Annotated in this window: 47 protein-coding genes (2 of these 47 cut by a window edge); 25 read left to right on the forward strand and 22 right to left on the reverse strand. The window is 51.3% G+C overall.

Annotated features, from left to right (window positions below):
* The 4 genes from ACO0LH_RS15705 to nirB form a co-directional block, all read right to left on the reverse strand.
* Nucleotides 1–45: the 5' end (the start) of a GNAT family N-acetyltransferase gene (locus ACO0LH_RS15705; RefSeq protein ID WP_422942055.1), read on the reverse strand. Its footprint begins 417 nt before the window's first position; only the first 45 of its 462 coding nucleotides appear in the window; it begins with the start codon at nucleotides 43–45; its stop codon lies beyond the left edge, outside the window.
* Complete coding sequence (locus ACO0LH_RS15710) at nucleotides 42–2825, reverse strand: molybdopterin-dependent oxidoreductase (RefSeq protein WP_422942056.1); 2784 nt, start codon at nucleotides 2823–2825, stop codon at nucleotides 42–44. Before ACO0LH_RS15710 ends, ACO0LH_RS15705 begins: the two co-directional genes overlap by 4 nt.
* Before the next feature lie 61 nt (nucleotides 2826–2886).
* On the reverse strand, nucleotides 2887–3231 hold the full coding sequence (gene nirD, locus ACO0LH_RS15715) for a nitrite reductase small subunit NirD (protein WP_422942057.1): 345 nt from the start codon (nucleotides 3229–3231) through the stop codon (nucleotides 2887–2889).
* Between the two features lie 15 nt (nucleotides 3232–3246).
* Nucleotides 3247–5676, reverse strand: a complete 2430-nt coding sequence (gene nirB / locus ACO0LH_RS15720; protein WP_422942058.1) for a nitrite reductase large subunit NirB — start codon at nucleotides 5674–5676, stop codon at nucleotides 3247–3249.
* A 522-nt stretch (nucleotides 5677–6198) separates the two neighbouring features.
* Here nirB and ACO0LH_RS15725 point away from each other — a divergent pair.
* From ACO0LH_RS15725 to ACO0LH_RS15750, 6 genes are all read left to right on the forward strand, one after another.
* Nucleotides 6199–8307 carry an EAL domain-containing protein gene (locus ACO0LH_RS15725; RefSeq protein ID WP_422942059.1) on the forward strand — a complete coding sequence of 703 codons (2109 nt, stop codon included), beginning with the start codon at nucleotides 6199–6201 and terminating at the stop codon, nucleotides 8305–8307.
* Between the two features lie 6 nt (nucleotides 8308–8313).
* A complete protein-coding gene (locus tag ACO0LH_RS15730; RefSeq protein ID WP_422942060.1) occupies nucleotides 8314–11703 on the forward strand; it encodes a PAS domain S-box protein in 3390 nt (1129 codons plus the stop codon).
* Between the two features lie 172 nt (nucleotides 11704–11875).
* Nucleotides 11876–14797: an HD domain-containing phosphohydrolase gene (locus ACO0LH_RS15735; RefSeq protein WP_422942061.1), complete on the forward strand. Its 2922-nt coding sequence runs from the start codon at nucleotides 11876–11878 to the stop codon at nucleotides 14795–14797.
* A 165-nt stretch (nucleotides 14798–14962) separates the two neighbouring features.
* Entirely contained in the window at nucleotides 14963–17179 is a 2217-nt protein-coding gene (locus tag ACO0LH_RS15740) for a CHAT domain-containing protein (protein WP_422942062.1), read from the forward strand.
* 16 nt (nucleotides 17180–17195) lie between these two features.
* Nucleotides 17196–17513, forward strand: coding sequence for a hypothetical protein (locus ACO0LH_RS15745; protein ID WP_422942063.1), 318 nt, complete (start codon nucleotides 17196–17198; stop codon nucleotides 17511–17513).
* Complete coding sequence (locus ACO0LH_RS15750; RefSeq protein ID WP_422942064.1) at nucleotides 17514–18140, forward strand: class I SAM-dependent methyltransferase; 627 nt, start codon at nucleotides 17514–17516, stop codon at nucleotides 18138–18140.
* An 80-nt stretch (nucleotides 18141–18220) separates the two neighbouring features.
* Here ACO0LH_RS15750 and ACO0LH_RS15755 read toward each other — a convergent pair whose 3' ends face one another.
* The 7 genes from ACO0LH_RS15755 to ACO0LH_RS15785 all read right to left on the reverse strand — a co-directional run bounded on the left by ACO0LH_RS15755 (nucleotide 18221) and on the right by ACO0LH_RS15785 (nucleotide 28378).
* Complete coding sequence (locus ACO0LH_RS15755; protein ID WP_422942065.1) at nucleotides 18221–19465, reverse strand: Zn-dependent hydrolase; 1245 nt, start codon at nucleotides 19463–19465, stop codon at nucleotides 18221–18223.
* Nucleotides 19466–19480: 15 nt separating this feature from the next.
* Complete coding sequence (gene hydA / locus ACO0LH_RS15760; RefSeq protein WP_422942066.1) at nucleotides 19481–20893, reverse strand: dihydropyrimidinase; 1413 nt, start codon at nucleotides 20891–20893, stop codon at nucleotides 19481–19483.
* Nucleotides 20894–21085: 192 nt separating this feature from the next.
* On the reverse strand, nucleotides 21086–22534 hold the full coding sequence (locus ACO0LH_RS15765) for an NCS1 family nucleobase:cation symporter-1 (RefSeq protein WP_422942067.1): 1449 nt from the start codon (nucleotides 22532–22534) through the stop codon (nucleotides 21086–21088).
* Between the two features lie 324 nt (nucleotides 22535–22858).
* The gene (preA, locus tag ACO0LH_RS15770; protein WP_110255749.1) at nucleotides 22859–24133 is read right to left on the reverse strand and encodes an NAD-dependent dihydropyrimidine dehydrogenase subunit PreA; all 1275 of its coding nucleotides are present in this window, start codon (nucleotides 24131–24133) and stop codon (nucleotides 22859–22861) included.
* A 1-nt stretch (nucleotide 24134) separates the two neighbouring features.
* Nucleotides 24135–25493, reverse strand: a complete 1359-nt coding sequence (locus ACO0LH_RS15775) for an NAD(P)-dependent oxidoreductase (RefSeq protein WP_422942068.1) — start codon at nucleotides 25491–25493, stop codon at nucleotides 24135–24137.
* A 61-nt stretch (nucleotides 25494–25554) separates the two neighbouring features.
* Complete coding sequence (locus ACO0LH_RS15780) at nucleotides 25555–27054, reverse strand: CoA-acylating methylmalonate-semialdehyde dehydrogenase (RefSeq protein WP_422942069.1); 1500 nt, start codon at nucleotides 27052–27054, stop codon at nucleotides 25555–25557.
* Between the two features lie 13 nt (nucleotides 27055–27067).
* On the reverse strand, nucleotides 27068–28378 hold the full coding sequence (locus ACO0LH_RS15785; protein WP_422942070.1) for an aspartate aminotransferase family protein: 1311 nt from the start codon (nucleotides 28376–28378) through the stop codon (nucleotides 27068–27070).
* A 176-nt stretch (nucleotides 28379–28554) separates the two neighbouring features.
* Between ACO0LH_RS15785 and ACO0LH_RS15790 the strand changes: the two genes are divergently transcribed.
* From ACO0LH_RS15790 to ACO0LH_RS15800, 3 genes are all read left to right on the forward strand, one after another.
* Nucleotides 28555–29997 (forward strand): PLP-dependent aminotransferase family protein, encoded by a 1443-nt coding sequence (locus ACO0LH_RS15790; protein ID WP_422942071.1) that lies wholly within the window; start codon nucleotides 28555–28557, stop codon nucleotides 29995–29997.
* Entirely contained in the window at nucleotides 29990–30613 is a 624-nt protein-coding gene (locus ACO0LH_RS15795; protein WP_422942072.1) for a TetR family transcriptional regulator C-terminal domain-containing protein, read from the forward strand. The genes ACO0LH_RS15790 and ACO0LH_RS15795 overlap by 8 nt, the downstream gene beginning before the upstream one ends.
* 214 nt (nucleotides 30614–30827) lie before the next feature.
* Nucleotides 30828–32438, forward strand: a complete 1611-nt coding sequence (locus ACO0LH_RS15800; protein WP_422942073.1) for a DUF3369 domain-containing protein — start codon at nucleotides 30828–30830, stop codon at nucleotides 32436–32438.
* Between the two features lie 24 nt (nucleotides 32439–32462).
* Here the strand turns inward: ACO0LH_RS15800 and ACO0LH_RS15805 are convergent, their stop codons facing one another.
* Nucleotides 32463–32870 carry a MerR family transcriptional regulator gene (locus ACO0LH_RS15805; RefSeq protein WP_422942074.1) on the reverse strand — a complete coding sequence of 136 codons (408 nt, stop codon included), beginning with the start codon at nucleotides 32868–32870 and terminating at the stop codon, nucleotides 32463–32465.
* Nucleotides 32871–32962: 92 nt separating this feature from the next.
* Here ACO0LH_RS15805 and ACO0LH_RS15810 point away from each other — a divergent pair, with 92 nt between their 5' ends.
* A complete protein-coding gene (locus ACO0LH_RS15810) occupies nucleotides 32963–35578 on the forward strand; it encodes a heavy metal translocating P-type ATPase (RefSeq protein ID WP_422942075.1) in 2616 nt (871 codons plus the stop codon).
* A 176-nt stretch (nucleotides 35579–35754) separates the two neighbouring features.
* Entirely contained in the window at nucleotides 35755–36690 is a 936-nt protein-coding gene (locus ACO0LH_RS15815; protein WP_422942076.1) for a metallophosphoesterase family protein, read from the forward strand.
* Nucleotides 36691–36722: 32 nt separating this feature from the next.
* Here the strand turns inward: ACO0LH_RS15815 and ACO0LH_RS15820 are convergent, their stop codons facing one another.
* On the reverse strand, nucleotides 36723–37184 hold the full coding sequence (locus ACO0LH_RS15820; protein ID WP_422942077.1) for a MarR family winged helix-turn-helix transcriptional regulator: 462 nt from the start codon (nucleotides 37182–37184) through the stop codon (nucleotides 36723–36725).
* A 58-nt stretch (nucleotides 37185–37242) separates the two neighbouring features.
* On the opposite strand from ACO0LH_RS15820, the gene ACO0LH_RS15825 reads away from it, so the two are divergent.
* Together ACO0LH_RS15825 and ACO0LH_RS15830 are read left to right on the forward strand one after the other, a co-directional pair.
* Nucleotides 37243–37617, forward strand: coding sequence for a cupin domain-containing protein (locus ACO0LH_RS15825; RefSeq protein WP_422942078.1), 375 nt, complete (start codon nucleotides 37243–37245; stop codon nucleotides 37615–37617).
* A gap of 234 nt (nucleotides 37618–37851) precedes the next feature.
* A complete protein-coding gene (locus tag ACO0LH_RS15830) occupies nucleotides 37852–38892 on the forward strand; it encodes a GMP reductase (protein ID WP_422942079.1) in 1041 nt (346 codons plus the stop codon).
* Between the two features lie 146 nt (nucleotides 38893–39038).
* Here ACO0LH_RS15830 and ACO0LH_RS15835 read toward each other — a convergent pair whose 3' ends face one another.
* Entirely contained in the window at nucleotides 39039–39242 is a 204-nt protein-coding gene (locus tag ACO0LH_RS15835) for a hypothetical protein (protein ID WP_422942080.1), read from the reverse strand.
* Nucleotides 39243–39286: 44 nt separating this feature from the next.
* Between ACO0LH_RS15835 and ACO0LH_RS15840 the strand changes: the two genes are divergently transcribed.
* On the forward strand, nucleotides 39287–40039 hold the full coding sequence (locus ACO0LH_RS15840) for an energy transducer TonB (protein ID WP_422942081.1): 753 nt from the start codon (nucleotides 39287–39289) through the stop codon (nucleotides 40037–40039).
* A 108-nt stretch (nucleotides 40040–40147) separates the two neighbouring features.
* On the opposite strand, the gene ACO0LH_RS15845 is transcribed toward ACO0LH_RS15840, so the two are convergent.
* From ACO0LH_RS15845 to ACO0LH_RS15855, 3 genes are all read right to left on the reverse strand, one after another.
* Nucleotides 40148–41788 (reverse strand): methyl-accepting chemotaxis protein, encoded by a 1641-nt coding sequence (locus tag ACO0LH_RS15845; protein ID WP_422942082.1) that lies wholly within the window; start codon nucleotides 41786–41788, stop codon nucleotides 40148–40150.
* A 403-nt stretch (nucleotides 41789–42191) separates the two neighbouring features.
* A complete protein-coding gene (locus ACO0LH_RS15850) occupies nucleotides 42192–43007 on the reverse strand; it encodes a tRNA threonylcarbamoyladenosine dehydratase (RefSeq protein ID WP_422942083.1) in 816 nt (271 codons plus the stop codon).
* 77 nt (nucleotides 43008–43084) lie between these two features.
* Complete coding sequence (locus ACO0LH_RS15855) at nucleotides 43085–43828, reverse strand: helix-turn-helix domain-containing protein (RefSeq protein WP_422942084.1); 744 nt, start codon at nucleotides 43826–43828, stop codon at nucleotides 43085–43087.
* A 126-nt stretch (nucleotides 43829–43954) separates the two neighbouring features.
* Between ACO0LH_RS15855 and ACO0LH_RS15860 the strand changes: the two genes are divergently transcribed.
* The 8 genes from ACO0LH_RS15860 to ACO0LH_RS15895 all read left to right on the forward strand — a co-directional run bounded on the left by ACO0LH_RS15860 (nucleotide 43955) and on the right by ACO0LH_RS15895 (nucleotide 50472).
* A complete protein-coding gene (locus tag ACO0LH_RS15860) occupies nucleotides 43955–45379 on the forward strand; it encodes an FAD-binding oxidoreductase (protein ID WP_422942085.1) in 1425 nt (474 codons plus the stop codon).
* Nucleotides 45376–46305, forward strand: coding sequence for a class I SAM-dependent methyltransferase (locus ACO0LH_RS15865; RefSeq protein WP_422942086.1), 930 nt, complete (start codon nucleotides 45376–45378; stop codon nucleotides 46303–46305). The genes ACO0LH_RS15860 and ACO0LH_RS15865 overlap by 4 nt, the downstream gene beginning before the upstream one ends.
* Nucleotides 46306–46381: 76 nt before the next feature.
* Nucleotides 46382–46927, forward strand: a complete 546-nt coding sequence (locus tag ACO0LH_RS15870) for a hemerythrin domain-containing protein (RefSeq protein ID WP_422942087.1) — start codon at nucleotides 46382–46384, stop codon at nucleotides 46925–46927.
* Between the two features lie 15 nt (nucleotides 46928–46942).
* Nucleotides 46943–47578, forward strand: a complete 636-nt coding sequence (gene pdxH / locus ACO0LH_RS15875) for a pyridoxamine 5'-phosphate oxidase (protein ID WP_422942088.1) — start codon at nucleotides 46943–46945, stop codon at nucleotides 47576–47578.
* A 57-nt stretch (nucleotides 47579–47635) separates the two neighbouring features.
* Nucleotides 47636–48772: an MGDG synthase family glycosyltransferase gene (locus tag ACO0LH_RS15880; RefSeq protein ID WP_422942089.1), complete on the forward strand. Its 1137-nt coding sequence runs from the start codon at nucleotides 47636–47638 to the stop codon at nucleotides 48770–48772.
* A 14-nt stretch (nucleotides 48773–48786) separates the two neighbouring features.
* Nucleotides 48787–49272 (forward strand): hypothetical protein, encoded by a 486-nt coding sequence (locus ACO0LH_RS15885; RefSeq protein WP_422942090.1) that lies wholly within the window; start codon nucleotides 48787–48789, stop codon nucleotides 49270–49272.
* Nucleotides 49265–49858, forward strand: coding sequence for a dual specificity protein phosphatase family protein (locus ACO0LH_RS15890; protein WP_422942091.1), 594 nt, complete (start codon nucleotides 49265–49267; stop codon nucleotides 49856–49858). The genes ACO0LH_RS15885 and ACO0LH_RS15890 overlap by 8 nt, the downstream gene beginning before the upstream one ends.
* Nucleotides 49855–50472 carry an SRPBCC family protein gene (locus tag ACO0LH_RS15895; protein ID WP_422942092.1) on the forward strand — a complete coding sequence of 206 codons (618 nt, stop codon included), beginning with the start codon at nucleotides 49855–49857 and terminating at the stop codon, nucleotides 50470–50472. The genes ACO0LH_RS15890 and ACO0LH_RS15895 overlap by 4 nt, the downstream gene beginning before the upstream one ends.
* A 111-nt stretch (nucleotides 50473–50583) precedes the next feature.
* On the opposite strand, the gene ACO0LH_RS15900 is transcribed toward ACO0LH_RS15895, so the two are convergent.
* The 5 genes from ACO0LH_RS15900 to ACO0LH_RS15920 all read right to left on the reverse strand — a co-directional run bounded on the left by ACO0LH_RS15900 (nucleotide 50584) and on the right by ACO0LH_RS15920 (nucleotide 54695).
* On the reverse strand, nucleotides 50584–51660 hold the full coding sequence (locus tag ACO0LH_RS15900) for a hypothetical protein (RefSeq protein ID WP_422942093.1): 1077 nt from the start codon (nucleotides 51658–51660) through the stop codon (nucleotides 50584–50586).
* An 11-nt stretch (nucleotides 51661–51671) separates the two neighbouring features.
* Entirely contained in the window at nucleotides 51672–52190 is a 519-nt protein-coding gene (locus tag ACO0LH_RS15905) for a lysozyme (RefSeq protein WP_422942094.1), read from the reverse strand.
* 157 nt (nucleotides 52191–52347) lie between these two features.
* A complete protein-coding gene (gene msrA, locus ACO0LH_RS15910; RefSeq protein ID WP_422942095.1) occupies nucleotides 52348–52887 on the reverse strand; it encodes a peptide-methionine (S)-S-oxide reductase MsrA in 540 nt (179 codons plus the stop codon).
* Between the two features lie 251 nt (nucleotides 52888–53138).
* Nucleotides 53139–54017, reverse strand: coding sequence for an MBL fold metallo-hydrolase (locus ACO0LH_RS15915; protein ID WP_422942096.1), 879 nt, complete (start codon nucleotides 54015–54017; stop codon nucleotides 53139–53141).
* 36 nt (nucleotides 54018–54053) lie between these two features.
* Nucleotides 54054–54695, reverse strand: a complete 642-nt coding sequence (locus tag ACO0LH_RS15920) for a DsbA family protein (RefSeq protein ID WP_422942097.1) — start codon at nucleotides 54693–54695, stop codon at nucleotides 54054–54056.
* Between the two features lie 132 nt (nucleotides 54696–54827).
* Between ACO0LH_RS15920 and ACO0LH_RS15925 the strand changes: the two genes are divergently transcribed.
* The 3 genes from ACO0LH_RS15925 to ACO0LH_RS15935 form a co-directional block, all read left to right on the forward strand.
* Nucleotides 54828–55745 carry a LysR substrate-binding domain-containing protein gene (locus ACO0LH_RS15925; protein WP_422942098.1) on the forward strand — a complete coding sequence of 306 codons (918 nt, stop codon included), beginning with the start codon at nucleotides 54828–54830 and terminating at the stop codon, nucleotides 55743–55745.
* Nucleotides 55746–55960: 215 nt separating this feature from the next.
* Nucleotides 55961–56293, forward strand: a complete 333-nt coding sequence (locus ACO0LH_RS15930) for a hypothetical protein (RefSeq protein ID WP_422942099.1) — start codon at nucleotides 55961–55963, stop codon at nucleotides 56291–56293.
* Between the two features lie 77 nt (nucleotides 56294–56370).
* Nucleotides 56371–57671, forward strand: the 5' portion of a protein-coding gene (locus tag ACO0LH_RS15935; protein WP_422942100.1) for a hypothetical protein. 76 nt of this gene lie beyond the right edge of the window; 1301 of the gene's 1377 nt are visible here — the first part of the coding sequence; the start codon lies at nucleotides 56371–56373; its stop codon lies off the right edge, out of view.

Here is a 57671-nt window from a genome sequence, read left to right on the forward strand (position 1 = left end):
TTCTACGGCTGCCGCAGATGAGGGATCAAGTATTTCTATTTTCATGCCGGGTGCTGCGTCTTTAGTCTCATATCAAGGCTAATCATCTTCTTCAGTTCAGGCACACAAGAACCGCAATTGGTGCCGCATTTCAAGCGCGTCTGCAAGGCAGCCAGCACCCCTGTTGGTGAACCATCGAGTTGTTCCAGCGTCGCATTGATTTCGGTATCAGCCACGTTCAGGCAACTGCATATGACCTTGCCACGCAAAGTAAATCCTTGTGGTGCAGTTGTGCTTGGCATCAGCAGCAAGCGGCCCAATTTGGCCACCGGCTCTTGCGCCTGCAAATAGGCGTTTAACCAGCCTTCTGCACTGACGTCACCAGCCAATGCAACGGCGGCCAGGCCACCGTCCCTGACCAGAATGTGGCGGGAATTGCCACGTCGCCTGTCGTCATAGCGCAAAATCTCCGCGCCTTCGATGGCGAACAATTTTTCTATTTTCTCCAGCAACTCTGTCGCGACCGCATCTTCATTGGCCGCACGAAATACCATGCCCACTTTGTCCCGCCCGAAAGGTGTGCATGATGCATAGGCAAATTCGCGCATGAAAGGGCGCAGTGCTGCCTGCACTGCAAACGCCTGGTCTGCATCCAGCCAGGCGAACACGACGAAGCGCCATGGCAGGTCTGCTTTCAGAATTTTAACGGCAGCGGCCTTCAGTTCTGGCTGTTTGGAGCTGGGGTCTATTGCCGGTGACGTCAGTGCGTTCACGCCATAGCTGGCGTGCCCTTCATGTCTGGACTGGCCGCGGCCAGATACATATTCTTCACCCCAGTGCATGGCGATAAAAACCTGACCGGGACGTTGCTCATCACTTTCAACGACGGGCAAAATCACCGTTCCACGTCGGCTGCTGACATGCACCAGATCACCAGCCTTTAAAAAACGTCTTTGCATGTCTGTCGCTTCCATGCAGATGCCTGGCTCGGCAACATGGGCAAACAATTGCGCTACCGTGCCGCTACGGCTCATGCCATGCCATTGGTCGCGCAGGCGGCCGGTATTCAGGGCAAACGGATAACGCGCATCAACAGCGTCTTTGACTGGCAGATATTGCGTATTCAAAAACCGCGCACGGCCATTCGTTGTCGGGAAAATACCATCTTCATACAGGCGCTGCTTACCCGTTATGGCACCTGCCGGGAAAGGCCATTGCTGCGGCCCCTGATTCTCCAGCAAGGCATACGACAAGCCACCGATATCAAGGTCACGGCCACGTGTCGTGTCGCGGTGCTCATTCCACACCTGCTCTGGTGTATCGTAAGTGAATGGCTGCGCAGATTTATCCAGCAAGGGAGCCAGCGCCTGGGCAAACTGGCTGGCGATTTGCCAGTCATGCCTGGCTTCGCCCGGTGCAGGGATGACTGCGCGCACACGTGAAATGCGCCGCTCGGAATTGGTGACCGTACCGGATTTTTCAGCCCAGGTACTGGCGGGCAGTAGTATATCGGCATAGGGCACAGTGGCGGTGCTGGCATACGCCTCCTGCACAATCACCAGCTCGGCTTTGTGCAATGCGTCGCGTATCAGATTTTGTTCAGGCATTGATTGCGCAGGATTGGTACAGACTATCCAGATGATCTTGATATCACCCTGCCGGACTGCTTCAAACATCTCTACCGCAGTTTTTCCGGGTGTTGCGGCAACGGCGTCGACACCCCAGAAGGCAGCGATTTCTGCACGGTCGGCAGCATTGTTCAAATCGCGATGACCCGACATCAGGTTTGCCATACCGCCGACTTCGCGGCCGCCCATGGCATTCGGTTGCCCTGTCAGTGAAAATGGCCCGGCACCAGGCTTGCCTAACTGATGGGTTGCCAGATGCAGGTTGATCAATGCGGCATTTTTTGCCGTGCCGGCAGATGACTGATTCAGCCCCTGGCAGTATAAGGACAGACTGGCTTTTGATTGTCCAAACCAGCGTGCCGCCTGGATCAGGTCAGCTTCCTTGATGCCACAAATTTTTGCCACATAAGCTGGGGTGTAATCCCGCACAGTTTGTTTAAGCTCGGCAAAACCTTCGGTATGCGCCTGGATGTAGTCGAGGTCGACGAGATCTTCCCACAGACACAAATGCAGCATGCCATTGAACAGCGCGACATCCGTACCCGGCAGTATCGGTAAAAATAAATCCGCCTCGCGCGCGGTGTCGGTGCGACGCGGATCAGCGACGATCACCTTCATGGCCGGATTGCGTTCGCGTGCCTGTTCTATGCGCCGGTACAAGACAGGATGAGCATACGCCGTATTGGAACCGATAATAAAAATCACCTCAGCAATATCAATATCTTCATAACAGGCGGGCGGCGCATCTGCGCCCAGCGTCTGCTTGTAACCCGCTACCGCGCTGGACATGCACAGGCGCGAATTGCTGTCGATATTATTCGTGCCTATCAAGCCTTTGGCGATTTTATTGAAGACATAATAGTCTTCTGTGAGTAACTGGCCAGAAATATAAAATGCCACACTGTTCGGGCCATATGTCTTGATCGTATTGGCAAATTTGCTGGCCATGACATTGATGACACTATCCCAGTCACTACGCACACGTGATGACTGATTGCCCCTGTCTGGCATGCGCATTTCAGGGTACAGCGCCCTGACCTGTTGCTGTAGCGAAGTTTGCGCAGACAAATGCAAGGTACTGCCTTTGCTGCATAGACGACCAAAATTGGCGGGATGATCTGGGTCACCCCGTACACCCTGCACCTGCTTTCCATCGCTTTCAATCAATACGCCGCAACCAACGCCGCAATAGCAACAGGTAGATCTGGTTTCAGTCATACTTGCCTTTAAGTGCACGCTGCGTCATATGCCAGGGTCTTATGTGACACGGCGCATTGTTTTATACCTCTACTGCCAGGGTGTGCAATTCATGTGCATCAAGATAGACCTGCTCATCTTCCACCTTCAAACTGAATTTCTGGGTACAGCCTTCATCTGGTGAAATGGCACAGCCTGAAGGCAATTCAATATTCCAGTTATGCAGAGGGCATGCCACCTTCTCCCCAAAGACGATGCCTTGCGATAAAGGCCCACCTTTGTGCGGGCATTTATCGAGCAGGGCAAACAGCTTGTTTTCACCATTCCTGAAAATTGCCACATCTGGCTTGGCAGCACGGGCAACCACCCTTGCGCCAAGCACGGGTATATCATCAATACGGCAAATTACCTGCCATTGCTGAGTCATGCTTTTTCCTTTCGTTTATGCTGGCAAGCGTTCAAACTGGCGTGTATCGACCTGCGCTTTTTCTGGTTCATGCCAAGGATCAGACTCACCTTCCAATGCAAACAGCAGACGCTGATACAGGTCTTTGCGACGCTCGTGATCTTCCAGGATAATTTTCTTCGCATGGTCAAGACCAACACGGGCGAGGTAATGCACGGTGCGTTCCAGGTACCAGCCTTCTTCGCGGTATAGCTGCAGGAAAGCGCCTGCATGTTCCATCACTTCTTCATGCGTCTTCAGTTTGACAAAGAACTGTGCCACTTCGGTTTTGATACCACCATTACCACCGACATAAATTTCCCAGCCTGAATCAACACCGATGACGCCGACATCCTTGATACCTGCTTCGGCACAATTACGCGGGCACCCAGATACCGCCAGCTTGACTTTATGCGGCGCATACATGCGTGCCAGCTCACGTTCCAGTTGCTGGCCCATGAGAGTGGAATTTTGCGTTCCGAAACGACACCATTCACTGCCCACACAGGTTTTTACGGTACGCAAACCTTTGGCATATGCCAGGCCAGAAGGCATACCCAGGTCTTGCCATACGGCGCGCAAATCTTCTTTTTTCACACCCAGCAAATCGATGCGCTGACCACCGGTTACTTTGACGGTCGGTATCTTGAATTTATCAACCACATCAGCAATCCGCCGCAATTCGGAAGAATTTGTCTCACCACCCCACATGCGCGGGATGACAGAATAAGTACCGTCTTTCTGGATGTTCGCATGTGAGCGTTCATTGATATAACGCGATTGCGGATCATCCTTCGCTTCACGCGGCCAGGTCGAGATCAGGTAATAATTAAGTGCCGGACGACAGCTCGAACAACCGTTCGGGGTGCGCCACTCCATGAATTCCTGCACGCCTGCCACAGTCAGTAATTTATTAAGCTTGATCGCCTCACGCACCTGCTGATGGCTATGATCAGTACAAGCACACATGGGCTTGACCTTGGATGCGGTGGAATAATCACCGCCGGCAGTAAACATGATGATCTGTTCCACCAGGCCAGTACAGGAACCGCAGGACGCTGATGCCTTGGTATGCTTGCGCACATCGTCCAGCGTGAACAGACCTTTTTCCTTGATGGCCTTGACGATGGTACCTTTACAGACGCCATTACAGCCGCAGACTTCGGCTTCATCCGGCATGGCGGCAGCTTTGGTATGCCCCTCATGACCGACATCACCGGTATTCGATTCACCAAACATCAAAGAGTCGCGGATTTCAGAAATGTTCTTGCCTTCACGCAGCAGTTTGAAATACCAGCTGCCATCGACGGTGTCACCATACAGGCACGCACCGATGAGTTTGTCGTCTTTCACCACCAGCTTCTTGTAAACACCGCCTATGGGGTCGGACAGAATGATTTCTTCGGTATCTTTACCGCCCATGAATTCACCGGCAGAAAACAGATCGATGCCAGTCACTTTGAGTTTGGTGGAAGTGACTGAGCCCTGGTAACGACCTATGCCAAAATTGGCCAGATGATTGGCACAGACCTTGGCCATTTCAAACAAAGGAGCAACCAGGCCATAAACCGTGCCACGATGGTTCACGCATTCGCCGACTGAATAAATGCGCGGGTCATAAGTCTGCATGGTGTCATTGACGGTAATGCCGCGATTGCAGTACAGACCAGCAGACTCTGCCAATGCCGTGTTCGGGCGTATGCCCACAGCCATGACAATCAATTGTGCCGGTATCTCCAGTCCGTCGGTAAAGCGTATGGCTTTGACATGACCGGCATCATCACCGATGATGGCTTCGGTATTTTTTTCCAGCAAAAAGTTCAGGCCACGGTCTTCCAGCGATTTTTGCAGCATCTTGCCCGCGACAGGGTCAAGCTGGCGTTCCATCAACCAGCCCGGCAAATGCACTACAGAGACGCTCATGCCACGCATTTTCAATCCATTGGCAGCTTCCAGGCCCAGCAGCCCCCCGCCGATGACAACGGCATGCGTATGTTCTTGCGCGGCGGCGATCATGGCATTGGTGTCATGAATATCACGGTAGGCAATGACACCCTTGAGGTCTTTGCCGGGAACCGGCAGCATGAAAGGTGTGGATCCGGTCGCCAGCAACAGACGATCATATTCAGTCTCTGTGCCGTCTTCGGCAATTACGATGCGCCTGTAGCGGTCAATTTTGGTGATTTTTTTACCGAGATGCAGGGTGATATTATTTTCTTCATACCAGTCGACATCATTGAGCATGATGTCCTTGATGGTTTGTTCACCCGCCAGCACCGGTGACAATAGAATGCGGTTGTAATTGGCGTAAGGTTCTGCACCAAAAACGGTAATGTCATACAGGTCGGGAGCAATCTTGATCAACTCTTCCAGGGTACGTACACCTGCCATACCATTCCCTACCATCACAAGCTTTAACTTCTTCATGGCCGCTCCTTTACATATTTGCACAGTCACTAAGCAAGAGCAATGCCAGTTAGCAAGCGCCACAATAGAAGCAACAGGATTTTAATAAGTCCGCACCATTTTGACTTTGCATAAATATGGTTTTAATATCGAAAAACTGATTATTCATCAGCCAGCAGATGGACAATGCCACTTGATGTCGCAGTGCTTTCAAAATCTGTTATGGCACTGCCTTGATCACATCAACATTCAGACCATTTCAGTGCGCTGCACCATAAAGTTCGATTTTTCGCACAACTTTCTTACTTTTTGTTTTAGCCCGGCAACAGAAGACAAATAGTCTTGTCCTCGTAATTAATAGTGTATTAACATTAACTGAGATATGTTGATACAGTAAGCATTGAGCAACTACTTAGCAGCGACTTATTGGCCACTTATCGGCCACTTATCAGCCGCTTATCAGCCACTAAGTTGCCACTTAAGCTATGCATCATCGTATACTTGAAGTTAATACCTACCACGTCAAACCGGACCGCCATCACTATGCGCAATAGCTTCAATAGACTGATTCACTTTTTGCGCTTGCGTCGCATCGGCGTGCGACTGGCACTCAGCTATGGTTTGTTACTGTTCTTGTTTAGTATTGTGTTGTTTTTACCAATTTCACAGATACAGAAAATGACCATGCTGAGCGAAAAATTCGCTCGCAATGAAATGCAAAGCCTGTTGTATGTGCAAGAGCTCAGTCTTTCCACCGAGAACGTCGGGCGCGCCCTGCTTCAGCTATTGACTGTTCCTTACGAGCAACGTGTTCCCGAATACACCGCAGTCGATGAAAAAAACCGCCAGATCGTCAGGCTGATCGCTTCGCTGGAAACGACTTTAAGCGACCCTGAGCAGTTGCAAACGCTGAAACTGCTGAAAGAAAAACACAGCATCTATCTTGCCAATTATATTGCCACCGTCAACCAACTGGAAGACGAAGGCCAGGACGCAGCAAAATCGACCTTCCTGAAACAGGTACAGCCTGCACTGGCCGCTTTGTTACAGGAATCAAAAAACTTCCTCAGCCGCGAGCAAAAACTGATACAGCTACACCAGGCTGAAGCGCAACAAGATTTTGAACACACCGGCATGATGGTTGTCGTGCTCTCTGTATTTGCGGTATTGCTGGCAGCCGTACTGGCATGGCTGACCACGCGCAGTGTCGTCAGGCCACTGGCAAGACTGGAAGCCAGTGCCCTGCAAATCGCCAACGGTGATTACAAGACCCGTTTTATTCCCAGCAAGACAGAAGAAGTTGCGCGTGTTGGTGAAGCACTCAACAATATGGCGACGGCCATCGGCATACGCGAGCAGGCGGTTGAACACCTTGCCTATTACGACCCCTTGACCGATTTGCCAAACCGCACGTTTTTGCTGAAGACCCATGAGGGCAAGGGCCAACCGCACCAGGGCCTGATACTGATGGATCTGGCGCGCCTGAAAAGCATCAATGAAACCCTGGGTTTTGACACTGGCGACACCGTCATCTCCGATGTTGCCCTGCGTTTGAAGGCCGTGCTTGCCAGTGATCAGAACGGGCAACAACCCTGGCTGGCCAGGCTGGCTGGCGGTGCTTTCGCCATACTCTGTTTCAACAGCTCAAAAAGCAAGATGGAAGACCTGCTTCATCGCATCAGTCAATCCATGGCAGACCCGGTCAGATGTGGTCAGCATTCAGTTGATGTCAGCCTGGTGGTGGGCCTGGCAATGACAACCGATACACCTTTGCCATTGATGACGCTGATACGCAATGCCGAAGTGGCCCTGTATGCAGCCAAACGTAGCGCCAGCGCTTCGGCCTGGTATACCGATGCACAAGAAGCTTCACGGCTCAGCCACCTCAGCCTGCTGTCTGACTTGCGTTCAGCCGTACGTGCTTCAGAACTGCAAATGTGGTTGCAACCCAAAACCCATCTCGAAGACGGCAAAGCTTACGGCTTTGAAGCGCTGGTGCGCTGGCAACATCCCACGCGCGGCTTCATTTCGCCGGCAGAGTTTATCCCCTTTGCTGAGCGCACTGGTTATATCAGCATGCTCACCATGTGGATGCTGGAACAGGCGATCGCCACATTAAAGAACTGGCAGGACGATCACCCGGCACAAACCATTGCCGTCAATGTCAGTACCCATGATTTGCGCGACCCGACTTTTCCAGACCAGGTGGCGGCCCTGTTGCAGCAATATGCCATCAAACCCGCTTCGCTGAAACTGGAAATTACCGAAAGCGGTATCATGGAAGACCCAGACAGCACCATCGCCCTGCTCAAACGTCTGCGCGATATTGGTCTGGATCTGTCTATTGATGATTTTGGCACTGGCTATTCTTCCCTGTCTTATCTGCAACGCCTGCCTGTCAGTGAATTAAAGATAGACCGCAGTTTTGTCACCAATATAGAGTCACTGCCTGGCACGCAGATGCTGGTAAAAGCAATTATAGAAATGGGACATGGGCTAGGCTTGAGCGTCATCGCAGAAGGCATAGAAACTGCCGCAGAACGCGAAACCCTGCGCCTGCTCGGTTGTGATTCCATGCAAGGCTATTTTGTCAGCAAACCACTGTATGCAGAAGGCCTGCAAAAATGGCTGACGAACCTGCCAGCAAATTAAGTATTTATGAAAGAGCCCGCATTTCCCTTTGATGAAGTCATTCGCCAGCAAACCTTGCAGGCATGTGGCATTCTGGATACTCCCGCAGAAGAGCGATTTGACCGCCTGACGCGGCTGGCTTCTCATATGTTTAAAACCAGGATCGCATTGATCTCGCTGGTTGATGCTGATCGCCAATGGTTCAAATCACGTCAGGGCCTGGAGGTGAGCCAGACCGGAAGAAATATTTCATTTTGCGGCCACGCCATACTGGCGCCTGATATTTTATATATCCCGGATACCCTGCAAGACCAACGTTTTGCCGACAACCCATTAGTAAGCCAAGCCCCGCATATCCGTTTTTATGCTGGTGCGCCGTTAAGAATGCGCAATGGCCAGCGCATAGGCACTCTCTGTATCATCGATAGTGAAGCCCGTACAATGAGCGCCAGCGACCTGGCTGCCTTGCGCGATCTGGCCGATTGTGTAGAGCGTGAATTTTCCAGGGAAGAACAGCAGAGACAACATCATGCCTTGCTGGCGTTGACCGAAATTACATCGCTTTCGTATCAGGATTCTGAAAACCTGTTGCGCCAGACCTTGGCAATGGCCTGTGACTATCTGGGTGTGGCCATGGGCTACATCGCCCGGGTGGAAAATGCCATCTGCCAGGTGGTGTTGCTGCATTCTGGTAATGCGCCATTTCCCGAAGGTGCACAACTGCCCTTAGACAGTTCTTTTTCTGCACTCACCCTTGCCAACAATACGGTGTTTCATATTTCGAATGTGGCAGAAAGCGAATATCGCCATCACCCCTGCCACCAGCGACTGGGCTTTGCCAGCTATGTTGCGGTGACCCTGTATATGAATGACCGCCAATACGGCACCCTGAATTTTGCTGACACACGTACACGCCTGTTCCCTTTTTCCGAAGTGGAAATTGAATTTGTGCGACTACTGGGTGACTGGGTAACAGGTGTATTGAAACGTCAGGAACTGGATAAGCTATTGCAGCAACAGCGTGCACTCAGCGACGCCATTGCCAAGGCACAGGCACTGTTCATCAAGGAAAGTGACCAGGAAAAAGGCTTTGAATCGCTGTTAGCCGCCATTCTGAAACTGACGAACAGCGAATATGGTTTTATCAGCGAAGTGCAAAATAGCGCAGGCAGCAACAATGCCAATAGCGACCCCAGCTTGAAAACCACTGTAGTCGCCTGGCATGTCAAAGACCAATTAAGCTTTGCGTCTTCACAGGAGGCGCGTACCAAGGGGCTGAGTTTCCTGCAATTAAAACCCCTGTTTGCCACTGCCCTGCAAACGGCCACACCGGTGATAGCGCAATCCTTGCCAGAACATGCGCTGAGCGATGTTTTCCCGGATGGGCAGGCACCCTTGAAGAGTTTTCTGGCGATACCCGTGCAATATGATGATGAATTGCTGGCGCTGGTAGGCATTGCCAATCGCAAGGATGGTTATGATCATCAACTGATAGAATTCCTGCGGCCCTTGTTCAGCACCCTGGGCCAGTTGATCAGCGCCGCCCGCGTGCAAAAGCAAAGGCACGAAACTGAGCGCCAGTTGGCCAATGTCATCAAGGGTACCAACATCGGCACCTGGGAATGCAATATACAAACTGGCGAAACCATCTATAACGAGCGCTGGGCAGAAATGCTGGGCTATACCCTGGCTGAACTGCAACCGACCACCGTGCAGACCTGGCTCGACCTGTGCCACCCGGAAGACCTGATACTGACCAGCGCACTGGTAGAAAAACACTTCCGTGGTGAAGTCGAATATTTCGACCTGAAAAGCCGCATGCGTCACAAGGATGGTCACTGGATATGGATACATGACCGCGGCTGCATCGTCAGTTGGGACGCTGAAGGCAAGCCGCTGATCATGTCTGGCAGCCATGCCGACATCACGACCCAAAAAGCTGCCGAGGCAGAACTGGAACACGCCCATGAATTGCTGGAACGTTCGAACGCCGCTGCCCGCATAGGCACCTGGGAACTGGATGTCAAATTGCTGACCGTGCACTGTAGTAAAGTCACCCGACAAATACATGAGGTCGATGATAGTTTTGAATATTCCATAGAACAGGCGATTGCCTTCTACAAGGGCGCTGAAAACCAGCAAAAAATACGCCAGTTGTTTGTCAACGCTGTGCGTGAAGGTCTGTCATTTGATACCGAACTGGGCATCACCACTGCCCGCGGCAATGAGCGCTGGGTGCATGTCATCGGTTTCCCGCAATTTATCGATGGAGCCTGCACCCGTGTCTACGGCACCTTTCAGGATATCAGCGAACGCAAGGCCGCTGAAGAATCCTTGCGCGACCACGCAGCCCATACCAGCAGTATCGTCGACAATGTCCTTGATGGCATCATCACCCTCAATGAAGAGGAGAATATCCTCAGCGTTAACAATGCCGCTGCGCATATCTTCGGTTATGAAATCGATGAACTGCTGGGCAAGAATATCCGCCTGCTGATGCCGGCGGCTTTTCACAACGCGAATCACAATGCAGAAGACAATGAAATAAGCGGCATCCAGGGCATCAAGGACATCATAGGTATAGGCAGTGAAGTAGAAGCACGCCGTCAGGACGGCAGCAGCTTCCCCATGGATCTATCGATATCCGCTGTCAAACGCCGTGGCAAGCCCCTGTATATCGGCCTGATGCGCGACATCACCGCACGCAAACGCATAGAAAAAATCAAGAACGAATTTATTTCCACCGTCAGCCATGAATTGCGCACCCCGCTGACTTCCATCTCGGGCGCACTGGGCCTGATTTCTGGCGGCGCGCTGGGCAGCTTTCCTGAGCGCATGAAGCAGATGATGGACATTGCCAATAAAAATTGCCTGCGCCTGACCTTCCTCATCAACGACTTGCTCGATATGGAAAAGCTGTCAGCGGGTAAAATGGTCTTCCATTTCCAGGTTTGCCCGTTGGCAGAATTGCTGACCCAGGCCATAGAAGCCAACCAGACTTTTGGCGCACAACGCCAGGTTTCACTGCATCTGGCGTCTGATTTGCCAAGGCTGAATGTGTCGGTAGATACCCAGCGGTTCATGCAGGTACTGTCCAACCTGTTATCGAATGCGATCAAGTATTCGCCTGAAAATGGCATCGTTGAAATCAGCGCTGAAACGGGTACTGAAAACCGCCATCAACGCGTGCGCATCAGTGTGATGGATCATGGCGCTGGCATACCACATGAATTTCGTGACCGCATATTCCAGAAATTCGCCCAGGCAGATTCATCTGACACCCGCCTCAATGGCGGCACCGGCCTGGGCCTGGCGATTACCCGCGAACTGGTAGAAAGAATGCATGGCGAAATCGGCTTTGATTCTGTGCCCGGCCAGGGGGCGAAATTTTATATAGATTTGCCTGTCATTGTCTGATTAGCCAAGCAAACGCGAACCCTTCCCATACAAAATCTGCCAAGAAACCGCTTTTTATTTGCGCAATGCAAAATAAAGCGCTAACATGAAAATTGTGTTTTAGGCATTTCAAAAAAACATTCAAAAACCTTGTGCAGCGTCAGCGTCATGCCCCTTTAAGAAAAGGCGATTCATGCGTATCAGGCAAAATGTTAGTTTCTATATCTACATCTCTTATTTCTTTACCGGGCTGATACTGATCTTTGGCATTGCCATGGGCACCGTGCAATTTACCCGCATGGGGCAAATCATCCTCGCGCAGACCAATAGCAGCTATGAACTCATAGGCAGACAGGTAAAAAGCAATGTTCTGGCGATTTATGAGCCCGTCCGTAACCAGACTGAAATACTGGCGCAATCGCATCCCATCCCTGGCGACACGCTTGATGAAAGGCTCAAGCATGTCAGCTACCTGGCCAAAGCCATTGTCAGCGTTAAATCAGCGACATCAGTGTACGTCGGTTTTGCCAATGGTGAATTTTTCCTATTGCGCCAGTATGCCAAATCCAATGGTGGCCAGGATGTGTTCAAGGCACCAGGCAATACCAGCTGGATAGTACAAAGCACCAGTTTTGCGGACGGGCATTTGCAGGAACATATTGTCTACCTCAACGACAGGCTCACAGAAATCAGTCGCCAGCAAATCCCCTTGCGCAATTTTGACCCGCGCCAGCGCAGCTGGTATCAATCGGCGATGCACAATACCAGCCAGGCCAAGGTATCTGAACCCTATTATTTCTTTTCAACCTTGCAAATCGGCATTACCTATTCACAAAAAATCGTGGATGCCGATGCCGTCGTGGGCATCGACATAGAAATGCCGACTATTCATGACACCATCAAAAACAGTGACATTACACTGTCCACCAATATCGCCCTGATAGACCACAAAGGCCAGTTACTGGCCTGGAGAAATGGCCAGCAAGCTGCCTACAAACCCAGAATCATCAGCCGCAAGGACGGTACCCAGGGCATGCCCAGCCTCGAAGACCAGGACGCCCCGGTACTGGACAAGGTCGTGGAAAACGGGTATTCCAGCAACACCCTGAGCCAATCCATAGACGTTGATGGCAAGACCTGGGCCAGCTACCAGACCCATTTGCAGATACCAGGTGGCGACGATTTAAGCATACTGATTGCCAGCCCGCACGATGAATTGTTGGCAGACATCATCAAAATGCGCAGGCAAACCATCACGCTATTTGGCGTGATGCTGCTCGCTGGCATCGCCGTCACGGTGTACTTTTCGCGTCTGGCTTCACAACCGCTGAAACAGTTGAATGACGAAGCCAGCAAGATCGCCCGTTTTGATTTTAAAAGCAGCATCCATATCGAAACACGCATCAGGGAAATTGCCGACCTGGCACAATCAATGAAGGGCATGAAAGCAACCATACGGTCGTTCCTTGATATTGCCAGCAGCCTAGCTTCAGAAACGAGCTACGACAAATTGCTGGCACGTGTATTAAAGGAAATGTCAGAAATCACCGATGCCAAATCCGGCATCCTCTACCTATACCAACCCAAAGATGATGTCATGGAGGTGGTGCAAGTCTATGTTGATCACCAGATGCTGGAAGTGTCAGCGCAACGCATACCCATGGCAGACAAGAGCCACCCTGTTATCCAGGCTTGCGAATCACGCAGCAACATCTGCCAGTTGCAGGCAGAAGACCTGGCACGCTACTTTGGCGCCCTGCCCGCTACCGACCATGCCACAACCCTCATCGCCATCCCCTTAAAAGACCGTAACAGCACCCTGGTGGGTGCAATCGCCCTGGTGATCGATGACGCAGCCATCGACCCCGGCAGGCAAGCCATGGCAGAAGCCGTATCAGGTGCCGCCGCCATCGCCATAGAAAACCAGCGTCTAATACAAGAACAAAAAGCCCTGCTCGAAGCCTTCATACAACTGATCGCCAGCGCCATCGACGCCAAAAGCCCCTATACCGGCGGCCACTGCCAGCGCGTGCCTGTATTGACCAAACTGCTGGCCCAGGCCGCCTGCAAGGAAACCGAAGGCCCGTTTGCGGGCTTCCAACTCACAGACGCAGAATGGGAAGAGCTACGCATCGCCGCCTGGCTGCATGATTGCGGCAAAGTCACCACGCCAGAATACATCGTCGATAAGGCGACAAAACTCGAAACCCTGTACGACCGCATCCATGAAATACGCATGCGCTTTGAAGTCTTGAAACGTGATGCACAAATCGATTACTGGCAGGCGGTAGCCAGTGACAGCGCAGGCAATGACGCCGCAGAAATCAAGAAAAAACTGGATGACACCATCGCCCAACTGGATAGGGATTTCGCCTTCATCGCCGAATGCAATGAAGGTGGCGAGTTCATGGCCCCCGACAAGATCGCCCGCATACAAGACATCGCCGGACGCCATTGGCTAAGAACCCTGTCAGACCGCATCGGCATTTCACACGATGAAAAAGAACGCAAGAACCGCACAACAGAACCCACACTGCCAGTGCGGGAGCAACTGCTGAGCGACAAACCAGAACACATCTTCACACGCTCACCACGCGACACCATCACGCCCGACAACCCTTGGGGCTTCAAGGTCAAGGTGCCAGAGCATCTTTACAATCGTGGCGAAGTGTATAACCTCACCGTGGTACGCGGCACCCTGTCAGAAGAAGAACGCTACAAGATCAATGAGCACATGATACAGACCATCATGATGCTGGAAAAACTCCCCTTCCCACGCCACCTCGCCAGGGTGCCAGAAATCGCCGGAGGCCATCATGAAAAAATGGACGGCACAGGCTACCCCAAACGCCTGACCGCCGAACAAATGAGCATCCCCGCCCGCATGATGGCAATAGCCGACATCTTCGAAGCCCTGACCGCCGCCGACCGCCCCTACAAGAAAGGCAAGACGCTTTCAGAAGCGATCAAGATCATGAGTTTCATGAAAAAGGATCAGCATATTGATGCAGAATTGTTTGGGCTGTTTTTGAAATCAGGGGCGTATCTGGAATACGGAAGGCTGTTCATGAATCCTGAGCAGATTGATGAGTTTGATATACATGCGTATGTGTGACGCGCTCCTTAGATGTCATTGAATTAATGCATGCATAGTTATGAACTTCTCTATTCATCTAGAAAATTGACAAAACTACGAAGGAGTGAATTATTCGGATAGAAAATTTGATATATCTAAATATTTTGATTTCTTGCGGATTATATTTATAGGGTCATTGGCACATTGGACAATTTTAATAAATCGTTAAGCAATGCTTACATTTGCGATCCTATTTTTAGGATAGTCTACTTCATACCTCATCCAGATCAAAATCTTTCAAACGCCTCTTTTTTTTCTGGCGTCACTGACGGTTTAGCGCATACAAGTAGGTTACTTGAAAAAGCAACGGAATTCCCAGCCGATATACGCGAAGTTTGTTCCGATTGGCGTCATATTGCACTCTTTCGTTGTTACGGTCTAATATCGCATCGAATTTTGCCTATTGAGTTTTCAGCGTTCTCAGAACTAATGTCGCATAAATTATCTTTTGTTTTTCACTGTGTTCTTAGTGATCATCATACAGTCGATTTCGTAAAGCATGAATTAACAAAAGCGAAAAATATCTGGTTGCATTTATCCACCGTTGTAGGCGATGGTCAGATAAATATAAATTCTGTAACTCAAAAAGACTTTATTTCCTTGATTAAGAACAGATTGACTCAACTAGTGGAGCCAAATGAGAAAAAATTCGTTGAAATTTGTTTGTCACTTCTCAATCAGCATACCTCTCAAAAAAAGAAAATCAATTTAACTGCTACAGGTCACAATCTCACACGTTCAAATGAACGAGCTCTTTTGGCTTTCGGCGGATTATTAACTAGAGGATCTGGATCACCAGGTACAGAAAAAAATGCTTTAAATTGGATTGGGCGATCATTTGATATCGTAAATCGTCGGCGAAGTGAACTATTGAACTCCTTAGAAAAAAAACAAATACCTTTAAATTCAATGATTCTTACATTGCCATCAGCTCTCAGAGGTGCAAAGAATTCAAAATTTATCGGTCGACTTGCGCGTAGTGGGGCTTCAATTAAAACAACTCGTTACGTGTTAAAATTTTTATTAAAACCCAAAACATTTTTATGGTACGAGGATATCCGAACATTTCAGAAAGTCACAGAAAGTCCTCATCTTATGGCATTAATTCAATTGCGCCAAAAAGAACTTCTGATGTACACGACTTTATTAGTGCGCCTCGCCGCTGAAGCCCTTGTTCCCGTTTTGCGCTTAAATCCGAGTATTGCATCTGTTCATGGTTTATTAATACATCTTGGAGAATGTAGTCGACGTCCAGGCCCGAGAAAACGTGAAAAACGATACTCAATATTCAAGAAAATTCAAGCTCTTTTTAAGAATGAAATTGAAAGCACATTTCAACAAAAAATAAACGCGTTGGGTGATTTTTCAGTTGGAATAAAACTTGTTAGTGATCTACCGCTAGAATGGTTGCCTGTAAGGGGGCTACCTATCATGTTAAGGTACGAATGCAGCAGAATTCCGATAGTGCCCACAAGTTTGGCCTACGCAGTTGCGACCAATTTGGATCCAGTTCTGATCACACCATCTCAACTCAAGAAAATTCTTGTCATTCGATCTTTTGATGCACACGATAAAATCAGTAAATTCCTAGAAACCGGAATTGACATAGCAAATCAATCGTCTGAAAAATCAAAAAATCAAATTATTTTTAAAGATGTGTCTTGTGAACAAGAGTTCGTAGACGCTCTTAATAACTATGAAGGCGAGATTGTGATTTTTGACTGTCATGGGCACTTCGAGTCAGAAAATTATATTGCTTCACTTATTATCGGAGACTCACCGATAAAGCTTTGGGAGCTAAGAAAAAAAATAAATCGCATGCCCCCAATTGTACTGCTTAGTGCGTGCGATACTGAACCTATTGATAGCGCTCATACATCAGTGGGAGGTAGTATGCTTTTATTGGGAGCAAAAACCGTTTTAGGGACGTTCCTTCCAATTGATGCTATGCGTGCTGCTATGTTTATTGGAAGACTAGTTTATAGATTAGATGCATTTGTGCATTCTGCACTTATATACCGTGATCGTTTGACATGGAGAGAAATTGTTGCAGGGTTAATTAAGATGTCACATATAACGGAGATTTTAATTTCTCTTATTTCTAATGGCTATATTGAAGGAATGCAAAGTGAAGCCTTCCGTACCATTCACTTTAATGCCAATGTAGATATAAATAGTAATCGTGCTGATTGGTTTGAGCGTTTTTTAAATTCACTGTCAACTCAACTAAAATGTACGACAGCAGAGGCACAACAAATCACCGAAAAATATTCATACTTAACTGACGCACTCTTATACACACAACTTGGTAACCCGGAATTAATTTTTATTACTAGCGACATACGCGCCCAATCAAACTAATTAATGTACAGCAACAATGAAAAAAAGCGTCAAAATCAGCCTCGCGCTTGTAGTTATCCTGATTATAGCTATCTATACCCAGATCACCATCTATGTCGTTCCCCCGATTGGCTTGCTACCCAAAGGTAAGACGGTCATCATCACGCGTATAGACAAAACCGCATTCATTGACAGCCCCGACGCCATGTGCGAAAGAATACAGGGTGGTGTCAGTCTGTTTTGTCGCGGCACGATGATGGGAACAGTCATCAAAAATTCCAAAATCCTCTTGCGCCTGCCTTACAGTCCCTGGCTGTACAGCATATCAACCAGTGGCAAGACCTACGATCGCTAGATGATGGTATGGCCGCATGTAAGTGGAACCGAAGGCTATGCAGAAGCCGCTGACTTCCTGATCGAAAAATGGCAGGCAATTTCTTTTGCAGATCAGCATGCGCCAGTCATGCATTTGATACCTGCAACGCCATGTAAGCTACTTGATGTAGGTGCAGGTATAGGAACGGATGCAGCCGCATTGGCAGCCATGGGCCATCGGGTAGTCGCCGTCGAGCCCACAAATGAATTTCGTGCCGCAGGTATCGCCGTGCATGATTCGCATCATATCGAATGGCTCGATGACAGCCTGCCTGACTTGTCTATGGTATGCAGCAGAAATGAACGCTTCGACCTGATCATGCTGAGTGCCGTCTGGATGCATCTTGATGAACAGCAGCGGGAACAAGCAATGTCCAGACTGGCATCGCTATTGAATGAATCTGGCTTGATCATCATGTCGCTCAGACATGGCCCTGTCCCACATGGGCGGCGCATGTTTGAGGTTTCTGCAGCTGAAACTATAGAATTAGCTACCGCTCAGGGTTTAAAAACGATACTGAATATGCATACTGGATCTATTCAGGAAGGTAATCAGCTTAGTGGCGTGACGTGGACACGGTTGGGGTTTCGTAAAATTTCTGACTGAAGTGGGCATATTGAAATGCTAAAAGGCCTTGCAACTGCAAGGCCTTTTAGCTATTGACGCAGGCTAATGGCGAATAATCATTAACCGACCACCCCAGCCCTCCCCAACATCGCATGCAACAACACATTGCACCCCGCCTCCAGGTGTTCTGATTTCGCATCTTCAATTTCATTGTGGCTGATACCATCCTTGCAGGGCACGAAGATCATACCTGACGGGGCCAGTCTGGCGGTGTAGATGGCGTCGTGGCCGGCACCTGATACTACGTCCATGGTGCTATAGCCCAGAGTGGCTGTGGCTTCGCGTACGGCATTGACGCAGTCTGGGTGGAAGGGGCATGGGGGGTAGTAGGAGACGCGTTCTACGCTGATGTTCAGACCGCTGTCCTTGCTGGTCTTGTCGACAAAGGCGAGAATTTCATTGTGCATGGTGTCCAGCAATTCTGCTGACACGTTGCGCAAGTCCATGCTGAATTTGACTTCGCCTGGGATAACGTTGCGGCTGTTGGGGAAAACCTGCACCATGCCGACGGTGCCACGGCCATAAGGCGGGTAGCGGTTGCCGATGTTGACGACTTCCTGCATGATTTTGGTGGAGACTTGCAGGGCGTCTTTGCGCAGGGCCATGGGTGTGGGGCCAGCGTGGGCTTCCATGCCGGTGACGATGCAGTCATACCATGAGAGGCCAAGCACACCGGGGACGACGCCGATGACCTTGTCGGCATCTTCGAGTACCGGGCCTTGTTCTATATGGGTTTCGAAGTAGGCGCCGATGGGGTGCTGGCCTGGTACTTCTGTGCCTTTGTAGCCTATACGTGCTAGCTCATCGCCTACGGTTTTGCCTTCGGTGTCTTTGGCGGCGTACGCTGTTTCCAGCGAGAATGCGCCGCAGAACACGCCCGAGCCCATCATCACGGGGACGAAGCGTGAGCCTTCTTCATTGGTCCAGAAGGCAACTTCGATTGGTGCTTCAGTTTCTATATTGTGGTCATTGAGGGTGCGTACGACTTCGAGTGCGGCCAGCACACCGTAGTTGCCGTCGAACTTGCCACCGGTGGGCTGGGTGTCGATATGGCTGCCGGACATGATGGGTGGCAGTGCCGGGTTCTTGCCTGCCCTGCGCATGAAGACATTGCCTATCTGGTCTATGGTAACGGTGAGGCCAGCCTCTTTGGCCCAGGAGACCACGAGGTCACGGCCTTGCTTGTCGAGGTCAGTCAGGGCCAGGCGTTTGACGCCACCCTTTTGTGTGGCACCGATTTGTGCGAGTTCCATCAATGAGGCCCAGAGGCGGCCGCCATTGATACGTAGATTTGCGGTAGACATTTTTATTACTCCTTCTTATGCGCGCATTCTGTTGAGCGCATGAAACATGGGTGAAAAGGATGGACGCTTGATATAGCGCCCTGCTCCAATCTCGGCCCTTAAATCACCTTCTTTAAACACCAGCTTGCCTCCGCTGATGGTGTGGGTTGGTATGCCTTTGACAGTGCGGCCTTCAAAGATATTAAAATCACCTTTCGAGAATTGCGTTTTGGCTGACAGTGTCTTGGTGCCATTGACATCCCACAGCACGATGTCGGCGTCTGCACCTTCGGTAATAACACCTTTGCGTGGATAGATATTGAAAATCTGTGCGCAGTTGGCGGAGGTGACTTTGACAAACTCTGATGGTGTCAGGCGGCCTGTATTCACGCCTGCATCCCACAAGATCATCATGCGTTCTTCTACGCCGCCGCAGCCATTGGGTATCTTGGTGAAGTCATCCTTGCCTGCGGCTTTTTGGGCAGCGCAGAAGGTGCAGTGGTCGGTGGCCGTGGTATGCAGGTTGCCGCCTTGCAGACCTTGCCACAAAGCCTCTTGATGATGGCTGCTGCGGAAAGGTGGGCTCATGACATGGCCTGCGGACTGGGCAAAGTCAGGGTTCTTGTAGACGCTGTCATCGACAACGAGGTGGCCTGCCAGCACTTCGCCAAACACGCGCTGTCCGTGAGCACGGGCGCGGGTGATGGCATCCAGCGATTCCTGGCAGGATACATGGACGATATACAGCGGTGTGTTAAGCACATTGGCAATGGCAATCGCACGCTGAGCGGCTTCGCCTTCTACCATCGGTGGGCGTGACAGGGGGTGGGACTGTGGGCCTGTCATGCCTTTTTTCATGAGCTCTTGCTGCAACATATAGACGAGTTCGCCGTTTTCTGCATGCACGGTCGGTATGGCACCGAGTTCCAGTGCGCGGGAAAAGCTTTTTACAAGAATTTCATCATCAGCCATGATGGCGTTCTTGTAGGCCATGAAATGCTTGAAGCTGTTGACGCCATGTTCATTGACGAGCTTGCCCATGTCGGCATGAACAGTCTCATCCCACCAGGTGACGGCGACGTGAAAGGAATAATCCCCGGCAGATTTTTCTGCCCAGCCGCGCCAGACGTTGAAGGCTTCCATCAGACTCTGTTGCGGGTTGGGGATAACGAAGTCGATGATGCTGGTCGTGCCGCCGGCCAGGCCAGCAGCCGTGCCAGTAAAGAAATCATCTTGCGTGACCGTGCCCATGAAGGGTAATTGCATGTGGGTGTGCGGGTCTATGCCGCCAGGCATGACGTAGAGGCCACCGGCGTCGATGATTTCCGCACCCGCAGGTGCGTCGAGATTGTCGCCTACGGCGATGATCTTGCCGTTGTCGCAGAGGACATCGGCTTTAAATTCGCGGTCTGCGTTGACGACAGTGCCGCCGCGTATCAGGATGGTCATGACAGTTCCTTCATTAATTCATTGGGTGTGCGAAATCGCAGAAACGACATTGTAGGTTGGGCTATGGTGTATCAGCCCAACACTCGGCCTTCAAAAACGTATACGTTAATTGAGGCCCAGTGTTGGGCAGATAAAGCGATGCCCAGCGGGGCCCGGCCCAACCTACGTTAATATCTCCGTGATTTCGCACATTCAAACCTTCTTACCACTCATCAACCCCATATACACCACACCAGACAAGGCGAGGCCGACGAACCAGGCGTAGGTGTAGATGGTTTTTAATACTTCTGGAATAGCCGGGAAGCTGGCAGGGAAAGCCGCGTTCAAAAAACCCGGGATATTTGGCAAGACACCGATCACAAAAGCGATCACGGCGGCCATGTTCCAGCCATTTTTATAGCTGTACTTGCCTTCATCCTGGTACAGGGCGTTAACATCAATCTCTGTCTTGCGGATGAAGTAATAATCGATGATCAGAATACCGGCGATGGGGCCAAGCAAGGCGGAATAACCGATCAGCCAGGTGAAGATATAACCCTGGGTAGATTCCAAAATCTTCCACGGCATCATGATCAGGGCGATGGATGCGGTGATGTAGCCACCGGTTTTATACGATATCAGCTTGGGATTCAAGGCAGAAAAATCATAGGCCGGGCCAACGAGGTTGGCGGCCAGGTTGACGGATACCGTGTCTATCAACAAAATCAGCAGTGCGATTAATACGGCAATGCCAGTCATGCGGCTGGCCAGGTCTACCGGGTCCCAAAGGGCTTTGCCGTACAGGACAACGGTAGCAGAAGTGACGATCACTGCAAGTAGCGCCAGCAGGCCCATGGGGGCTGGCAAGCCTATGGTCTGGCCGAGGATCTGGTCTTTTTGTGATTTGGCGAAACGGGTAAAGTCAGGGATGTTCAAGGCCAGGGTAGCCCAGAAGCCGACCATGGCTGTCAGTGAAGGCCAGAAGGTGCTCCAGAATTGCCCGGCTTTTTTACCGCCTTCAACGAATTGCGATGGCTGATCAAGTATCGGGCCAAAGCCGCCAGCCTTGTTATACACCCAGCCCAGCAGGACGAAGCAGATGATAATTTTGAGTGGTGCAGTATAGGTTTCCAGCTTGCGTATGGCGTCCATACCATGGAAGATGTACCAGAATTGTATGGCCCAAAAAATCAGGAAGCAGATCAGCTGCGCGGGATTGATGCCCAGACCAGCAATATTGTCGCCACCAAGTGGATGGCCGATCAACACGCCACCCAGGGTATAAATCATTTGCCCGCCAAACCAGGTTTGTATGCCATACCAGCCACAGGCGACAATCGCACGCATGAGGGCAGGCAAACGTGCACCACGCACGCCAAAGGAAGTACGCGCCAGCACCGCATAAGGTATGCCGTATTTAGCACCGGCATGGCCTATCAGCAACATGGGGACGAGCACAATGGCATTGGCAATAAACACGGTCACTACCGCCTGGTAACCTGACATGCCGCCTTCGATGAGGCTGGCTGCCAGGGTATAGGCCGGGATACACATGACCATACCAACCCACAAAGCGGCAAAGTGATACCAGCGCCAGGTGCGCTGTGCTTCTGAAGTAGGTGCTAAATCCTCATTCCAAAGTTGCCCGCTTTGTGTCTGCATATACTCTTCTCCAGGTGTCAAATGTGAAACGCTCAATTACGCCTATGTTCTTAGCAAGCTTTATTCCATGAATGGAATTAGGAAAGACCTCTCAACACAGAGGCACAGAGAATGGAAAGGCTTCTTGCAAGAAGCCTTCGTTTCGCAAGCGAGTGGCATGCCACTCGAATTCCTTGCTCCACCACAGAGAACATCATGAGAAAAACAAGGGATTTCTCTTGTCTTTCTCTGTGTCTCGGTGTCTCTGTGGTTAGTGGTTTTCAAAAGGTTTTCAATCTTCCCCATGCAGAATTTATACGCCCACTATTCAGCAAGTACAAGCAATTATTTCAACACCGCACGCGGGTTGCGTGGGTCTTGCGTCCAGTTCATATAGGGCTTGCCAGTTGCCTGGGGCACCATGGTGATGCACTGTTCTACCGGGCAGGTGATCTGGCAGAGGTTGCAGCCTACGCACTCTTCCTTGATGACTTCGTATTTGCGAGTGCCATTGTCGGCGATCAGTTGTGCAATCGACTGGTGCGATGTGTCTTCGCAGGCGATGTAGCAGCGACCGCATTGTATGCATTTGTCCTGGTCGATCTCGGCAATGACGGCATAGTTCATGTCCAGGTATTTCCAGTCTGTCGTATTGGCGACGGCTTTACCGGCAAAGTCGCTGATGCGCTCATAGCCTTTTTCGTCCATCCAGCGCGACAGGCCATCTGTCATTTCCTTGACGATGCGGAAACCATGCAACATGGCAGCGGTACAGACCTGCACCGAACCTGCGCCGAGTGCCAAAAATTCTGCCGCATCGCGCCAGTTGCCTATGCCACCTATGCCTGAAATAGGCAGGCCCTTGGTGGCCGGGTCACGGGCGATTTCTGCCACCATGTTCAAAGCAATGGGTTTGACGGCGCTGCCACAATAACCACCATGCGTGCTTTGCGTGCCAACGATGGGGCGGGCGATCATCTGGTCGAGGTCTATCGACGTGATGGAGTTGATGGTATTGATCAGTGACACCGCATCTGCACCGCCATTGAAGGCAGCGCGGGCTGGCACACGCACGTCGGTGATGTTGGGTGTGAGTTTGACGATGACGGGCAATGAGCAATACTTTTTGCACCAGCGCGTGATCATTTCCACATATTCTGGCACCTGCCCTACGGCTGCGCCCATGCCGCGTTCTGGCATGCCGTGCGGGCAGCCGAAATTGAGTTCTATGCCATCGGCACCTGTGGCTTCCACCAGTGGCAGGATGCGCGCCCAGCTTTCTTCTTCGCAGGGGTACATCAACGACACGATCATGGCGCGGTCTGGCCAGTCTTTTTTGACTTGCGTGATTTCGCGCAGGTTGATTTCCAGGCTGCGGTCGGTGATCAGTTCGATATTATTAAAGCCGATGACTTCACGGTTCTTGCCAAAATGGGCAGAGTAACGGGAAGAAACGTTGACCGGTGGTGGATCTTCGCCCAGGGTTTTCCAGACTACGCCGCCCCAACCTGCTTCAAAAGCGCGGATGACGTTATAGGCCTTGTCAGTCGGTGGAGCAGAAGCCAGCCAGAAAGGATTGGGTGCCTTGATGCCGGCAAAGTTAATCGAGAGGTCAGCCATATTACACCTTCGCTTTCAAATCATTATCAATCGCCAGCGCTGCCAGCTTGCCATGTTGGACTGCCTGAACGGTCAGGTCCTGCCCGTCGGCGATACAATCGCCACCCGCATAAATACCGGATACGCTGGTGCGGTACTGCGCATCCACATGGATTTTGTCATTCTGCTTTTGCAGGTCTTTTGCCAGTGCATCTGACAAACTGCTGTTGTCCATGCTTTGACCGATTGCCTTGAAAATGGCTTGTGCGGGGATATCGATAGTGGCGCCGCTGGTTTGCAATTTACCGCCCACTTCTTTGGTACGCGCAAAGCGCATGCCGCTGACCTTGCCCTCTGCATCGCGCAAGACTTCTTGCGGTTGCGCCCAGGTGACTATGCGCACCTGGTTGGCTTTGGCGATGTCCTGTTCATGAAGGGTGGCTGACATATGTTCTGCACCACGGCGGTACACGAGCGTGACCTGCTCTGCACCAAGGCGGGCGATTTGCACTGCCATGTCGATGGCGGTATTACCGGCACCGATGACCACGCATTGTTTGGGTACGGGTAATTTAGTCAGGTCTTCTGCCTGGCGCAGTTCGGCGATGTAATCTACCGCTGCCATGAGGCCAGGGGCATCTTCACCTGTCAGGCCCAACTGGCGACTGGCACCCAGACCAAGGCCGAGGAAGACGGCATCATAATCACGGCGCAAATCTGCCAGGTGCAGGTTCTGGCCCAGTACCTGTTCATGCTTGACGGTGATACCGCCAATTTGCAGCAGGAATTCAACTTCGCGCTGGGCACTGTCTTCTGTCAGTTTGTATTTGGCGATCCCGTATTCATTGAGGCCACCGGATTTTTGTTTTGCTTCAAAAATCACGACATCATGGCCCAGGGTAGCGAGTCTGTGCGCACAGGATAAACCTGCTGGCCCACCACCAACGATGGCGACTTTCTTACCTGTGCTGGCAGCGCGCTGGAAAGGATGCTGTTCAAATTTTGCATTGTCGAGTGCAAAGCGTTGCAGCAGACCGATCTTGACTGGTGCACCTTCTGCATCATGATTGCGCACGCAGGCATGCTCGCACAAAATCTCGGTCGGGCAAACGCGTGAGCAGCTTGCACCGAGTATGTTTTGATCGAGGATGACCTTGGCTGCACCATTGATATTACCGACGGCAATATTCTGGATAAAGCTGGGCACATCAATTTCTGACGGGCAGATGCGTGTGCAGGGAGCGTCGTAACAATAGAGGCAACGTTCACTTTCTATCGCTGCCTGGCGCTTGTTCAGTGCCGGATTCAAATCAGTGAAATGCGAACGCAGCGTTTCCTGACTTTCTTCTGCCTGGGGTAAATGCTTAAGGGTTTCCAACATGGTGGCTCCAATCAATCTCGGTTTGCTAACTTTTTTCTACAAGCAAGTTTCGTGACAACGATTATTTATTTTGCGGGAAAGAGAACTCCGCTCCCTTGCTGATACTGTCAGGCCAGCGCTGCATGACTGCTTTCACACGCGTGTAAAAACGCACGCCTTCCGGACCGTAGATGTGATGATCACCAAACAGGCTGCGCTTCCAGCCACCAAAACTATGGAAGGCCATAGGCACAGGCAAAGGTACATTCACACCGACCATGCCGACCTGTATCATGCGCACGAATTCACGTGCAGTACCACCATCGCGCGTGAATACGGCAACGCCATTGCCGTATTCATGCTTGTTGATGAGGTCTGCCGCAGCTTCCATGTCTGGCACACGTACTACGCACAAAACCGGGCCAAAAATTTCCTGTTTATAGACGGTCATTTCTGGCGTCACATGATCGAACAGGCTGCCGCCGCAGAAGAACCCTTGTTCATGTCCAGGCACGCTGAAATTACGGCCATCGACGACGAGTTTTGCGCCTTCTGCCACGCCTTCACCGATCAGGCTTTCTATGCGTTCTTTGGCTGCATGAGTAATGACCGGGCCCATTTCTGCATCAGGGATGAGGCCGTTATTGATCTTGAGAGATTTGACACGCGCTGCCATGGCGTCGACCAGGGCATCAGCGGCAGAACCAACGGCGACGGCAACCGAGATGGCCATGCAGCGTTCACCAGCAGAGCCATAAGCTGCGCCCATCAAGGCATCGACTGCCATGTCCAGATCAGCATCAGGCATGACAACCATGTGGTTTTTTGCGCCACCGAGTGCTTGCACCCGCTTGCCATTGGCACAACCACGTGCGTAGATTGCCTGCGCAATTGGTGTCGAACCGACGAAGCTGATGGCCTGTACTTCTGGATGATCAAGCAGTGCATCAACGACAGTTTTATCACCTTGTACGACGTTGAAAACACCGTCAGGCAAACCCGCTTGCTTGAGCAATTTTGCATGCAGCAAGGATGGAGACGGATCACGTTCAGACGGTTTCAACACAAAGGTATTACCGCAGGCGATCGCGATAGGGAACATCCACATCGGCACCATGACGGGGAAGTTGAATGGCGTGATGCCAGCAACGACACCCAGCGGCTGGCGCATGCTGCAGGCATCGATGCCACGGGCGATTTGTTCGGAATATTCGCCTTTCAACAGTTGTGGTATGCCTATCGCAAACTCCACCACTTCTATGCCGCGAGCGACTTCACCCTTGGCATCGGCAAGGGTCTTGCCATGTTCCTTGGTCAGCAAGTTGGCGAATTCATCGGTGTGCTGTTGCAGCAGGTTCAGGTAAGCCATGAGCACGCGGGCGCGTGACAGGGCTGGCGTGTTTGACCAAGCAGGAAAAGCTTTGGCCGCTGCGGCGACTGCCAGGTTGACGTCCTGCTCGCTGCCCAGTGCTACCTGTCCTTGTACAGAACCGAGAGCCGGATTATAGATATCGGCAAAGCGTGGTTGCACGCTTTGATGCAGTTCGCCGTTGATGTAATGATTGACTTGATATGTGGTCATGATGTTCGCCGGATTAATCGAGGTGTTTCAAAATATCGTGCAGTTTGCCGAACAGCTGGTCTACGTGTTTTTTCTCCAAAATCAATGGAGGTGACATGGCGATGATGTCGCCTGTCGTGCGTACCAGCACACCTTCAGCAAAGGCTTTCTTGTAGGCAGCCATGGCGCGTGCACCGACTTTGCCTGGCATGGATTCCAGCTCTATCGCACCGATCAGGCCAACATTGCGCAAGTCTATGACGTGCGGCAAGCCTTTCAGCGAATGCAGGCCATCTTCCCAATAGGCGGTCATGCTTTGTGCATGTTCCAGTATTTTTTCTTCCTTGAATACTTTGAGGGAAGCCAGGCCAGCAGCAACCGCCAAAGGATGTCCGGAATAAGTGTAACCATGGAACAGTTCTATACCTGCCGGGCCATCCATCAGTGAATCGTAAATCTTTTGGTGACTGAATACCGCGCCCATAGGTACCACACCATTGGTCAGGCCTTTTGCTGTGGTCATCAGGTCTGGTGTAACGCCAAAGAAATCAGAAGCAAATGGCGTCGCCATGCGGCCAAAGCCGGTGATGACTTCATCAAATATCAGCAGGATGCCATGCTTGTCGCACAGTTCACGCAGGCGTTTCAAATAGCCTTTTGATGGCAGGATGACGCCAGCAGAACCAGCCAAGGGTTCGACGATAACGGCAGCGATGGTGGAAATATCATGCAGGGTGACCAGGCGTTCGAGTTCATCTGCCAGATGGGTGCCGTATTCTGGCAAGCCACGGGTGAAGGCATTCTTTTCCAGGTTGTGGGTGTGCGGCAGGTAATCAACACCAGCCAGTAAGGTACCAAACTGTTTGCGGTTGGCTGGCAAGCCGCCGAGTGACATGCCGCCAAAGCCTACGCCGTGGTAGGCACGTTCGCGGCTGATGAAGCGGGTGCGCTGGGCTTCGCCACGGCTGCGGTGGTAGGCCAGCACCATTTTCATGGCTGTATCAACAGCTTCCGAGCCGGAATTGGTATAAAACACCTGGCCAAATTTGTGGCCGCTATAGTCGATCAACTGTTCTGCCAGCTCAAAGGCTTGCGGATGACCGATCTGGAAGGCGGGTGCGTAATCCAGTGTCGCGACCGCATCTTGTACCGCTTTCACCACAGTTGGATGGGAATGTCCCAGCGGCACGCACCACAGGCCTGCCGTACCATCGAGTATCTCGCGGCCATTCTGGTCGCGGTAATACATACCAGAGGCAGACGCCACCAGACGCGGTGCTTCTTTATAGTCACGGTTGGCCGTGAAGGGCATCCAGTAGGAATTGAGTTGTTGCTTGCTGAGCATGGGCTTCTCCTGAAAACAATTTACCAAGTGGTAAAAATATGCTGAAATGCTAAATAAGCATATGCAGTAATGACATATACAGCCAGTTTAATTTCATCCAACCGTATTGGTAGCCGAGACATAACAGTTGTGTGCACCTGCACAATTTAGTTTATGTCTAGCGAGGAGTAAAAAGCATGGACGCCGTAAAAGAACAGCAGGCAGTAGAGCAAAGCCCAGTCTGGCCGCAACTGGCGCTTGAGCGTAGCCGCCAGGCCAGCCTGGTAGAGCAGATCGTGCAGGAAGTGAGCCGTCTGGTGCGCCAGAATGACCTGGCGCAGGGTAGCAAGATGCCATCCGTGCGGCAATTCGCCAAATGCAATGCGGTCAGTACCTTTACAGTTGTGGAATCTTACGAGCGGCTGATCACCCTGGGCCTGCTGAGTTCACGCCGCGGTTCTGGTTATTTTGTTACCAAACCGGCCTGTACACCGCAGCCCATGGCGCAAGCCGTTATACCCAGCGCGCTGGATGCCTTAAGCCCGGATTTGTACTCTGGTGTATCGAGCGCCCTGCCGGTGGGTTCAGGCTGGTTGCCGCCTGAGTGGTATGGCGATGATATTTTGCTGGATGCCCTGAAGCAATCCATGCGCATCCCTACCCAGCGCCTGCGCGGTTATGGCAACCCGTTGGGTTTCCCCAGCCTGCGCCAGCATCTGGCCAGCAGCCTGTCGCAGGAATTGTTCAGTGTCGATTCTGAACAGATTTTGCTGACCCATGGTGCCACCCATGGCTTTGACCTTATCCTGCGTACGCTGTGCAAACCCGGTGATACTGTACTGGTTGAAGACCCGGGTTATAGCAATCTGCTATCCCTGATACGCCATCACGGCTGCATACCGATAGGCATAGCCCGCGATGAAAAAGGCCTGAACCTCGATAGCCTGATGGAAAAGGCCCTGCTACATCAGCCCAAACTGATGTTTGTGAATACGGTGTTGCAAAACCCGCTGGGTACCAGTCTCTCCCAGGCGCAGGCACACCGCTTGCTAGCTTTGGCAGAACAGTTTGACTTCTGGCTTGTCGAAGATGATATCTACCGCGAGCTATGCCCGCGCCCTGAACCCTCACTGGCCGCGATGGATGGTTTGCGCCGCGTGATACGGGTGGGCAGTTTTTCCAAGACCCTGTCTCCTACCCTGCGCGTAGGCTCGATCTGTGCATCGCATTCTTTGATAGGTGAATTGCTGAGGGTGAAGATGCTGGCTGGTTTGACCACATCTGAAATCAATGAACGTGCGGTGCTGCATGCGATCAGCTCGCGCCTGTACCGGCGCATGCTGGAAAAGCTCAAGCGACAACTTGAGACTTCACGCAATGCGAGTATGGTTATGCTATTGGATGCCGGTCTGACACCCTTGGCAGAACCACGCGGTGGCATGTTCATCAGTGCAGGCTGGAAAGACAGCAAGGCCAGTGCCAGCGAAATTTCACGTCAGGCTTTACAGGAGGGTATCTTGCTGGCACCCGACGAATTCTTTAGCCTGTGCGCCAGTGATCACCCATGGTTCCGCTTCAATATCGCTTATAGCGGTGATGAAGCATTGAAAAATTTTTTGATGAAGCAGCGTCATGGATAGAGCGCCGGAGAAACTCACGCGTTCGCGCGATGCGCTGGAAGCGCGTATCTTGCTGGCCGCTGTCGAAGTTTTTGCTGAAGCCGGGTATGCAGGCAGTGCCCTGGCATCGATAGCAGAACGCGCCGGCATCTCGAAACAGAATCTGCTGTATTACTTTTCTACCAAGCAGATACTGTATAAAAAAGTGTTGGATCAGGTGCTTGATCAGTGGCTGGAACGCATGAATATTCTGGCCGATCCCACTCAAGACCCGGCGCAGTTATTGCGCAGTTATATCCGCGCCAAATTGCGTTTTTCACGCGAACAGCCACAGGCTTCACGCGTTTATGCGATGGAAGTCATTAGCGGTGCGCCTGTCTATGCAGAAACCATGCGCAACAAGATTTTGCCCCTGTTGCAAAAAGATATAGCCGTCTTTGAAGCATGGATAGCCGCTGGCAAAATCGCTGCTGTGAATACCACCCATTTATTATTCGCCATCTGGGCGATGACACAATCATATGCCGACTTTGCTGCACAGATGAGCCTGGTATTGGGGCATAGTCCCCTGAATGAAAATGATTTCCAGGATGCTGAAAACATGATCGTCGAAATGGTGCTGGGCAGGGTATGTTGAAAATTACTTTATACTTGCACAATACGGCACGAATTTCTTTGAAAGAAACATTGCCCAGCTGCCAGTTTCCTATATCATGAACTTGTGATCTGGCAACGCAATGAAGGTAGTAAGTAGCGTAATCAGGCAAGGCACAGACTGACCGCAACTGCTTTTGGTGTCCGATTTTTTTGATGCCCGATTTATTTCCCCGAATGAGTGATCAGGAGAGTTTATGAATCAAGAACAAGGATCAGAAGAAGACTGGATCATAGAAGATGATGTCAACGCACCGGTAGCCAATACCGTCGATGGATCTTTTGAATCCCGCCCCTGGCGTCTGCTGATTGTCGACGACGAAGCTGACATCCACGCCGTTACCCGTCTTGCCCTCAATAATATCGTCTTCAAGGGGCGGCATCTCGACATCCTGTCTGCGTATAGCGCCGCCGAAGCCTATGAGCTGTTAAACAGGGAAAAAGATATCAATCTTATTCTGCTTGATGTCGTCATGGAAACCGATGATGCCGGTTTGCGCCTGGTAAGACGCATACGCGATGAACTGAAAAACCATCTGGTGCGCATTGTATTGCGTACCGGTCAGCCCGGGCAGGCACCGGAAAAAAGCGTCATTGTCGATTACGACATCAATGACTATAAAACCAAGACCGAACTGACAACACAGCGCCTGTTCACCACTGTGATCGCCTCACTGCGTGCCTATGAAGGCTTGCTGTCGATAGAGCGCAGCCGCATCGGCCTGACGCGTATTTTGCAGGGCTCTGCCAATCTGTATGAGCTGAAGTCCCTCAAGGAATTTGCGTCTGGTGTATTGAACCAGATCGGTGCCATTCTGGATGTCGGTGCCGATGGTGTCTTGTGCCTGTCACGCAATGTTGCCGGCATGCCTGCGGGCAGCTTGAAAACCACCATCATTGCGGCGACCGGCTCCTACAGTGATCTGTGTGGCCTTGATAGCCTGCCGCCAGATTGTGAATGGACACCCATCGTTGAGAAAGCCTTTAGTGAAAAGAAAAGCCAGTTCCAGCATCCGGTTGATGTGCTGTTTATCCATACGCGGCAAGGCCATGAATTTGCCATCCTGCTGACACCGCCGTGGCCGCTGGCACAGATGCAAAAAGATTTGCTGGAATTATTCTGTGACCGCATCGCCGCCGCTTTTGACAACCGTTATCTCAATGAGCAATTGCAAAGAGCGCAGGAAGCCTCCGTCGTCGCCCTGACCGACCTGGCAGAATCACGCGATACCGATACCGGTGGCCATGTACAACGGGTCTGCAAGCTGACAAATGCGATTGCGGCAGAACTCAAACAGAGAAACAGCTTCCCTGCTGACCTGACACCGCAGTTCATGGAAATGGTCGGCATTGCCAGCATCTTGCATGATGTGGGCAAGGTGGCAACGCCTGATGCCGTCTTGCTGAAAGCTGGCAGCCATGACAAGAGCGAAAGAAAAATCATGGAATATCATGCGCTGGCTGGCGAAACCGTGCTGGCCCGTGCTGCCACCATGGTCGATGGTGTCAGCTACCTGACCTACGGCTCACAAATCGCTGGCAGCCATCATGAGCATTTTGACGGTAACGGCTATCCACGTCATCTGAAAGGTGCCGACATCCCGCTATCTGCGCGCATTGTTGCCGTGGTCGATGTGTTTGACGCCCTGCTGCATCGCCGTCCATACAAGGAAGCCTGGACCCTGCCAGCAACCATAGACTATATCAAGGCCAGAAGCGGTACACAATTTGACCCGCATGTGGTCGATGCGCTTATCCACTATATTGAAACTGCAAGACCGGACTGGGTACAGGCTGGCGACAGTTAATCAACTGACTGCACTTCAGCATCGTTATCGTGAAACTGACCCCAACGCCTGGATAATCGGGCATAGTGCTTGCGTGTCTGCTGACGCACACTGATGGATAAGTTGCGACAACATGGCTTCCATTTTATGCAGGTCATGCAATTTGGCCTGAACCTGCAACAAGCGCTCTTGCGCCACATCACGTATCGCTTTTTTGTCATTGCTGTCTTCCAGCAACAGCAGGTTGGCGATTTCATCCAGGGTAAAACCCAGCTCTTGCGCCCGCTTGATGAAACGTATGCGTTCTGCCAGCCTGGCTGGGTAAGTGCGAAAACCCGTGGCAACTTCAGGCACAGGCAACAATTCCCGGCGCTGGTAATAACGTATGGTTTCTACGCCCACACCAGCAGCTTTGGCCAATTGCCCTATCGTATATTGATCTGCATCAGACATCGTTAAAATTTCCTTGACTCTGTTCCTGGGTACGGGGTCTATGATAAGGCAATCAGCATATCAACGTCAGAACGATTCAGTGAGGAAAAGCGATGTCATCAGAAAATACCGGACACCAGCATCAGGGTGATTGCTGTGGCCACCAGTCATCTGCGGCAAAAGCGGTTGAGACGACCGATCAGAAAAAATACACCGACCCTGTCTGCGGCATGCAGGTTGATAGAAATCCTGATAAAACAGCGCGTTTCCAGGGTGTCGCCTATTATTTTTGCAGCACCTCCTGTCTGGGCAAGTTCACAGCCCAGCCAGAAAACTATGTAAAACCCAGAAAAGTTATCGCTCTTGGCAGCCTGCCCGCCACCGCAGCCCCGGCAATACAAGCAACAGCCATGCAAAGTGATCCACACGGTGAACATCGCGATCCTGTGTGTGGCATGCAGGTGAACGCGCAGAGCAAGCACCAATGCATCCATGAAAATAAAACCTATTACTTTTGTTGCGCGTCCTGCCTGGAAAAATTCCGCAAAGAGCCTTCTGCCTGGCTGGACCCCGTAAAACGTCAGGCAGCCAATGCTGCGGTTCCCGAAGATGCGATTTTTACCTGCCCCATGCATCTTGAAATTGAGCAGGTCGGCCCGGGCACTTGCCCGCTATGTGGCATGGCACTGGAACCGAAGGAAGCGACAGCAGAAGAAGATACCAGCGAGCTTGACGATATGCGCCGGCGCTTCAAATTCAGCGTGGCCCTGAGTTTGCCCTTGTTGATCATGACCATGGGTGACATGCTGCCTGGCGTGTCTTTCCATAGCCTGCTAGGCATGACAGCTTTCAACTGGCTGCAATTTCTGCTGGCCACGCCTGTGGTGCTGTGGGCCGGCTGGCCATTTTTTGAGCGTGCAATGGCATCCTTCAAGACTATGCACCTGAATATGTTCAGCCTGATCGGTGTGGGTACGGCTGCGGCTTACCTGTTCAGCCTGGTCGCATTGCTGTTGCCTGGCATATTGCCTGCGGCCTTCAAGATGAATGGCATGGCCCCGCTGTATTTTGAAGCTGCCACAGTCATCATTTGCCTGGTTTTGCTGGGGCAGGTACTGGAATTACGCGCCCGATCACAAACCAGCGCGGCCATTAAATCCTTGCTGGGGCTGACACCGGCGACAGCAATACGCATAGCCAGCGATGGCAGCGAAACCGAAATAGCACTTGACCAGGTTCAGGCTGGTGAACATTTACGTATCAAGCCAGGAGCACACATCCCCGTTGATGGCATCGTGCTGGATGGCCATGGCAATGTTGATGAAGCCATGCTCACCGGTGAACCACTGCCCGTCAGTAAACAGGTGGGTGACAAACTCAGTGCCGGCACTATCAATCAGCAAGGCAGTTTCAGCATGCAGGCGCAGCGCATAGGCAAAGACACGCTGCTGGCCAGCATCATCAGTCTGGTCAATCAGGCCGGACGTTCACGTGCGCCCATACAAAAACTGGCTGACCAGGTTTCTGGCTGGTTTGTACCTGGCGTGATTGCCGCCGCCATACTGGCATTTGTTATCTGGGCATATTTCGGCCCGGCACCGGCACTGGCGAATGGCCTGATGGCAGCGGTATCGGTACTCATCATTGCCTGCCCTTGTGCACTGGGTCTGGCAACACCGATATCGGTCACGGTAGGCATAGGTCGCGGCGCACGTGAAGGCGTATTGATCAAGGATGCGGAAGCACTGGAAAGGCTGGAAAAAATTGACACCCTGGTCATAGACAAAACCGGTACGCTGACAGAAGGCAAACCCGGACTGCAAAATTTCATGGTCGCTGCCGGTCAATCAGAACAAAACTTGCTGGATATGGCTTACACGCTGGAAAAACGCAGCGAGCATCCGGTCGCCCATGCCATCGTTGCCTATGCCGAAAACCAGGCTGGCAAGCTGCTCGATATCACTGATTTCACTTCCATCACAGGCAAAGGTGTCAGCGCCAACATAGACGGCAAGAGCGTCCTGCTCGGCAACCTGGCTTTGCTGAAAGACCAGCACATTGATCTTGAAGGTTTTGAAAATTTTGAAAAAACAGCCGCAGACTGGCGAGCACTTGGCCATACCGTCATGGCGATGGCGGTTGATGGAAAAGCACAAGCACTGATCAGTGTTGCCGACAAAATCAAACCCCATGGCAAGCAGGCGATACAGCAACTACAGCAGCAAGGTTTGCGGGTCATTGTTTTGACAGGAGACAATGCCATTACCGCCCAGGCGGTTGCAAAACAGCTGGGGCTGGATGAAGTACATGCCGACCTGCTGCCAGCCGATAAATATGAATTCATCCGGCAGTTGCAGGCACAGGGGCATGTAGTCGCCATGGCTGGTGATGGCATTAACGATGCGCCTGCGCTGGCACTGGCCAATGTCGGCATTGCCATGGGCAATGGTACCGATGTCGCCATGCACAGCGCGCACGTGGTGCTGGTCAAAGGTGATCTGCGCGGCATTTTGAAAGCCATATCATTAAGCCAGCACAGCATGAAAAATATCCGGCAAAACCTGTTCTTTGCATTTGCCTATAACTTTGTAGGCGTGCCTGTTGCAGCGGGGGTTTTATATCCGTGGTTTGGCCTGCTTCTGAGCCCCATGATTGCCAGTGCGGCCATGAGCCTGAGTTCGGTATCGGTGATTACGAATGCACTGCGTTTGCGGCATGCGGAGTTGTGAGGTTTTTCTATGGTGACAGAACCAGGTTAATTGGCAAGCCATTAACCTGTCTTCAATTAAAACCATATGTATTAAAACACGCTCACGCAATTCACCCCCCGCATCAGCAGGAACAGGTAAAATACGCGCCTGTTCAGGCTAGGCACTGGCCGCCCTCTATTTCTTAAGAAATCCTCATGCGTTTCTCCATTCTAGTTTTAAGCATTGCGGCCCTGTTCGCGCCTGTGGTCATGGCTGCAGACAACACTTCTAATCCAGCACCAAAAACCGGTATCAAGAAAACGCCCCAAAAAGCAGGCAGTGTGACCATCTACGCTGCCGGTGATATTGCAGATTGCCGCAAAAAAGCCCCGGCAGACAGTATGGCGGCCGCCACCGCTGAACTGATCGCAGCAGGTCTGGAAAAAGACAGTACAGCAAGAGTCATTACCCTGGGTGATAATACTTACCCGGTCGGCAAACCCGAAGAATTTACCAGGTGCTATGAACCGACTTGGGGACGTTTCAAGGATAAAACCCTGCCTTCACCCGGCAATCATGATTACGGTATGCCCAAGGGGCTGGGTTACTATAATTATTTTGGCGATCTGGCGGGGCCAGAGAGACGTGGTTATTACGCCTTGCAGCTTGGGAAATGGCAAATCATTTCGCTCAACAGCAACCTCGACAAGGTGCAGATGCAAGTGCAGCTCAACTGGCTCAAGGAAGAATTAAGCAGTAACAAGAAAAATTGTACACTGGCATTCTGGCATCACCCGGCTTACAGTTCTGGCGGTCACGGCAATAATGACATCATGCAGGAAGCATGGAAAATGCTGGCCGAAACCAAAGCCGATATTGTGTTAAGCGGGCATGATCATGATTATGAGCGGTTTGCCCCACTCGATGCCAATGGCGACAGGGATGACAAGAACGGCATGCGCAGCTTTGTCGTCGGCACTGGTGGCGCCAAACTGACGCCAATGTTTCTGCCTAAAGGCGCGACAGAGATACGCGACAATTCAACCAATGGTGTGCTCAAACTGAGCTTGCAGGACAAGTCATACGAATGGGAGTTTTTACCCGTGCCCGGACAGAATTTTACGGACAAGGGCAAGGGCATCTGCCATTGACCAAGACGTACAGCAGAATACTCACACCATAATCACAGCGGACGTAGCATGGTCAAACCATCTGCTGTGTCTGCTGCATCAGTCACTATCTGCTCAAGCACGGCACGCATGGCCTTGACTTTGCTCGCGCCCAGACGCTCACTCAGACGATCTTCAAACTCTTGATGAAATGCGCGGGCTACAGTCATCAGCGCCAGCGCACGCGGTGTCAGTTGTAACAGGCGCACTCGCGCATCATTCGCATCCTCCTCACGCTGCACATAGGCTTTCAGCACCATATCATTAATGATCTTCAAAGCACCTTGTGGTGTCATGCCCAGGCTGTCTGCGACCTGTTTCAGGTTTTGCGGATTATTTTCCAGCAAACGAAAAACATAGCCAAAAGAACTGCCTATGTCGGCATAGCCGTGTTTTGCCAGGTGCTGATGTAATTGTTCTTTAAAACTGCCAAAAGCCAGGTTCAGCAAGACGCCCAGATCCGTATTTGATTGCATGGTAATTTAATTCACCTTGGTTTATAATCTCAGGTGAATTATATCACATGAGGAAATTATGAAACTGATCGACGCATCATCTGCCAAAGTGTTTACCATGCATGACGCCATCTTCACCGGCCTGGCTTCACCCAGTCGGGGTTCTGAAGAAAATGCAGCCTGGATTGTGGAATTGACTTCCAACAAACCTGGCGTTGCGCATCAACTGACAAGGGAAGAAATCTTTATCTGCCTGCAAGGCGCAGCACAAGTGAGCATGGAGGAAACTCACTACCCATTAAGCGCAGGTGCCTGCCTGATCGTGCCCGCACATACCCGGTTTTCAATCAGCAAGACCAGCGAAGAGAATTTCCGTGCGGTAGCAATATTGCCAGTCGGTGCCGAAGCAAAACTGGAAAATGGTCAGACATTCATGCCACCCTGGGCCGTCTGACGGACAAGGGACGCAGTTGATATGGCGGCAAACAATTCCAGAATGTCGCTTTGACAATTGCTGTATGAAATGGCATACGAAATGGAATATGAAATGGATGATACCGTCCATATCAAATTCAGATGATGATGTGGGATTTTTTTGCACTATACTCAAGTACGGCTCAACAACTTAGTCAGCTTCACTGACTAAGTTGTCACTTCCCGCGTCCGCCAGACGCATCATGGAGTCGTTATGCATATAGAAGAAACCCTCAGGCTGGATTTCAAGGATGTTTTGATACGTCCCAAGCGGTCTACCCTCACCTCACGCTCTCAGGTCAATCTAGAACGTGAATTTGTTTTCCATCATTCGCGCAAGACTTACCACGGCATTCCCATTATCGCGGCCAATATGGATTCAACCGGCACCATGGAAATGGCGACCGCACTGGAATCACATCAGCTCTCCGTTGCCCTGCACAAGCATTATGATGAAGAGGCGCTGGTCAATTATTTTTCTGCATTGCAAAAGAAATCGACTGCCTTTTATTCCATGGGAATAACGCAATCCGATTTTGAAAAATTTTCAGCCGTGATGGCACGTGCGCAAAACGCGATTGAGTATGTCTGTATCGACGTTGCGAATGGCTATACCGAAGGTTTCATCAACTTCGTTAAAAAAGTGCGTACCACTTACCCGCACCTGACCATCATGGCGGGCAATGTCGTGACGGGTGACATCACTGAAGAACTGATACTGGCTGGCGCTGACATCATCAAAGTAGGTATAGGCCCGGGGTCTGTCTGCACGACACGCAAGATGACCGGTGTCGGCTACCCGCAATTGTCTGCCGTTATCGAATGCGCTGATGCCGCCCATGGTCTGGGTGGACAAATTTGCGCTGACGGTGGTTGCGTCGTGCCAGGGGATCTGGCCAAGGCCTTTGGTGCCGGTGCCGATTTCATCATGCTCGGTGGCATGCTGGCCGGACATGATGAATGTGCCGGCGACCTGGTAGAACGTGACGGACAACAGTTCAAACGCTTTTACGGCATGAGCAGCCGCGCAGCAATGGACAAGTATGCAGGCGGGGTTGCCAAGTACCGCGCATCGGAAGGCAAGGAAGTCTTGATACCTTATCGCGGTCCCGTAGAACATACCTTGCAGGACATACTTGGTGGCGTGCGCTCTGCCTGCACCTATGTGGGCGCGCACAAGCTGAAAGAACTGACCAAGCGCACCACCTTCATCCGTGTTACGCAGCAACTCAATGAAGTGTTCGGGAAATCCTGAACTGATCACCCTGGACGCGCCAGCTTATAAAGTCACGCTGGCGCACCCTGTCAAAAAAATCATGTCATTTTAACAAACTTAAAATAGCCACGAAAACGCTAAAACAAATAAACGATATTGTTTTGGCATAGTTCATGCATGCTGTTTCAAATAAGTTCAATTTTGCACTGCTTATTTTCATCATTTCCAATCAACAGCATGATTTGAATATTGCTAAGCGGGTATATCCGTGGCAGCATAGCCATCTGAATTTGTGAAAATTTTCTTAGCATCTGCATTGTTTGCTTTGCACCGAAATAGTTCACGGGCGGTTTTAGTGCACCATTCAGTTGCAATTTGGAAAGTAGCATCGTTTAACTTTAGCTTTAAAAATTGGTTTTTTGCCTGGAGTGATATGAAAACGGTAGTCCTCAACAAAACAAGGAAGCTTTCAGCATTGACTGTCAGCCTGCTATCCACGGTTGTTCTGAGCACGGCTTGTCAAAAAAGCCCGCCACCGGAACCTGTTGCCAGTGCACCAGAGGCGCCGGCAAGCCAGGCGGCCATGCCGACGGGCCTGGTCAAAAACCCGGTCAAGCATACCGAAGCAACTGCCGATGTCACCAAATGGATGGATATGGCGTCGACCAAAACGGCAGCGCAGATAGCGAAAGAAGAAAAAGCCGCAAAAGACGCCAAAGAGGCGAAGGAAGCCAAGGAAGCGAAAGAGGCAAAAGAAGCGAAGCTGGCAGCAGATGCCAAAGCCCTCGCCGCCAAAGCACGTGAAACCCCTAAAGTGGTTGCGGCACCTGTGGCCACACCGGTAGTCGTACCCAAACCAGTTGAAGCGCCACCACCTGTCGTTGCTGCCGCACCTAAACCTGCACCAGTTCAAGCTGCGCCTGAACAATTGACACTGAAAGTGGTTTCCAGCGTACAGCCGAAATACCCGAGCACAGCTGTTCGTTCAGGCGTGACGTCCGGCGTAGTCAGCGCACGTGTGCATATCGAAACCGATGGCAGAGTATCGCAAGTGGATATCGTCAAGGCCACCCCGCCCAAGCATTTCGACAAGGAAGTGATTGCCGCCGCATCGCAGTGGAAATACGCACCAATTTCCAAACCGCAAACCACGATGCTGGAATTTAACTTCAAACTCGAGAATTAATCAGCGGTATCAGCTAAAAACATCCGCTATATCCTCAGCCGTATCAGTCAGTCTTGATCCATACAGCCCCATGTCCTGAAGGAGATGGGGCTGAATGCATTTGCCACATTAGCCAGCCCGCAAAGCGCGATGCTGATCATTGTTTGCCGCCGGTAAGCGCCTGAGCTTGCCACCGCTGGTTGACGCAATGTTCACTGCATCGTGAACACCATGCACTTTAAACACGCCAACTACCTGGTTCAGGTTATCGGCCTGTTCCAGCAGGCTCTGCGCTGCGGCAGCGGCTTCTTCAACCAGGGCCGCATTATGCTGGGTCACCTGGTCCATCTGGGTGATGGCGATGTTCACCTGTTCAATTCCACGGCTTTGCTCACCACCGGCATTGGCGATTTCACTCATGATTTCTGCGACTTGCTGAACTGAGGTGACAATATGCCCCATGGTGTTGCCTGTTTCATCGACCAGAGAACTGCCCGCATCCACCTTGGAAACAGAATCATCAATCAGTTGCTTGATTTCTTTGGCTGCACTTGCTGAGCGCTGCGCCAGGTTGCGCACTTCCGAAGCCACGACGGCAAAACCACGCCCCTGCTCACCTGCCCTGGCAGCCTCAACAGCAGCATTCAAAGCCAGGATATTGGTCTGGAAAGCGATGCCATCGATCACACCGATGATGTCGACTATCTTGCGTGAACTGTCCTTGATCGCGCCCATGGTATTGACCATCTGCCCAACCACCGTCCCGCCCTTGCTGGCAAAATCGGAAGAAGACCTGACCAGTTGATGGGCTTGTGCAGCACTGTCGGCATTGTGTTTGACTGTGGATGTCAATTCCTCCATCGACGATGCCGTCTCTTCGAGTGAACTGGCCTGGCTTTCTGTGCGCTGGGATAAATCCATATTGCCAGCGGCAATTTCATTGGAAGCGGTAAAGATGGTATCGGTACTGGTTCGAACCTGGCTGACGATATTGATCAGGCTCTGGTTCATGTTGAACAGGGCTTGCAATAACTCCCCTGCTTCATCTTTTGATGAGACCACGATGTCCTGGCGCAAATCACCAGCAGCAATATTATTGGCAATTGTCACAGCATAATTGAGAGGGGAAGAAATACTGCGCACCAGCCAATAGCCCATGAAAGCAGCAAATAGGACGGATACAAAAATAAACGCCGCCGCAAAAACCTGGAACTGCTGGAAGAAGCTTTGTGAAGCATCGTATTCTGATTTACCAACTTTCAATTGCAACTGGATCAGCGCATCCATGGTTTCACGCATGGGTAAAAACAGCGGCTCTGTTTTTTCATGCAATAGCTTGGTAGCGACTTCTAGCTCCTTGTTTTTCAGGGCAGCCAAGGTGGGATTAAGCCCTTCGTCCAGAAACTGCTTACGTCTTGCGGCAAACTGATTTGCCAGTATGGTTTCTTCAGGTGTCAGATAGGTCGCCATGTATTCTGCCCAGACCTTGCTGGCCTCTGCCTTGCCAGCTTCTACTGCCATGATGTTGGCAGGGATTTTTTCAGGATCTTCAGACAGCGATTTGGCGACCAGCACTTCATTGCGCATGATGAGGCGGATGACAGCATCAAGCTGCCCCAGCGCTATCAGCCTGTCGTCATAGACGGTCTTGATGGAATTATTGCTGGCGTTCAAACTTAAAAAACCTGCTACGCCAATCGCCAGGACCAGTAAGCTCAGCAGACAGAAACTAAAAATGAGTTTGGTCTTAATACGGATATCTCGAAACATGATTGCCTCCGGAGGTACGCAATGAACCCAAGGATTACCATCCTGCTGTCAGCAGAGTGCATCAGGTCGCCAGTATGTTTAGTGAAGAAAGCGCTGAATCGGGGAGCAGACGCCAGGGCAAGCCCTATTTTCCGGCTTGCCACCGATCACTAAAACCTGGCTTTACTGTAGATGCCCGGCAACAATAATTCAAGCATTTGCGATAGCCACTTCATGCCTTGTGAAGCAAATTTCCCACAAAGCATTAACTATTGTTTCCAAGGGGAAATTTGATTAAAAATGCCTGGATTTTATGCAGAAAGATGCGAGAATCAGAATGAAAAAAGGTCTCTAAATTTTGAGACGAACGCGCAATCCAAGAAACAAATTTTCACGTTCGACCTTTCGTGTCCAGCAGCAGAGATCACACTGGTGGCGCAGCCAGCTTGCGTAACACCTGGGCTGCCGCCATCAGGCCAAAGGACGCCGTGACGACGATGGATGAACCAAAACCCGCACAATTCAAGCCGGTGACCGCGGCACTAACAGTTGCACCTGTTTCTGCACCAGGGTCAACTTCACAAACTTCAGCAGTTTCCGGCATGCTCAAGGCTTCCATGGAAAACACGGCATCGATGCCGAACTTGCTTTTGGCACCGCGTGGAAAACCATAATTCTGGCGCAGGCGTTTGCGCACCAGTGCGAGCAAGGGTTCTTGTTCGGTACGTGACAGGTCACGGATTTCTATCTTCCCAGGATCAGTCTGCCCACCGGCGGCACCGATGGTGATCAAGGGAATACCATGCTGGCGGCAGTAGGCAATCAACGCGGTCTTGGCCTTGACATTGTCAATCGCATCGATCACATAATCAAAACTGGGTTGTCCCAGCATCTGGTCAAGATTATCCGGTGTCACAAAATCTTCAACTTCACTGACCTTGCAAAATGGGTTAATCAGGACGATCCGTTCAGCCAGCGCCGTCACCTTGGCCTTGCCTATGGTGTCGGTATTGGCCTGTATCTGGCGATTGATATTTGATTCAGCTACATTATCGAGGTCTATCATGCTGATGCGACCTATGGCGCTGCGGGCCAATGCTTCGACTACCCATGAACCCACGCCACCAACGCCGATGACGCAGACATGGGCATTTTTAAACCTTTCCAGCCCGGCAGCACCGTACAAGCGGGCGATGCCGCCAAAGCGTCGTTCAAAATCGATATCTGTTTGTTCTTGCATAGGGAATTGCGACCGCAGGCTGGACATTGTAAGCAGGCGCTATTTTACTTGATGCAGCAGAACCGGGTCTTGCTGCTTTATTTTGCTTTTTTGCGCTTCAAATCAGAAAACAGGGAAAACACCCAGGGGCGGCTTGCCATCAGAAGCGCCATACCCTGCCTTTGGTTGGATGGCAGGCTGGCATCGATATCAGCCAGCTCATTGAACTCCAGTAGCAAGCGCGCCATTTTTCTTTGCAGGACAGCAATAGAGGCAGTACTGAGTTCGCGGGTTTCAAAGCGCAATACTGCCTGCTCTTCATGAAAACCATCATGCAAAAATTCTTCCATGACCTGAGCCTGGTATTTTTTGCGTATAGGCCCATCTTCACGCCATTGCAAGGTGGTGTGAGTCAATAATTTGACACGGTTATGTGCATGTAATTCAATCAGGTCCAGCCTCTCCAGGGTCATCAATAATTGCAGTAACTCCGTTTCGGCTATATCAAACTGCCTGGCGATTTCTGAGGCCTGCCATTGATTGAGCAAGAGGTAAAACACGCCCAGCAACCTGGGCTGTGTCGCCAGGGCCTGTTCCTGCGAATCCGACAATTCGGCCTTTAATTCTTGCTGGCCGCGTGCCAGCCGGGCCAGTTCCAGAAAATCCAGTTCCAGCAACTGACATATTGACTCCAGCCTGCGTACCGTAAACGTGGATTCAGAAAATAAGCGTTTCACGCTGGCTTCACTGATTTCCAAATGGGCCGCCAGTTGCGCATACGTCAGGCCCTTTTGTTTCAGGTGTTTTTTCAGGGCAATTGTAATTTGCTGGGTCAGATTCATGGCTGTGCAATTCTCTCAATAAAAGCTAAATTACTTTAAGTATTAAATTTCAATACTATTTTCCATTAGATTGTATATCAATACCTTAAATAGCAAAATAGAATCTCCATCAAACAGGAGAACAGTATGCCCAACGCGTATCCATCCCCGGCATTGTGCCTCAATGATATTCATTCAGCCCTTAACCTGACGCAGGTCAGCAACATCATTACAGTGCGTGATCTGGCGCATCTTGCCGCCACGCTGGCAACAGCAAGAAACAATGCAACAAAAATAGCCATCAGCGCAGCCCGTCATGCCATGGGCGGACAGCAATTTGCCGAGGATGCCATCCTGCTCGATATGCGTGGCATGAACAAGATTATTTCATTTGACCGCAGTGCCGGCATCATCACGGTAGAAGCAGGGATACAGTGGCCTGCTCTCATCGATTATCTGGAGGCGGCACAGAAGGACAATGCCCAGCAATGGGGAATACGGCAAAAACAGACAGGTGCCGATGACCTGAGCATAGGCGGCTGCCTGTCTGCCAATATCCATGGGCGTGGCTTGCAAATGCGCCCTTTCATTGATGATGTGGAGAGTTTCAGTCTGCTCGACGCACAGGGTAATTTGCAGCTCTGTAGCCGTGACAATAATAGCCATTTGTTCAGGCTGGTCATCGGCGGTTATGGCATGTTTGGCGTAATCACCAGGGTCAGCCTTCGTCTGGCGACAAGACAAAAAATGCGCAGGGATGTCAGCATCATCGAGCTCGATGAACTGATGCCTGCATTTGAACAGCGCATAGAGGATGGCTATGTGTATGGCGACTTCCAGTTTGCCATTGACCCGTCCAGCACGGATTTTCTGCGACGCGGCGTGTTTTCCTGCTATCGCCCGGTCGCCGCCACCTGCAACATCAGGGAAGAACACGCGCTCAGTGATGAACAATGGCAGCAGTTACTGCTGCTTGCCCATGTGGACAAGAGCAACGCCTTTGATTGCTATGCCCGGCACTATATGGCCAGTGCAGGCCAGATTTACTGGAGCGACCGCTTGCAACAAAGCACCTATCTTGATGGCTATCACGAAAAGATAGATGGCCTGCTCGGGCATAAGGGTTCGGAAATGATAGGTGAGCTATACGTGCCCCGGCCTGAACTGAGCGCCTTCATGCAGGACGCAGCAAGGGATTTTCGTCAGCACGGTGTAGACCTCATCTATGGCACGGTACGCCTGATAGAGGCAGATGTCGAAAGCTTTTTGCCCTGGGCCAGGCAGGATTATGCGTGCGTCATCTTCAACCTGCATACCGCTCACGATGAAAACGGCATTGCAGCCACTGCTGCGGCTTTTCGCCGCCTCATCGATCTGGCAATCCGGCGCGATGGCAGTTTTTACCTGACTTATGGCCGCTTTGCCACCCGTGAGCAAATCCGCCATTGTTATCCCAATTTTGAAAACTTCCTGGCTTATAAGCGTCGTTTTGATCCTGAACTATTATTCCAAAGCACCTGGTTCCAGCATCATGAGGCCCTGTTTTCCCCTTGCCTGGAACGCGCAGCATGAAAACCACCCAAGCCAGTAACACTGCCCTCATCGTCGCTGCCGGCGTACAAATGCTGGCGCGTGACCCTGACTATCGCGGTCTGGTACCAAAGACAATGTCAGAACCCGGCCAGCGCTTGTTAAGCGCCAGCCATCCGCACCTGGACAAATTGATTCAGCATGGTTGGTTTCACTGGCTGATTTATGCAGCAGAAAAAATGACACTGCCCGGCATTTTGCTGCACTATGTTTTGCGCAAAACAGTGATACGCGAGTATGTAGCAGCTTCCATTAATGCAGGTACGCGCCAGATAGTATTGACCGGCGCCGGTTACGATAGCTTGTGTATGGAACTGGCGGGTCAATATCAAGGGCTAACACTGATAGAGATTGATCACCCGGCCACGCAGGCGGTGAAACGACGTGCGCTTGGTGCTACATCTGCTACGCCTGCTACATCTACTGCATTTGCTACACCCATTCATTACATCGCCGCAGAACTGGGCAGACAAAACCTGGCCGAAGTATTAAGCAGCTTCCCGGTGTTTGATCCTCACGCGAAAACCCTGTTCATCGCCGAAGGCTTGCTGATGTATCTGACAAACAAGGACGTCTGCAGCCTGTTAAAACAGATTCGAGATGCGGCTGCGTCTGTATCACTGATCTTCACATGGATGGAAATTCAGGCAGATGGCAGACCCAATTTTCGCCCGCCCAGCAAAGTCATTGATTTTTTTCTCGCGCATAAAGCCGAGCCTTTTCTGTCAGGCATGCCGCAAGCGCAGCTTGCCAGTTTCTTGCAGCAAAACGGCTTTGATCTGCAAGGCTTGAAAGAAAGTGTGGCCGCCCTGCCATCACACTATATGGCAACGCCAGCGATGCACCCGATCGCGGGGGAATACATTTGCCTGGCGGAAAGCCCTTCAACACACAAAGTCAGTATTTGATATGACGCAAGCATGGGCTGCGTGACTATTGCATAATGCGGGTATCAGGTCTATCAACCCACACGCAAAGTACAAAGTGAATAATTTAATTGACAGCGCCCCAGGCTTTGATCAGCCCCTGGCTGTACTCAAGCATTGCCATGACCGCATACGCAAGCAATTGGCAACCCTGGCCAAACTAAGCGCGCATTTGCCGGCACATGGTGCCGATGCAGAGGCGCAACAGGCCGCCCAGGCAGTATTACGCTACTTCAGCAAGGCAGCACCTTTGCATCATGAAGATGAAGAAGTCAATCTCCTGCCAGAGTTAAGCCTTATTGCCAGGGCAGAAGATGCCGTGCTGCTGGCGCAGTTGATGCCGCAGATACTGTCACAGCATGAAGAAATGGCGACGCAATGGCAAGCTATAGAAAGTCAGCTGCTTGGCATCGTCAACGCCGGCACGGGCACGCCCGCCAGCTTGTCTGGCGAAGACATACAGGCATTCACAGCGCTCTATGACGCGCATATGCAAACCGAGGAAACCCAGATCGCCCCAATGGCAAAACGCCTGTTTTCTCCTACCCAAATGGCGGCCTTTGGCGCAGCCATGCAGGCCCGCCGTGGCATCGAAAATACATAATTCAAGGAAAAATGCATGTCCATCGCCGATATCCGCCAAGATTACCAACGCGCCAGTTTGTCTGAATCCGATGTGGTTGCCGACCCCATCACACAGTTTGGCAACTGGTTCGAACAGGCCTTGAAAGCCGAAGTACCGGAAACCAATGCCATGAGCCTGTCTACTGTGAATGCCCAGGGCCGCCCGAGTTCGCGCATCGTGCTGATCAAGGAATTTGATCAACGCGGTTTTTGCTGGTTCACCAATTACGATAGTGCCAAAGGCGATGACCTGGAAATCAACCCGCATGCCGCCTTGCTGTTTTTCTGGATACCACTGGAACGGCAGGTCAGGATAGAAGGTCGTGTGGAAAAAATATCGGCTGCCGAAAGCGATGCCTATTTCAATAGCCGCCCTCTGGGCAGCAGGCAGAGCGCCCTGGCTTCACAGCAAAGCCAGCCCATCGCTGGCAGGGAAGTACTGGAACAGCAACTGGCCAGCGTCATTGCAGAATATGGCGATCAGCCGCCGCGCCCGGCACACTGGGGCGGTTACCGCTTGCTGCCGGAAAAAATCGAATTCTGGCAGGGCCGCAGTTCACGTCTGCATGACCGCATTGTCTATACCAGGGATGCGCAAGGGGCATGGGCAATCAGCCGTCTGCAACCCTGATTCTGGGGTGCCGGACAACGATCGTGTTATTCTCAGTGTTTTTTTACCATTACACTGATGCCCATGCAGAAGAAAAGAATCTTGCTATTGAGCGTTTCGGCTGGCGCTGGTCATAAACGCGCTGCCGAAGCAATACGGGCGACCGCACTGCAAAGTGCAGAAGAACTGGAAGTCAGCCATCTGGACGTCATGGATTTTGTCACGACGGGCTTTCGCAAAATCTATACCGATTTTTATATCAAGCTGGTCAACAAGGCACCGACCTTATGGGGTTATCTGTACCACGCTTCCAATGAAGCGCAGGCCGACAGCACCATGGAAAAACTGCGCCGTGGCATAGAACGCCTGAATGCGCGTCCCCTGCTAAAAGCCATTGCCGATTTCAAGCCGGATGTCATCGTCTGCACACATTTCCTGCCCGCAGAAATGCTGTCTCGCCTGATACGCAAGGAAAGGCTGCATTGCCCAGTCTGGGTGCAAGTGACTGATTTTGATTTGCACAGGATGTGGATACATGAGCACATGGCTGGCTATTTCGCCGCCAGTGAAGAAGTGGCTGACCGCATGCGCATCAATGGCATACCGGCAGAACGCATACACGTCACCGGCATTCCCATCATGCCAGCATTTACCCAGAAGCTGGAACGCGCCCAGTGCGCGGCAGAATTTGGGCTTGACCCTACATGCCAGACCTTCATGCTGATGGGTGGCGGAGCCGGGCTTGGTGGTCTGGACAAGGTGGCAGAACGTTTACTGGCTTTGCAAGGCAATTTCCAGCTCATCGTCCTGGCGGGTAATAATGTCCCTGCCCTGCAAGCCTTGCAAAAGCTGGCTTTGCGCTATCCAGGTCGTTTGTTGCCACAGGGTTTTACCGACAAGGTTGAACGCCTGATGGCCTGTTCTGATCTGGTGATTACCAAACCTGGCGGCCTGACGACATCAGAATGTCTGGCAATGGGCTTGCCCATGATCGTCAATTCACCGATACCGGGACAGGAAGAACGCAACGCAGACTTCTTGCTGGAACAGGGTGTCGCCCTCAAAGCCTATGACGATACCAGTCTTGCCTATCGCCTCAATTTTCTGTTACAGCACCCAGAGAAATTACGTGACATGCATGAGAAAGCGCAGGCTTTGGGCAAACCTCAGGCAGCGCAACAAGTCTTGCAGCAATTACTGAAAACACCGGCATGACAGCTGGTTTGATGATGAAACCTGCATTTAAATCATTTCTGCTGAGCTTTGCCTCGGCCTGCCTGCTGGCCCTGTTTTTCGCGCAAGTGGAAATACAAATCGAAGGCACGGCTGGCTGGGCCGCCAATCTGCCAACCTGGCGTATAGAAAAACACTGGCTGCTCGATCTCTTCTGGGGTGGTCGTGCGATGACCGGTTATCACGCCTGGGTGTTTCCCTTCATCGCCCTGTTTTTTCACTTCCCGTTTGTGTTCATGCAGCAATGGTCGGCGAAACTGGAATGCCGTGCCATTGCCTGCTTGATTAGCTTCTGGATAGTAGAGGATTTTTTATGGTTCGTGATCAATCCAGGCTATGGCATCAGCCGCTTTGCGCCACAGAATATTCCCTGGCACATTCATTGGGTATGGGGAATGCCAACCGATTACTGGATAGGCCTGATCGTCGCTATTTTTCTATTCTGGTTTTCTTATAAAAATAATGTGAAACATGATGTTTAAGAAAAAATTAAAAACTGCACCGGCAATCGCGGTGATCGTGCCAATGATCGCTTTGAGCCTGACAACTTCGGTTTCCTTAGCTCAGACATCAGAGCCGCGCCCGGCGAACTGGGCAGAGCCTGTCGCCGCAGCACAAAACCTGTTTCGTGTGACGCCGGGTTTTTACCGCAGCGCGCAGTTGCAAAGTACGGATGTGGCACGCTTGCAATCACTTGGCATCAAGACTGTGATCAGTCTGCGGTCTTTTCATTCAGATGAAGACTTGTTCAAGAATTCCGGCATCAAGCTGCAAAGGATAGGTATCAATACCTGGGACATCAATGATGCCAATGTGGTGCGGGCTTTGCGCGCAGTGAAAGCTGCCGAAAAAGAAGGACCGCTGCTTTTGCATTGCATGCATGGTGCTGACCGCACAGGTCTGGTCACTGCCATGTACCGGATACTGTATCAGGGCTGGACGAAAGAACAGGCACTGGAAGAATTAACCAAAGGTGGCTACGGCTACCATAGTATGTGGAAAAATATTCCTGAATATCTGCAAAAAGTGGATATAGAAAAAATCAGAAAAGGTGTAGAGCAATCATGAACATGGTCTTAAAGAATTCTGTGCATTTGCTGTCCGCGCTGGGCGGTGGACTGGTGCTTGCCTCCACTGCGCTGGCCGCGCAAATCGATACCGGCAAGCTCAATGAAACATCTACCCAGGTGATAGACCAGAGCAAGCCAGACAGCACCGGCAAGACTTTTGATGCTGGCACCATACTGAATGCACCCATGGCCAAAGTATGTGCAACCATCCAGGCGTATGAAGAATACCCCGGCTTCATGCCCAATACGGCCAAGGTCAAAGTGGTACGTGCTGCTGATGAATCGGCACAGGTTGATTTCACCCTGAATTTACCGCTGGGCAAGGTGAAGAAATACCGCTTGAAAATGACTCCCAAATCAGGTGCGGCAAGTTGCCACCTGAGCTGGAAGATGCTGCCATGGGAAGGATTAAAGCAAGAAGAAACCATTGCCGATACATCTGGCTATTGGGAACTGACACCGCTGGCCAGCAATCCTGCCAAGACAGTAGTCAAATACCAGGTATTTACCGATCCAGGACCAGTCCCCATGGGCCTGGGCTGGATAGTCGACAGCATGAGCAAGGACAGTATCCCCAAAATGATGGAAGCGCTCAGAGTCAAACTGCATTAGGCACCTTATTTGATACCTTATTGGAGTGACTAATTAAACACGTTGCCGCTGAATGCAAAGGGGCTGACTTTTTGAATAAAGCCAGCCCCTTATTATTTTGCCTGATGCGTATCAGTTTTCGGGCGTGTAGCCCTGTTTTGGATCACTGTCAGCATTAGCATTTACAACAGCGGCGGCGGTGCTGCCAGTCGCTGCTGCGACGCCACCACTGCCATTCGTATTCGCGGCAGATTTGTCTTGCTTCTCCGGTATTTTAAAACCGGCATACGTACCAGCACTCATGCCCAGCAGGGTCAGCACGCTGCTATCGAAATCAGGCATGCTGACATGCTGTATGACATAGATCACAAACAAAAAGCCAAACAGGACATTAAACACCAGCATCTGGAAACGATATAGGGCCAGGCCCTGGGCATCGCTGAGTATGTCGATAAAAAACCCCTGGCTTTCACCAAAATGATTTTCCTTGGTGACATCAACCCCAGCCGCGACAAGGTAAGTACCGCTGCCTATGCCCAGCAAACCTAAAGCCTGGGTTGACAGGTCGGGTATGCCTTCACCGACTATCCACAGCCAGACATAGGAGGCAAATACAATAAAAAACCACCAGGCCATCTGCACCCTTGCCAGGCTATAGGTACATTTGCTCAGCACGTCAGTGCATCGGTCGCGCAGCAGTGTCGAATCACGTCCCATGCGCAGCAATACATAACCGACCAGCAAAATAACTGCAAAGCCAGCCACGATACAAGGCGGCTGCAAGACCTGGAAACGCAGTGTGCCGGTCGCCAGGATAATAATGCCGGCACCATTATTGAAACTGACGTTAAACGGCATGTCACGCTGGAAATTACTTTTCAGCTCGCGCCATGGCGAACCCAGCAAAGTCTCCCTTTGCCTGTCTGAATTGTCACCTTGCAGTTGCGGCAGGAAGAAGCTCAGCTTATTCATCACCGGATCTGGATTACAGTCGAATGGTTTTAGCGTCGTGAGCACGCCATTCATGCGCAATTCGACCAGGGCAAGCTGGTCCTTGGAAACGACGTTACAGACATTGGGAGCCGCAATCTGGAAAATCTCGTTCAAATGTATGTAGACGGGATCATCACCCTTGATGGCAACGGCAGAAGCGAACGTCGCTACCATCATCAATATGACCGTTAGTATGCTTCTGAATAATGCAGACATCTGGCTTCCCCTTAGTTGGTAACTGGCAATATGAACAGGGCACGCTCAGCCGCGCGACGCTTGACCAGACCTGGCAAGGTTTGGCCATCTGCCTTAACCCAGCGGCCAAATTGATCAGCGGCCCCGGCCCTGTCGTTGGCATTGAGTTTTTTCAACAAGGTGGAACTGCGCAGATTGCCTATGCCCAGGTTAAATGTAAAGCTGGTCAGCGCCCCATATTCATTGTCGTTCAGAGGAACAGTTACGACTGACAGCACATCACGACCAGCATCCATCAGATCGGACTGCAACAGGCTCGTCGCCTGCGCCAAGGTGATGCCATTCGGGTACAGGGCTTTGACTTGCAGGCGATCAGCATCGCCCTTCATGAAGCGACCCTGGTAAGTGATGGCATGGCCCCAGCCTATGGTCCAGATATTGACCGGATCAAGGTAGGGGTCGATATTGCTGGTGGCAGGGTCGCCGTCGGGTATGCCTTCAAACTGCTTTACCAGATCAACGGTTGCCTGATTGACATCGCGCAGTGCCATCTGTTTCTCCCATTTTTATATCTGGAAGAATAGTAGCAAAAAACAAACTCGCATAGCATTTTTAATGCTCAAAATACCAACTTCTGTGGTTTAAATCTGCGTTGCGGAGAAATATATGTTCAGCAGACAGATTTCCCGGTTTGCCAGCCCTTTCAACTCAACCGATGAGCTTGCTGGCAAATACTTTCCTGGCCTTGGCGACCTTGGGGGCGACCACTACCGCACAATAACCTTGATCAGGATGTTGCCGGAAATAATTCTGGTGATAGGCTTCGGCCAGATAAAACATAGGCGACGGGCTGACTTCTGTCACGATGGCATCGTCCCATACCATTGCCATTTCCTTGACGACCTGCTGGGCGGTAGCCTGCTGCTGCTCGTCATGGAAAAAAATCACCGAGCGGTATTGCGTGCCCACATCATTGCCTTGACGGTTCAGGGTAGTCGGGTCATGGATGGTGAAAAAAATCTCCAGCAAATCACGGTAACTGACTATCGTGGGGTCAAAACTCAGGCGCACGACTTCAGCATGGCCGGTGGTGCCGGTACAAATATCTTCATAAGTAGGCTCGGGCCTCAGGCCGCCGGCATAACCCGACTCGACTTTCTGGACACCACGGATTTGCTGGAATACTGCCTCGGTACACCAGAAACAGCCGCCACCTAAAGTAGCAAATTCGGTTTGAGTATTACTCATGGTTTTCTCCCTGGATCGTGATCAAATATGGCATATACATTTAGTCGCCTTCAGTACGATTTTCTTACACGTAACCGGAATCAGCCCGACTTTGCATTAACGCGACAGCCCATAGTATGACGCTAATTGGCTGCCGCGGTTTAAAGCATTGATCATCCGTCACAGTCATCGATAAAATCTATACCTTATTTTGCACAATTCAAGCATGCAAGCACCTCAGTAACTGAGCACCGGCAATACCATCTGCTACATCACCACTTCATTTCGCCCTTGGTGACTTTGGCACCCAGTTCCAGCGCGATGCCCAGACCTGCATTGGGGTAGGCTTTTTTCATGGCATCAATCAAGGCAGCGGAATTGGCTGACCTGTCAAACTCCATCTCGAATTTCAGCAAATAATCACGTGTGTATCGCAATGGAGAGACATCCAGTTTTTCTCCTGCCCTGCTGTGACCAGGTACGACCATCGCCGGTTGCAAAGCCAGCATGGCATCGAATGATTTCACCCAGGCAGCACGCTGCTCTTTACTGGCCGTGTCTGCCGTCCAGACATGCACACCGGCAAAACTGCCCACGCCGCCAGCAATGGTTTTGATTGAAGGTATCCATACATATTGCACGACAGATTTCTGATTATCATAACCAACCAGTTCCAGTTTCTGCCCTTCCAGGGTGATGCTGCTGGCATTTAAAACCTCAGGTATAAAAGGTGTTTTAGGCCCGTTACCGCCAAGTTTTGGCCCCCATGTTTTCAGCTTGCTTTCCAGCCGGCTCTTGATATGTTCGACAGTCCCGGCGCTGGCCAGGATTTTTGCGTCAGGAAAAATCTGGTGTATCACTTCAGCACCAAAATAATAATCAGGGTCAGCCGCTGTGATATAGACCGTATTCAGATGCTTGCCGCTGTCGAGTACCATGGCCGCCACGCGCAAGGCGTTCGCGCGGGTGAACTGGGTATCGAGCAATACCGCTTCTTTATCACCGCTAATCATTACCGAATTGACGAAAAACCCGCTTTCATCGGCACTGAAGACTTTCACTTCCAGTGGTTTGTCCTGCGCGTTACTATTTGCCGCCAAGCCAAGACCGAGCAAAACGGGAAACAGAAATTTTTTAATCATTTGATTCATGGTGTACTTTCAAAATGGAAGTGGGAAAACGTTTGCTTAATGAGGGAGATGCCGGGCAATTTCTGCCAGCAAGGGTTCTGGATGCTGGTATGCGCCGCCGTGATCCAGGCGCAGTAACTGGCTGTCTTTTTCCAGGATAAAGCTGGGGAAACCACTTGCGCCTACACGCTGCAATAATTGATGTGCCAGTTCAGCCTGCCCAGGCAAAGCGGCGCTGCTACGCACATAATCACTCATGAACACATCGTGTTGTACTCCAAGTTCTTGCGCCAGTTTGCTCAATACGGTCAGATCACTGACATCAAGTGCCTCGACATAATGCGCATGCTGGATTTTTTCCAGCAAGGACAGCGCAGTTCCGGTGTCTGCTTGTGCCTGGCTCATGACCGCTGCCGATGCCGGTACCGACCAGTACCTCAGCTCTGCGGCTCTCGCCACCTTATCCAGATATGCCTTGCCAAAAGTCACGCCAGACAAAGCGGCAATGCGCTTGTCAGCCGCAATGATGTGTTCACGATACGCATGCGGAATGGTGCTGGCCTGGGCAAACAATAAGCCGGGATGAAATTCGACAGGCAGGGTTTCGCTAAAACGCTGATGCAATTGACGCAAAAAGGGGCTAGCGGCATAACACCAGCCGCAAAGCGGGTCAAAAACAATATGCAATTTGCTGGTCATCACTGAGCCCCCTGATTTGAACGATGCGACCATTGTAGGTCGTGCAGGCAGGCAGAAAAAGCGGGTATGATAGAAATCATTATTCTGTAAAACAGAATAATCTGAAGCAATCAACCCTTTATTTTTAGAAATATGCAATTTGACCATTTAAGACGCATGGCCCTGTTTGCCCAGGTTGTACGGTACGGCTCCTTTACGGCGGCTGCAGGGGCGCAGAATGTCGCCACCTCGGTATTAAGCGCTGCCGTGTCACAACTCGAAGATGAGCTGGGCGTGCGGCTCTTGCACCGCACTACCCGCCGCATTTCACTGACCGAAGTAGGGCAAAGTTTCTATGAAAAATGTGTCGATATGCTGGCATCTGCCGATGCAGCCCAGGAAGCCATCGCCGCACATTCGGGTGAAATTGTTGGTCGTCTGCGCATTACTGCCGCTTCCGACATGGCAGAAAATATCATTCTGCCTGCCCTGACCCCTTTGGCCAGAATACATCCACGCCTGTTGCTCGATATACAGGTGGCAGACCAGATCGTCGATATGGCCGCGCAACAGATCGATTTATCAATACGGTCCGGCTGGATGCGCGATTCTTCACTGGTCGCACGCAAACTGGCCGACCTGCATGAAGTACTGGTGGCCTCACCCGCCTACCTGAAACAGGCCGGAGTACCAGCCTCGCCCGACGATTTACGCCATCACCGCATCATAGGCCTGACCCGTTTTACCGATCCAACCACTTTGATTTTGAAACACCAGAATGGCACATCCGCCAAGATAAACCTGACACCCGCTGCCATGACCGACAGCGTGCGCATGCTGTCAGAAATGGCAATGACAGGCTATGGCCTCGCACGCATGCTTGCGTATACTGCTGCGCCAGCCTTGCGTGATGGTACTCTGGTTACTGTGCTAAAGGACTGGCAATTACCCGGCGCCGGGTTTTACGCAGTCACGCTCAAACGCGAACTGCAACCACAAAAAGTCAATGCGGCAATTAAAGCCCTGGCAGATTTTTTGGCAAAAACCACTTCACGGCAACAATGCCGTTAAAAACACTGGTGGCGTAAAAAATGTATCAATTGTTATTTTTTCTTACAAACGATTACACAACAACCCTACTGGTAACAATTAATATACGTCTAGAATATTTCACCGGCAATTCAGATCGCTTAAAATCATTACCCCAAAGAAATCTCAGTATCTGAATTTAAAAACCTCGCATCTTTAAGCCAATATCAACAAATCTCGCTCATCAAGAAAAAACCATGTTAATAGACGTCATTAAAAACAGCCTGAGAACCATATTCAGGGTACGTCATGAACGCGAATTGCCGCCGCCTGGCGCAAAACCTGCGTTTGGTGCCACATTGGTGCTGAAACGCCTGAAAATACAGTTGATCGTACCTATCGATTTTGAACAGTGGGAATGGCTGACCAGCAAAGGCTGGCGTACCATGGACATGCGCCTGAACCGTCGCCGCTATTTCAAGGTGCCAAGGAAAGCCGTCACCCGCCTGCTGCACGCCTCACAAGACGAGCGCGAAGCCATACACCAGCAAATCATCGAACATCGCTACGACAGAAGTCGCCTGCATTAAGCTTTTGAATGCCGAAAAGCCGGGATAATTAAACTCCTGACAATACTCAAGCGGCCTGCAAGCAGGTAAAATGCCGCATGCAAAATTTTAGTGACGACGCTCACGTTCAGACCGATGATGATCTCGCTCTGCAAACGTATTTCAAAACTGGCATTACTCCCGACGACGTTTCCGCTGTATTCCCCCTAAAGCGTGCCCAGCCTGTGTTACAGGCATTTACGGCGCTGTTTCATGGTGGATTCAATGGGGTATTGTTGCGCCTGCTGGTCTTGCGCGAACTGACGGCTGATGTCGAAACACCATCACTGAGCCGGGCTGACATCAATGCCAAGCTGGGCTACCTCGAGGCCGATGCACTGGAAACGGTATTATCACGCCTGCGCTCGACGGGCTTGCTGGTCTGGGATGCCAGCCAGTCGGTCTACCGCATTACGCCAACGGCGCGCAATGTGCTGGCAGCGATAGAGTCCCTGCTCAATATAGAAGAAAACAATGATCAGGCCGAGATGAGCTATATGCTCACACAGGTCGCCGGGGCACAGGCTGTGGGTGGCGTGTCGGTTGAGCAGTTGCATCACTTGCTGGGCCGCCTCATTGAACTGACCGAAGAATTTTCAGACGCGATTGCATCTGGCTCAGAATTCCAGTTACGCACGGCACAGCAAAAATGGCATACCGCCTGCGACTGGGTGGAAAAAGGCTCGCAGATCATCCATGCCATCACCAATGACAGCCGCGCTGATTCGGCTACCCACCGTGCGGCGCAGGCCATAGGTCGTGCCCAGAGCGCCTTGCTCAATATGCAGGGCATGTTCTCGCGTGCATTGAACCAGATAGAACGCCAGCGTGTGCATCTGGGGCAATCGGGTTTGTCCACCACCGATATCAAGACCTGGTTATTGCAAAAAGAAGACCTGGCAGCACTGGCTGACGATGCACTGGCAAAACCGGTCACCCCGCTTTTCATTACACCTTCAGAAATGATCGATGTGGCAGAGAGCGAATTGCTCAGCCATCGCGTGTCAGCATTGGCGGGCGCACTGCCTGCGGGTGAAAATGCGCCTTCAGTCGCCAACGATAACTCAGATGCCCTGCATGAGCTTGACCACTGGCTGGAATTGCTTGGCAAAGCAGATGCCAGTGACAAGCCGATCGCCTTGCAGGATATTTTGCTGCCATCGAATTTCGCGATAGCCTCTTACCGCGCTTCCATGCTGCCGCTGCTCGGCGACATCAATGAATCATCGCTGCAAGGTGCCACTGCCATACTGGCGCGCCTGCCGCTGGTGTTCAATTCCAAAGACAAGATGCAAAAAGTGCATGATGACCATGTTGCTGCCATTTCGGTTGCCAGCCTGACCACCACTGCGGCCCTGCA

It is taken from the genome of Undibacterium sp. TJN19, from assembly GCF_049339485.1.
Taxonomy (GTDB): domain Bacteria; phylum Pseudomonadota; class Gammaproteobacteria; order Burkholderiales; family Burkholderiaceae_D; genus Undibacterium.

Coding starts and splice junctions, on each gene's coding strand:
- ACO0LH_RS15730 (WP_422942060.1), top strand. CDS start 8,314: ATGAAAGAGCCCGCATTTCCCTTTGATGAAGTCATTCGCCAGCAAACC.
- ACO0LH_RS15805 (WP_422942074.1), bottom strand. CDS start 32,870: ATGTCTGATGCAGATCAATATACGATAGGGCAATTGGCCAAAGCTGCT.
- ACO0LH_RS15840 (WP_422942081.1), top strand. CDS start 39,287: ATGAAAACGGTAGTCCTCAACAAAACAAGGAAGCTTTCAGCATTGACT.
- ACO0LH_RS15865 (WP_422942086.1), top strand. CDS start 45,376: ATGAAAACCACCCAAGCCAGTAACACTGCCCTCATCGTCGCTGCCGGC.
- ACO0LH_RS15800 (WP_422942073.1), top strand. CDS start 30,828: ATGAATCAAGAACAAGGATCAGAAGAAGACTGGATCATAGAAGATGAT.
- ACO0LH_RS15905 (WP_422942094.1), bottom strand. CDS start 52,190: ATGGCACTGCGCGATGTCAATCAGGCAACCGTTGATCTGGTAAAGCAG.
- hydA (WP_422942066.1), bottom strand. CDS start 20,893: ATGACCATCCTGATACGCGGCGGCACTGTCGTCAACGCAGACCGCGAA.
- ACO0LH_RS15815 (WP_422942076.1), top strand. CDS start 35,755: ATGCGTTTCTCCATTCTAGTTTTAAGCATTGCGGCCCTGTTCGCGCCT.
- msrA (WP_422942095.1), bottom strand. CDS start 52,887: ATGAGTAATACTCAAACCGAATTTGCTACTTTAGGTGGCGGCTGTTTC.
- nirD (WP_422942057.1), bottom strand. CDS start 3,231: ATGACTCAGCAATGGCAGGTAATTTGCCGTATTGATGATATACCCGTG.
- ACO0LH_RS15750 (WP_422942064.1), top strand. CDS start 17,514: ATGATGGTATGGCCGCATGTAAGTGGAACCGAAGGCTATGCAGAAGCC.
- ACO0LH_RS15855 (WP_422942084.1), bottom strand. CDS start 43,828: ATGAATCTGACCCAGCAAATTACAATTGCCCTGAAAAAACACCTGAAA.
- ACO0LH_RS15895 (WP_422942092.1), top strand. CDS start 49,855: ATGAACATGGTCTTAAAGAATTCTGTGCATTTGCTGTCCGCGCTGGGC.
- ACO0LH_RS15825 (WP_422942078.1), top strand. CDS start 37,243: ATGAAACTGATCGACGCATCATCTGCCAAAGTGTTTACCATGCATGAC.
- ACO0LH_RS15845 (WP_422942082.1), bottom strand. CDS start 41,788: ATGTTTCGAGATATCCGTATTAAGACCAAACTCATTTTTAGTTTCTGT.
- ACO0LH_RS15790 (WP_422942071.1), top strand. CDS start 28,555: ATGGACGCCGTAAAAGAACAGCAGGCAGTAGAGCAAAGCCCAGTCTGG.
- ACO0LH_RS15755 (WP_422942065.1), bottom strand. CDS start 19,465: ATGTCTACCGCAAATCTACGTATCAATGGCGGCCGCCTCTGGGCCTCA.
- ACO0LH_RS15915 (WP_422942096.1), bottom strand. CDS start 54,017: ATGAATCAAATGATTAAAAAATTTCTGTTTCCCGTTTTGCTCGGTCTT.
- ACO0LH_RS15920 (WP_422942097.1), bottom strand. CDS start 54,695: ATGACCAGCAAATTGCATATTGTTTTTGACCCGCTTTGCGGCTGGTGT.
- ACO0LH_RS15930 (WP_422942099.1), top strand. CDS start 55,961: ATGTTAATAGACGTCATTAAAAACAGCCTGAGAACCATATTCAGGGTA.
- ACO0LH_RS15890 (WP_422942091.1), top strand. CDS start 49,265: ATGTTTAAGAAAAAATTAAAAACTGCACCGGCAATCGCGGTGATCGTG.
- preA (WP_110255749.1), bottom strand. CDS start 24,133: ATGGCTGACCTCTCGATTAACTTTGCCGGCATCAAGGCACCCAATCCT.
- nirB (WP_422942058.1), bottom strand. CDS start 5,676: ATGAAGAAGTTAAAGCTTGTGATGGTAGGGAATGGTATGGCAGGTGTA.
- ACO0LH_RS15775 (WP_422942068.1), bottom strand. CDS start 25,493: ATGTTGGAAACCCTTAAGCATTTACCCCAGGCAGAAGAAAGTCAGGAA.
- ACO0LH_RS15850 (WP_422942083.1), bottom strand. CDS start 43,007: ATGCAAGAACAAACAGATATCGATTTTGAACGACGCTTTGGCGGCATC.
- ACO0LH_RS15820 (WP_422942077.1), bottom strand. CDS start 37,184: ATGCAATCAAATACGGATCTGGGCGTCTTGCTGAACCTGGCTTTTGGC.
- ACO0LH_RS15925 (WP_422942098.1), top strand. CDS start 54,828: ATGCAATTTGACCATTTAAGACGCATGGCCCTGTTTGCCCAGGTTGTA.
- ACO0LH_RS15745 (WP_422942063.1), top strand. CDS start 17,196: ATGAAAAAAAGCGTCAAAATCAGCCTCGCGCTTGTAGTTATCCTGATT.
- ACO0LH_RS15880 (WP_422942089.1), top strand. CDS start 47,636: ATGCCCATGCAGAAGAAAAGAATCTTGCTATTGAGCGTTTCGGCTGGC.
- pdxH (WP_422942088.1), top strand. CDS start 46,943: ATGTCCATCGCCGATATCCGCCAAGATTACCAACGCGCCAGTTTGTCT.
- ACO0LH_RS15835 (WP_422942080.1), bottom strand. CDS start 39,242: ATGCTACTTTCCAAATTGCAACTGAATGGTGCACTAAAACCGCCCGTG.
- ACO0LH_RS15735 (WP_422942061.1), top strand. CDS start 11,876: ATGCGTATCAGGCAAAATGTTAGTTTCTATATCTACATCTCTTATTTC.
- ACO0LH_RS15765 (WP_422942067.1), bottom strand. CDS start 22,534: ATGCAGACACAAAGCGGGCAACTTTGGAATGAGGATTTAGCACCTACT.
- ACO0LH_RS15780 (WP_422942069.1), bottom strand. CDS start 27,054: ATGACCACATATCAAGTCAATCATTACATCAACGGCGAACTGCATCAA.
- ACO0LH_RS15810 (WP_422942075.1), top strand. CDS start 32,963: ATGTCATCAGAAAATACCGGACACCAGCATCAGGGTGATTGCTGTGGC.
- ACO0LH_RS15900 (WP_422942093.1), bottom strand. CDS start 51,660: ATGTCTGCATTATTCAGAAGCATACTAACGGTCATATTGATGATGGTA.
- ACO0LH_RS15710 (WP_422942056.1), bottom strand. CDS start 2,825: ATGACTGAAACCAGATCTACCTGTTGCTATTGCGGCGTTGGTTGCGGC.
- ACO0LH_RS15860 (WP_422942085.1), top strand. CDS start 43,955: ATGCCCAACGCGTATCCATCCCCGGCATTGTGCCTCAATGATATTCAT.
- ACO0LH_RS15725 (WP_422942059.1), top strand. CDS start 6,199: ATGCGCAATAGCTTCAATAGACTGATTCACTTTTTGCGCTTGCGTCGC.
- ACO0LH_RS15830 (WP_422942079.1), top strand. CDS start 37,852: ATGCATATAGAAGAAACCCTCAGGCTGGATTTCAAGGATGTTTTGATA.
- ACO0LH_RS15785 (WP_422942070.1), bottom strand. CDS start 28,378: ATGCTCAGCAAGCAACAACTCAATTCCTACTGGATGCCCTTCACGGCC.
- ACO0LH_RS15795 (WP_422942072.1), top strand. CDS start 29,990: ATGGATAGAGCGCCGGAGAAACTCACGCGTTCGCGCGATGCGCTGGAA.
- ACO0LH_RS15885 (WP_422942090.1), top strand. CDS start 48,787: ATGAAACCTGCATTTAAATCATTTCTGCTGAGCTTTGCCTCGGCCTGC.